Consider the following 56,698-nt stretch of genomic DNA (forward strand, 5'->3'; position numbering starts at 1 on the left):
TCCCGGAGTACGCTCCGGGATTCACGCCGGTGGGGTGGGCGGTTTGCTGGCGGGGAGGGCCGGGAACCGGGTAGGGTCACCGATCGTTGCGAACAGTGACCGGGTGGCGACTCGCTGGTGAGCGTACGCCGGTGCACTGACTGCGCGCCGCTCCGGATCCGGACACGACGGAGCGATGTGCCGGGCGAGGGGGTGCGGCTAGCATGACCGGGGTAGTGGTGGGCAGTACGCGGGTGCCTTCCCCAGGTAGGCAGGCGACAGGAGGGCGCGTCGTGATGCAGAAGGCGAAGATCCTCCTGGTCGACGACCGGCCGGAGAACCTGCTGGCGCTGGAGGCGATCCTCTCGGCGCTGGACCAGACCCTGGTCCGGGCGGCGTCCGGCGAGGAGGCGCTCAAGGCGCTGCTCACGGACGACTTCGCGGTGATCCTGCTGGACGTCCAGATGCCCGGGATGGACGGCTTCGAGACCGCCGCCCACATCAAGCGCCGCGAGCGCACCCGGGACATCCCGATCATCTTCCTCACCGCGATCAACCACGGCCCGCACCACACCTTCCGCGGCTACGCGGCCGGCGCGGTCGACTACATCTCGAAGCCCTTCGACCCGTGGGTGCTGCGGGCCAAGGTCTCGGTCTTCGTCGACCTCTACATGAAGAACTGCCAGCTGAAGGAGCAGGCCGCGCTGCTGCGCCTCCAGCTGGAGGCGAGCGGCAACGAGCCGGCCATCGGCGGCGCGCTGCTCGGCGAGCTGTCGGCCCGGCTGGCGGCCGTCGAGGAGCAGGCCGAGTCGCTCACGAAACAGCTGGACGGCACCGAGGACGGCGGGGCGGCGGCCACCGCGGCGCACCTGGAGCGCAAGCTGGCCGGCCTGCGGCGGGCGCTGGACGCCCTGCGCCCCGGCACGGACTGAGCGCGCCGCGGATTGCCCCGTCCGGGTGAACCGGGGCGGGATGACGGCGTGTCGGCGACACGTCCCGGGGCCCCGGACGCACGACGCGGGAACAGGTGGCGTGCCCCGGTAGGCTGCTGACCCATGGCCACACGTACGCCCGGAAGCGCGGCACGCAACCCGGGTCCGGGACCGTCCAAGAAGGCCGCGGCGAAGGCTCCGGCCAAGCCGCCCGCCAAGAAGGCGGCCGCGAAGAAGGCGGCCCCGGCGAAGCGGACGGCGGCCAAGAAGGCTCCCGCCCCGCCCCCCGCGCCCAGGCCGATACTCTTCCGCGCCGTACGCGCCCTGTGGCTCGGCGCGGCGCACGGCATAGGCGCGGTCTTCCGGGGCTTCGGCGACGGCGCGAAGAACCTGGACCCGGCGCACCGCAAGGACGGCATCGGCCTGCTGCTGCTCGCGCTGGCCCTGGTCACCGCCGCCGGCACCTGGTTCAGTCCGCAGGGCTGGCTCGGCGAGGCGGCCACCAACGTGGTCTCCGGCCTGTTCGGCCGGCTCGACGTGCTGGTGCCGTTCCTGCTGGCCGCCGTCGGGATCCGGCTGATGCGCCACCCGGAGCTGCCGGAGGCCAACGGGCGGATCATGATCGGCCTGACCACCCTGCTGGTCGGTGTGCTCGGCCTGGTCCACATCGGCTGCGGCGCGCCCGTGATGGGCAGCGGCGCGACCCGGATAAGGACCGCCGGCGGGATCGTCGGCTGGGCCGCGTCCACCCCGATGATGGCCGCCGCCGGGCCGGCCCTCGCGGTGCCGCTGCTGCTGCTGCTCGCCTTCTTCGGCCTGCTGGTCACCACCGCCACCCCGGTCAACCGGATCCCCGAGCGGATGCGCGCGGTCGGCGTCCGGCTGGGCGTGGTCGAGCCCGGTCCGGAGGACGCCGAGGGGCGTGCGCCGGAGCGCGAACTCTCCACCGATCCCCCCGAGGACGCCGACCCCTCCGCACTGCCGTTCACGGTGGACACGGACAGTGACGACCCCTCGGACGAGGTGGCCGCCCGCCGGCGCCGCCGCAAGCGCAAGCCGTCGGAGGAGGAGCCCGCTGCCGAGCCGGACATGTTCGCCAAGGAGGCGCTGGACCCGTACACCACCCGCAACCTCGCCGCCGGCGCCGCCGCCGACCTGGACGGCGCGCTGGTCTACGGCGTGCCCGCCTCCTCGGCGGTGGCGGACATGATGCACCAGGTGCAGGACCGCACCGCCCCGCCGGAGGAGGCCGCCGTCCCGGCCGCCCGCACCGGCGGCGCCGGCCCCGGCGCCCCCGAGGAGCACGGCCCGGCGCCGGTGCGGATGGAGCAGCTCCAGCTCGCCGAGGGCCTCACCTACGCCCTGCCCTCGCTCGACCTGCTGGAGCGCGGCGGCCCGGCCAAGGCCCGCAGCGCCCTCAACGACGAGGTGGTGGCCCAGCTCACCGGCACCTTCACAGAGTTCAAGGTGGACGCCCGGGTGACCGGCTTCACCCGCGGCCCGACGGTCACCCGCTACGAGGTCGAGCTCGGCCCGGCGGTCAAGGTCGAGCGGATCACCGCGCTGGCCAAGAACATCGCGTACGCGGTGGCCAGCCCGGACGTGCGGATCATCAGCCCGATCCCGGGCAAGTCGGCGGTCGGCATCGAGATCCCGAACCGGGACCGCGAGATGGTCAACCTCGGCGACCTGCTGCGCTCGCGCACCGCCGCCGAGGACACCCACCCGATGGTCGTCGGCATGGGCAAGGACGTCGAGGGCCACACCGTGATGGCCAACCTCGCCAAGATGCCGCACATCCTGGTGGCCGGCGCGACCGGCGCCGGCAAGTCGTCCTGCATCAACTGCCTGATCACCTCGATCCTCGCCCGGTCGACCCCGGACGAGGTGCGGATGGTGCTGGTCGACCCCAAGCGGGTCGAGCTGACTGCCTACGAGGGCATCCCGCACCTCATCACGCCGATCATCACCAACCCCAAGAAGGCCGCCGAGGCCCTCCAGTGGGTGGTCCGCGAGATGGACATGCGCTACGACGACCTCGCGGCGTTCGGCTTCCGCCACGTGGACGACTTCAACGCGGCGGTCCGGGCCGGCACCGTCACCCCGCCGCTCGGCAGCGAGCGCGAGCTGACGCCGTACCCCTACCTGCTGGTGATCGTCGACGAGCTGGCCGACCTCATGATGGTCGCCCCGCGCGACGTCGAGGACTCGGTGGTCCGGATCACCCAGCTCGCCCGCGCGGCGGGCATCCACCTGGTGCTGGCCACCCAGCGGCCCTCGGTCGACGTGGTCACCGGTCTGATCAAGGCCAACGTGCCGTCCCGGCTCGCCTTCGCCACCTCGGCGATGGCCGACTCCCGGGTCATCCTGGACCAGCCCGGCGCCGAGAAGCTGATCGGCAAGGGTGACGCGCTGTTCCTGCCGATGGGCGCCAGCAAGCCGATCCGCATGCAGGGCGCCTTCGTCACCGAGGCCGAGATCGCCGCCGTGGTGAAGCACTGCAAGGACCAGCTGTCCGCCGTCTACCGGGACGACGTGACGGTCGGCGGCGGAGCGAAGAAGGAGATCGACGAGGAGATCGGCGACGACCTGGAGCTGCTGATCCAGGCGGCCGAGCTGGTCGTCTCCACCCAGTTCGGCTCCACCTCGATGCTCCAGCGCAAGCTGCGGGTCGGCTTCGCCAAGGCCGGGCGGTTGATGGACCTCATGGAGTCGCGCGGCATCGTCGGGCCGAGCGAGGGCTCCAAGGCCCGCGACGTCCTGGTGAAGCCGGACGAGCTGGACGGGGTGATCGTCTCCATCCGCGGATGACGCCGGGCCCGCGCCGGCGGGTGTTCGCCCGTTCGGACGGGGGTAGGCGGCCGGTGCGGAACCGGTCGGATGCGCACCGCGTCCCACGAGCGACACCGGACGCGCGGGCGGCGGTGCGGGGGTCCCGGAGACGGCGGCCCCCCGCATTGACGGGCGGTCAGTGCACGCCCGTCCCGGGAGCGGGGCGGCCGAGCGCATTCGGGCCTGTTCCGCTTGAGAAACGATCCGCCCACGCCCCTAGACTGTTCCCCAGCAGGTGGCCAACCGCTCGAAAGGCGTGCACCGTGACCATCGGCAAGTCCCCCGACCGCGAGAACGCCCCGACCTCCGACCTGCCCGCCGGAGGCGCGGATCCGGCGGCCGATGCCCCGAGCATCGGCCGGGTGCTGTCCGCCGCCCGGATCGAGGCCGGATTCACGGTGGATCAGGTGAGCAGCGCCACCCGGGTCCGGGTGCCGATCGTGCACGCCATCGAGGAGGACGACTTCGGCCGGTGCGGCGGCGACTTCTACGCCCGCGGCCACATCCGCGCGATCGCCCGGCTGGTCGGCGTCGACGGCGAGGCGCTGGTGGCCCGCTACGACGCCGCGCACGGCGGCTCGCCGGCCTCCAAGCGGCCCACCGAGCTGATCGAGAGCGGCCCGATCAAGGTCCCCGGTCGGGGCCGGCCGAACTGGACGGTGGCGATGGTCACCGCGATCGTCGTGGTGGTCGGCGTGATCGGCTTCAACCTGGTGAGCGGGAAGGCCGGCACCGGCACCACCGGCTCGGCCAGCGCCCCGCTGCCGGCCGGCTCCGGCACCGGTTCGGTCGCCCCGGCGGCCCCCGCGGCCTCCCCGGCCGTGCAGCCGCCCGCCCCGGCGCCCAGCGCCCCCGCGATCGCCGCCGCCCCGGCCGACAAGGTCACCGTGAAGCTGGTCGCCGAGAAGGACACCAGCTGGGTCTCGGCGGTCGACGGCACCGGGAAGTCGCTGTTCCAGAACAACATCGAGGAAGGCCAGGACCAGACCTTCACCGACCCCAGGCAGATCAAGCTGGTGATCGGCAACGCGGGCGCCGTGCACGTGTACGTCAACGGCAAGGACCTCGGTCCGGCGGGCAAGAACGGCCAGGTGGTGCACGTCACGTACACCCCCGGCGACCCGCAGGCGGGCTGATCGCGGGGGCCGACCGCCCCCGGGCGGAACCGGCCGGAGGGGGCGCGCGGCCTCCGGGGCGAACGGCTCCGGCGGTCGCGCGTTAATCTTGGCCCTATGCCTGAACGCCGTACTGTCGCCCTTGTCACGCTCGGATGCGCCCGCAACGAGGTGGACTCCGAGGAACTCGCCGGGCGACTGGAGGCCGACGGCTGGTTGCTCGTGGACGACGCCGCCGAAGCCGACGTCGCCGTCGTCAACACCTGTGGCTTCGTCGAGGCCGCCAAGAAGGACTCCGTCGACGCCCTGCTGGAGGCCAACGACCTCAAGGACCACGGCCGCACCCAGGCCGTGGTCGCGGTCGGCTGCATGGCCGAGCGCTACGGCAAGGAGCTGGCCGACGCCCTGCCCGAGGCCGACGGCGTGCTCGGTTTCGACGACTACGCCGACATCTCCGACCGCCTGCAGACCATCCTGTCCGGCGGCCACCACGCGCCGCACATCCCGCGCGACCGCCGCAAGCTGCTGCCGCTGAGCCCCGTCGAGCGCCAGGCCGCCGCCGCCGAGGTCGCCGTGCCGGGCCACGGCGCCCCCGAGGACCTGCCGGAGGGCGTCGCGCCCGCCTCCGGGCCGCGCACCCTGCGCAAGCGCCTGGACGACAGCCCGGTCGCCTCGGTCAAGCTCGCCTCCGGCTGCGACCGGCGCTGCTCGTTCTGCGCCATCCCGGCCTTCCGCGGCTCGTTCATCTCCCGCCGGCCCTCCGACGTGCTGCACGAGGCCCAGTGGCTGGCCGGGGAGGGCGTCCGCGAGGTCGTCCTGGTCAGCGAGAACAACACCTCGTACGGCAAGGACCTCGGCGACATCCGGCTGCTGGAGACCCTGCTCGGCGAGATCGCCGGGATCGAGGGCGTCGAGCGGGTCCGGGTCTCCTACCTCCAGCCCGCCGAGATGCGCCCGGGGCTGATCGACGCGATGACCGGCACCGAGGGCGTGCTGCCCTACTTCGACCTGTCGTTCCAGCACTCCGCGCCGGCCGTGCTGCGCCGGATGCGCCGCTTCGGCTCCACCGACCAGTTCCTGGAGCTGCTCGGCACGATCCGCGACAAGGCCCCGCAGGCCGGCGCCCGGTCCAACTTCATCGTCGGCTTCCCCGGCGAGACCGAGGAGGACTTCGCCGAGCTGGAGCGGTTCGTCACGCACGCCGGGCTGGACGCGATCGGCGTCTTCGGCTACTCCGACGAGGAGGGCACCGAGGCCGCCACCTACGGCGACAAGCTGCCCGAGGACGTGGTCGCCGACCGGCTGGCCCGGCTCAGCAAGCTGGCCGAGGAGATGACCGCCCAGCGGGCCGAGCAGCGGATCGGCAGCGAGGTCGAGGTGCTGGTCGAGTCGGTCGACGGCGACCTGGTCGAGGGCCGCGCCGCCCACCAGGCACCCGAGACGGACGGCCTCACCACGCTCACCGGCGTCGAGGACCCCGAGGTCGGGCGGTTCTACCGGGCCCGGGTCGTCGCCAGCGAGGGCGTCGACCTGGTCGCCGAGGCACTGGAGCAGGTGCGGGTCCGCCGGGCACCGGGAGCCGGGGCATGACCCAGGGGCCCGGCGCCCCGACCGCGGCCCACCCGGGCAGACCGGCGGCCGCGGCGCCCCCGGCGCCGGGGATCTGGAACATCGCGAACATGCTGACCATGGCCCGGCTGCTGCTGGTCCCGGTCTTCGTCACCCTGCTCTTCGCCGACGGCGGCCACGACCCCAAGTGGCGCTCGGTGGCCTGGGCCTCCTTCGCGATCGCGATGATCACCGACCTGTTCGACGGCGAGCTGGCCCGGCGCAAGGGCCTGGTCACCGACTTCGGCAAGATCGCCGACCCGATCGCCGACAAGGCGATCATGGGCGCGGCGCTGATCGGCCTCTCGGTGCTGGGCGACCTGCCGTGGTGGATCACCGTGGTGATCCTGGCCCGCGAGCTCGGCATCACGCTGATGCGGTTCTGGGTGATCCGCTTCGGCGTGATCCCGGCCAGCCGGGGCGGCAAGCTCAAGACGCTCACCCAGGGCATCGCCGTCGGCATGTACGTCCTGGAGCTGACCGGCTGGCTGGCCACCGCCCGGGCCGTGCTGATGGGCGTCGCGGTGCTGCTGACCGTCGGCACCGCGCTGGACTACGTGGGGCAGGCCTTGCGCCTGCGCCGGGAGGGGCTGGCGGCGCAACGCCCGCGCGGGTGACATGCCGCGGAACCCGGCCGCCGGCCGTCCCCGCGGCCCACAATGGCGGGTACGCCGGGGCGGGCCCGGCGGAGCGCGAGGGAGGGACGTGGGGATGGGTGCTGGATCCGAGGCCGGTGCGGTCGACTCCGGGACCGTCGACTCCGGGGCGGGCGACTACGGGGCGGGCGACTACGGGCTGGCCGAGCGGGCGCACGCCGCGCTGCGGGCCCGGGGCGGCACGGTGGCCGTCGCGGAGTCGCTGACTGGGGGGCTGCTGGCGGCCGCGCTGGTGGACGTCCCCGGGGCGTCCGCGACCTTCCGCGGCTCGGTGACCGCCTACGCGACCGAGCTGAAGGCCTCGGTGCTCGGCGTCGACGAGGGACTGCTGGACGTCCACGGCCCGGTCCACCCGGTGGTGGCCCGGCAGATGGCCGAAGGCGTGCGCAAGCTGCTCGGCGCGACCTACGGCGTCGCGACGACCGGGGTGGCCGGCCCGGAGCCGCAGGACGGGCAGCCGGTCGGCACGGTACACCTCGCCGTCGCCGGTCCGGGGGGAACTCTGGTCAGTTCGCCACGGTTGTCGGGAGAGCGTGCCACAATCCGTCACAGGGCGGTGACCGCCGCTCTGGAGCTGCTCGTCGGGCGGCTCCCGTCCGGTACGCCCGCGCACTGAGCCGTCGTCCGCACCGCCGTCACCGTCCGTCCGCCGGCCGTCTGTCAGCCACCCGCCACCCGGTCCCCGGTGTCCTCCGGGGGCCGCCCGCCGAGATCCCGTCGAACCGGGATCTGCCGAACTGGCGTGCGGGCATCGCACATCTGGAGGATCGTGTTACATCGGAGGGCCTGGTTGGGCAGAAACCAGGTGGCGAACGAGTGGCGTGGCGGTGGCCGGGTGCCGCCCGGAGGGTACGACGCGGTGCCCGCCGGCCCGGGTACGACACCGAAACAGGGGAGGGGACAGCCTTGCAGCCCAGAGTGAACACGACCATGGTCCCCGCACGCGAAGCGGGCAAGGCGGTACGGTGGGGGCGTGACATCTCGATCCGCAGTCCGAGGAGGGAGGCACCGATGATCCTGCTCCGTCGCCTACTGGGCGATGTACTGCGTCGGCAGCGCCAGCGCCAGGGCCGCACACTCCGCGAGGTGTCGGCGGCCGCCAGGGTTTCGCTCGGGTACCTCTCCGAGGTCGAGCGGGGACAGAAGGAGGCCTCCTCGGAGCTGCTCTCCGCCATCTGCGACGCACTCGACGTCCGGATGTCCGAGGTCATGCGCGAGGTCAGCGACGAACTGTCGCTCGCCGAACTTGCGGCGATGGCCACCCTCTCCGAAGGTGAACTGCTGAGGCCCGTGCTCGAACCGGTTCCGCTGCCGGCTCCCGGCACCGACCGGGCGAACATGTCGCCCAAGGCCGCCGCGATGGACGTGGTCGCCGCCTGACCTGGCCTCGGTACGGGCCCCATCCGGCCCGCGTTGAGCGAAGGAGGCGGTCGTGCGCAGTGCGGCGGCGACGTGTGCCGGGGCCCGAATACGGGTCCGACGGGCCCTGCCGGTCCTGGCGGTCCTGCTCGGCGGGCTCGGCTGGTGGCTGTGGGCGCTGTGGGCCGGCCCCGGGCGGCTGCCCGGAGGTGCGGTTCCGGTCCTGCTGGCGGCCGGCGGCTGGGGGCTCGGGTTGATCCCGGTCCACGCCGACTGGCGGTCCACCGGGCCGGCCCGGTCCCGGGCGGACCAGCCGGTGGCACCGGCGGAGACGCGGTGGGAGGCCGGACCTCCGGCCGGGTGACGAGACGCGGACGAGGGCCGTGGGACCGACGGGTCCCACGGCCCTCGTCGTGCTCGCGGCCCCGGGAGCCGGCGGGGCTCAGGGGCGCAGCCGCAGACCGCGCGGGGTGGCGTGGAAGCCCGCCTGCTCCAGCGCGGTGCCGAGCGCCGACCCGAGGGCCGGCTCGCCGTTGGCCCGCTCGACGGTGACGCTGCCCAGCGCCCCCGCCCGGGCGGCCCCGGCCAGCGCGGCCGCCGCCGCGGCGAGGGTGGCCTCGTCCTGCGCCCAGGCCAGCAGCGACTTGCCGCCGCGCTCCACGTACAGGCACAGCTCGCCGTCGACCAGCACCACCAGGGCGCCGGCCTTCCGGCCGGGCCGGTGCGCCTTGCCCGCCGCCTCGGCGGACCCGGCGGGCGGCTCGGGCCAGGACAGTGCGGCGCCGTAGGCGTTGGCCGGGTCGGCGGCGGCCAGCACCAGGGCCTGCGGCGGCTCGGCGCTCGGGGCGGCGGGCCACTCGGAGCCCCGGGCCCGCTCCAGCCGCCCGCTGACCGAGCGCAGCCGGTCGGCCGCCCCCTCCATGGCGAACTGGGCGCCGCCCAGCCCCTCGACGAAGTAGCCCCGGCGGGTCCGGCCGCGCTCCTCCATGGCGGCGAGCACCCGGTAGACCCCGGCGAAGCCGCCCGGGATCCGTTCGGCGGCGACCGTGCCCCGGGTGAGCAGGCCGTGCCGGTCCAGCAGGTTCTGCGCCTGGGCGGTGGCCCGGACGGTCGGGTCGGCGGCGAACGGGGGCAGCAGCGACCAGCGGCCGCCGACCGTCGGCGGGCCGCTGCGCAGCGCGCCGCCGACCCGACCGAACGGGCGCCCCGCGCCGCCGAAGCGGCCGCGCGGGGTGGCCCGGGGCGCCCGGTGGGCGGTGGCGCCGGCGGTCCGGCCGGAGCCGAGCAGGGCGCGCAGCGGGGCCAGGGTGTCGTTGCTGACGTACCCGGCCCAGACGAGGTCCCACAGGGCCTCGACGACCTCCGGCTCGGGTGTCTCCGGGAGGTGGGCGGTCAGTTGCCGGAAGAACAGCCCGTAGCCGCCGGTCAGCGCCTCCAGGAGCGCGGTGTGCACCGGGGTGACGGTGGGCGGCACCGGTTCGGGGCGCAGCAGGTGGGCGTTCTCGGCCAGGTGCAGGCTGATCCAGCCGTCCTTGCCGGGCAGCGAGCCGGCGCCGGCCCAGCCGACCTCGCCGGCCGCCATCAGCTCGTCGAGGAGTCCGGGGGAGTAGTCGACGAGCCGGGCCGGGAGGATCAACTTCTCCAGGGCGGAGGCGGGCAGGGCGGTGCCCTGGAGCTGTTCGACCACCCGGAGCAGGCCGTCCGGTCCGCGCAACCGGTGGCCGGCCAGATGCTGCCACTGCGGCAGGAAGGCGGCCAGGGCGCGCGGCGGGACGGGTTCGACCTCCTGGCGCAGGGCGGCCAGCGAGCGGCGGCGCAGCCGGCGCAGGACCTCGGAGTCGCACCACTCGACGGTGGCGGTGTGGCCCTCCACCGGCCGGAACTCGCCCTGGACCAGGCGGCCGGTGGCGGTGAGGCGGTGCAGGGTGCCGGTGACCACGGCGGTGCCCAGGCCGTAGCGGGCGGCGGCCTCGGCGGCGGTGAACGGGCCGTGGGTGCGGGCGTGCCGGGCGAGCAGGTCGCCCAGCGGGTCCTTGACCGGTTCGGTGAAGGCCTCGGGCACGCCGACCGGCAGCGGGGTGCCGAGGGCGTCGCGCAGCCGGCCGGCGTCCTCGATGGCGGCCCAGCGCTGCTCGCCGCCGATCCGGACCTGGATCACCCGGCGGGCGGCCTCCAGTTCGAGGGCCCAGAGCGGTTCGGCGCCGCGGGCGGTCAGTTCGGCCTCGCCGAGCGGGCCGAGCAGGCGCAGCGCGTCGGCGACGCCCTCGGCGTCCTTGATCCGGCGCTCGGGGGTGAGCCGCTGGAGTTCGGCCTCCAGCTCGGCGAGGACCTGGGGGTCGAGCAGTTCGCGCAGTTCGGCCTGGCCGAGGAGTTCGGACAGCAGCCGGGAGTCCAGGGAGAGGGCTGCGGCGCGGCGTTCGGCGAGCGGGGAGTCGCCCTCGTAGAGGAACTGGGCGACGTAGCCGAAGAGCAGGGAGCGGGCGAACGGGGAGGGTTCGGGGGTGGTGACCTCGACCAGCCGTACGGCGCGGGATTCGAGGTCCCCCATCAGTTCGACCAGGCCGGGGACGTCGAAGACGTCCTGGAGGCACTCGCGGACGGCCTCCAGGACGATCGGGAAGGAGCCGTACTCGGCGGCGACCTCCAGCAGTTGGGCGGCGCGCCGGCGCTGCTGCCAGAGCGGGGTGCGCTTGCCGGGGTTGCGGCGGGGGAGCAGCAGGGCGCGGCCGGCGCACTCGCGGAAACGGGAGGCGAACAGGGCGGAGCCGCCGACCTGGTCGGTGACGAGCTGTTCGATCTCCTGCGGGTCGAACAGGGCGGCGTCGGCGCCGATCGGGGCGTCGTCGGTGACCGGTTTGTCCGAAGGACTGCCGAAATCGAAGTCGGGGGCCAGCAGGTCGGCGTCCGGCAGGCGGAGCACGATGCCGTCGTCGGCGTGCATGACCTGCGGGTCGAGGCCGTGCTTCTCGCGCAGCCGGGCGGCGAGGGCGAGGGCCCAGGGGGCGTGCACCTGGGCGCCGAAGGGGGAGTGCACGACGATCCGCCAGTCGCCGAGCTCGTCGCGGAAGCGCTCGACCACGATGGTGCGGTCGTCGGGGAGGTGGCCGCAGGCGGCGCGCTGCTCGGCGAGGTAGTCGAGCAGGTTGCCGGCGGCCCAGTCGTCCAGACCGGCCTGCTGGAGCCGGGCGGTGGCGGCCTGCGGGTCGAGTGCGCCGAGTTCGCGGGTGAAGGCGCCGAGGGCGCGGCCGAGTTCGAGCGGGCGGCCGAGGCTGTCGCCCTTCCAGAACGGGAGCCGGCCGGGGACGCCGGGGGCGGGGGTGACCAGCACCTTGTCGTGGGTGATCTCCTCGATCCGCCAGGAGGTGGTGCCGAGGGTGAAGACGTCGCCGACCCGGGACTCGTAGACCATCTCCTCGTCGAGCTCCCCCACCCGTCGCCCGCCGCCGCCCTTGGTCCCCGCCTTCGGATCGGACGCCGTGGTGCCGGCGATGAAGACGCCGAACAGACCGCGGTCGGGGATGGTGCCGCCGGAGGTGACGGCGAGCCGCTGGGCGCCGGGGCGGCCGCTGACGGTGCCGGCCACCCGGTCCCAGACCAGGCGGGGGCGCAGCTCGGCGAAGGCGTCCGAGGGGTAGCGGCCGGCCAGCATGTCGAGCACCGCGTCGAAGGCGGACTGCGGGAGGGTGGCGAACGGCGCGGCCCGGCGGACGGCGGTGAGCAGGTCGTCGACCTGCCAGGTGTCCATCGAGGTCATCGCGACCAGCTGCTGGGCGAGCACGTCGAGCGGGTTGCGCGGGATGCGCAGCGCCTCGATCCGCCCGGCCCGCATCCGCTCGGTGACCACGGCGGACTGCACCAGGTCGCCCCGGTACTTGGGGAAGACGACGCCGGTGGAGACCGCGCCGACCTGGTGGCCGGCCCGGCCGACCCGCTGGAGGCCGGAGGCGACCGAGGGCGGCGACTCGACCTGGACCACCAGCTCGACGGCGCCCATGTCGATGCCGAGCTCCAGGCTGGAGGTGGCGACCACGGCGGGCAGCCGGCCGGCCTTGAGGTCCTCCTCGACCAGGGCGCGCTGCTCCTTGGAGACCGAGCCGTGGTGGGCCCGGGCGATCACCGGCGGGGCGCCCCTGGCGGCGCCGGCGTTGCCCATCAGCAGGGCGGGGGCGTGGTCCTCGGGCAGCGCGGTGCCGGTGGCGCGTTCGAGGGCGATCTCGTTCAGCCGGTTGCAGAGCCGCTCGGCGAGGCGGCGGGAGTTGGCGAAGACGATGGTCGAGCGGTGGGCCTGGACGAGGTCGACGATCCGCTCCTCGACGTGCGGCCAGATGGAGGCCTGGCGCTGCGGGTCGCTCTCGGCGGCGCCGCCGAGGGCGGGGGCGGCGGGCAGGTCGTCGAGGTCGGGGACGGGGACGACCACGGAGAGGTCGAACTCCTTGGCGGCGGGCGGCTGGACCACCTCGGCGCCGCGCCCGGGGCTGAGGAAGCGGGCCACCTCCTCGACCGGCCGGACGGTGGCGGACAGGCCGATCCGGCGGGCCGGGCGGTCGAGCAGGTCGTCGAGCCGCTCCAGGGAGAGCGCGAGGTGGGCGCCGCGCTTGGTGCCCGCGACGGCGTGCACCTCGTCGAGGATCACCGTGTCGATGCCGCGCAGGGCGTCCCGGGAGGCGGAGGTGAGCAGCAGGAAGAGCGACTCGGGGGTGGTGATCAGGATGTCCGGCGGGTGGGTGGCGAAGCGGCGGCGGTCGGCGGCGGGGGTGTCGCCGGAGCGGATGCCGACCTGGACCTCCGGCTCGGGCAGGCCGAGCCGGACGGCGGCCTGGCGCAGGCCGGCCAGCGGGGCGCGGAGGTTGCGCTCGACGTCGACCGCGAGGGCCTTGAGCGGGGAGATGTAGAGGACCCGGCAGCGGCGTTTGGGCTCGGCGGGGGGCGGGGTGCTGCTGAGCCGGTCCAGGGCGGACAGGAAGGCCGCGAGGGTCTTGCCGGAGCCGGTGGGGGCGACCACCAGGACGTCGGTGCCCCGGGCGATGGCGCGCCAGGCCTCGGCCTGGGCGGCGGTGGGCGCGGAGAAGGCGCCGGTGAACCAGGCCCGGGTGGCGGGGGCGAAGCCGGCCAGCGGGTCGGCCGGGGCCGGGGACGGGGTCGGGTGCGCGGTCGCCATGCCCCCATGGTGCCGGGTGGCACCGACAAGGGAGGGGTGTTCGGCGGGGTGGTGGCCGTTCGGGGCAACCGGGAAGGCATAACGGACAAACGGATCATATGGTGATGATTCAGTTCCTGTGATGCTCCTGTGAAGACCAGCCCTCCTGCGGTGGGCCGCCCCGGCGCGGCCGCCGGGACCGACGAGCGGAGACCGTGCCATGGCGCAGGCGGACCCGTCCGGCCGCGGTCCCGTCGCGCTCCCAGGCCGCGGTCGCGCTCCGGTTCCCGTCCGGGTGGCCGGTCCGGGCGGGACCGCCCGGCGCGGCGGCCGGGGGCCGTTCCGCGTCCTGCTCGCGATGCTGCTCACCGCGCTGGTCGCGGGCGGCGCCGTGCCGTACGTCGCCGGACCGGGGCGGGCGTACCTCAGCTACCTGGTCCTCGCCGAGCGGGCGGACGCCGAGGGGGCCGACCGGGCGGCGGAGCAGACCCGCGCGGCCGGCGGGCAGGTCGTCCAGGAGTACCCGCAGATCGGCGCGGTGCTCGCCTACGCCTCCGGGGGCTTCGCGGAGAAGGCACGCGGGCGGCCCGGGGTGGCCGCGGTCGGCGCCACCCGCACCTCGCCGGTGCCCGGCCCGCCCCGTTCGGTGGACGGTGCCGGGGACTTCCGGGCCGGGGCGGACGGCGCGGACGACACCACCGTGACCGTCCCCGACCCGGCCGAGCGCGACGCCTGGAACCTCGCGCTGCTCGGCGCCGCCCCCGGCGCGGGCACGGACACCGCCCCGGGCCCGTCACGCGGCCCGGCCGCCCCCGGCGCAGCCCTGCACGAGGTGCTGGTCGCCGTCCTCGACTCCGGCGTCGACGACACCCACCCCGATCTGCGCGCCGCCGTCGACCCGAGGAGCTCGGCCTCCTGCGCGGACGGCCGCCCCGACGCCCGCACCGGCTCCTGGCGCCCCGAGGCCGGGGTCAACGAGAGCGGCCACGGCACCCACGTCGCCGGGATCGTCGGCGCCGCCCGGGACGGCCGCGGCGTCAGCGGGGTCGCCCCCGGCGTGCGGATCGCCGCCGTCCGGCTGCTCGGCCCGCTCGGCCAGTACTACGCCGAGAACATCGTCTGCGGCCTGCTCTGGGCCGCCGACCACGGCGCCCGGGCGATCAACAACAGCTACTTCGCCGACCCGTGGAAGTACAACTGCCCCGGGGACGCCGACCAGGCCGCGCTGACCGCCGCCGTCGGCCGGTCCGTCGAGTACGCCCGCCGGCGGGGCGCGGTGGTGGTCGCCTCGGCCGGCAACGACGCCCAGGACCTCGGCGCCGTCCGCGCCGACGAGCGCAGCCCCAACGACCGCACCACCGGGCCCCCGCGGTCCCGCTCCCTCGGTCCCGAGTGCGTCCGGCTGCCCGGCGAACTGCCCGGCGTGGTCACGGTGACCGCCGTCGACCGGGACGGCCGCCCGTCCGCCTACACCAACCACGGGCGCGGCCGGGTCTCGCTGGCGGCCCCCGGCGGGGACCCGGACGGCGGCGCCCAGGGGGCGGTGGTCTCCGACTGGCCCGGCGGCCGGTACGCCGCGCTGGCCGGCACCTCGATGGCCGCCGCGCACGTCAGCGGCGCGGCCGCGGTGGCCGCCGCGCTGCACCCGGACTGGGACTCCGACCGGCTCGCCGCGCTGCTGGCGGCCACCGCGGACGCCGCCTGCCCGCCCGGCCCGCACGCCTGCGGCGACCACGAGTACTACGGCGCCGGGGCGCTGGTCCTGCCGCGCTGAACGGGCGGCCCGCCGGGCCGGACGGGCGGCGGGGAAAACCGGGTGACGGGCCGGGGCGGGCGGGACAGGATCGGAGGATGGACGCCTTCCTCACCACCGAGCGGCTGGTGCTGCGCCGCTTCACCGCCGCCGACACGGACGCGCTGGTCGAGCTGGACGCCGACCCGGAGGTCACCCGCTACCTCACCGGCGGGCGGGCCACCCCGCGCGAGGTGGTCGAGTCCACCCTGCTGCCGCTCTACTTCGACCACTACCGCCGGTACGGCGACCTCGGCTGGTGGGCCGCCGAGGAGCGGGCGGGCGGGGCCTTCCTCGGCTGGTTCGAGTTCCGGCCGCTGTCCGGCCGCACCGAGGTCGAGCTGGGCTACCGGCTGCGCCGCCCGGCCTGGGGGCGGGGGTACGCCACCGAGGGCTCCCGGGCGCTGATCCGCCGGGGCTTCACCGGCCTCGGTGTCGAGCGGGTGGTGGCGTACACGATGGCGGTCAACCGCGGCTCGCGGCGGGTGATGGAGAAGGCCGGGCTCTCGTACGTCCGGACCTTCCACGAGGACCACCCGGAGGCGGTCCCGGGCGGCGAGCACGGCGAGGTCGAGTACGCCCTGGCGGCGGCCGACTGGCGCCCGTAGCGGCCGACGGGACCGAGGGGGCCGTCCGGCGGTCCGGGATACTGGTGGACATGAGGCTGACGGAGTTCTGGCGCCGGATGTACGCGCACTTCGGCGAGGCGTACGCGGAGTCCTTCGCGAGCGACCACGTGATGAGCGGGCTCGGCGGGCGCACGGTCCGCCAGGCGCTGGAGGCGGGCTGGGAGGCCAAGGACGTCTGGCGGGTGGTCTGCGACACCCAGGGCGTCTCCCCGGTGCTCCGCTGACCCGGCCGGACCGGGCCCGACCCGGTCCGGCCCCGGCCGCCGCCCGGCGCCCCCCCGGCCGATGCTCGAACGCGCGTCGGGCATGGGTCAGACTGTGCGAGTGGCAAGCAGTGCAGAACAGCAGAATCCGGACAGGTCGGCGCAGGTCGCCGACGAGGCCGCGGGCCCTACGCCCGCCTCCCCGGGCGCCCCACCCGCGGAGCCGGCGCCCGAGGCGGCCCGGACCGCGGGGAACGGGCTCTGGGGTTCCGGGATGCCGCGCTGGCTGCCCCGGGCGATGGTGCTGGCGCTGGTCATGGTCGGGCTGTTCCAGCTCGCCGACTGGGCCTTCCACGAGCTGATCGACCTCTTCGTGATGCTGCTGGTCTCCTTCTTCCTGTCGCTGGCGCTGGAGCCGGCGGTGGACCGGATGGCCGCCCGCGGGGTGCGCCGCGGGGTCGGCACCTTCCTGGTCTTCGTCGCGGTGGCGATCGCCGTCGGCGGCTTCCTGACGGCGCTCGGCACCCTGCTGGTCGACCAGGTGGCGAAGATCGCGAACGACCTCCCGCACCTGCTCGACAACCTGATCGACTGGATCAACCGCACCTTCCACCAGGAACTCTCGCTGGACGAGCTGCAGCAGAAGCTGCTCAAGGACTCCGGTGCGATCGAGAACTACGCCCAGTCGGCCGCGGACAACGTCTGGGGCGTCTCCTCGACCCTGATCGGCGGGCTGTTCCAGGCCTTCACGGTCGGCCTCTTCACCTTCTACTTCACCGCCGACGGGCCCCGGGTGCGGCGGACCGTCTGCTCGATGCTGCCGCCCGCCAAGCAGGCCGAGGTGCTGCGCGCCTGGGAGATCGCGCTGGCCAAGACCGGCGGCTACCTCTACTCCCGGGCCCTGCTCGCGGTCGCCTCGGCGGCCGCGCACTGGGTGATGTTCGCGCTGCTCGACCTCCCGTACGCGGCCGCGCAGGCGGTCTGGGTCGGCGTCATGTCGCAGTTCGTGCCGACCATCGGCACCTACCTGGCGGGGGCGCTGCCGGTGCTGGTGGCGCTCACCACCGACGAGCCGGTGGACGCGCTCTGGGTGCTGGTCTTCGTGGTGGTCTACCAGCAGGTCGAGAACTACCTGCTGCACCCGCGGATCACCGCGAAGACGGTGGACGTGCACCCGGCGGTGGCGTTCGGCTCGGTGCTCGCCGGCGCGGCGCTGCTGGGCGGGGTCGGCGCGCTGATCGCCATCCCGGCGGCGGCCACCCTGCAGGGCTTCGTCGGCACGTACGTCCGGCGGTACGAGGTGACCGACCCCCGGGTCGACCGCGGCGAGCAGCGCCGGCAGCGGCGGGAGCTGCGCCGGGAGGCGGCGCGCCGGCTGCGGCGGATGGTCGGCGGGGACTCGGAGCGGAAGTAGTCCGGGCCGCGGTCCGGACCCGGGGCCGATCATGGTCCGAACAGCCCGGGCTTGATTCGAACACGTGTTCTTTGTACTCTCCGGCGCAGAGTTCTCCCCAGGCGGAGCCGGGTCGGAGCCGATTGTCGGTGGGACGCGCTAGCGTCGAGGACGATGAAGCGCACAGCACAGAACCCGAGGGTGGAAGCCATGGCAGGTACGGACCGCGAGAAGGCCCTTGAGACGGCGCTCGCCCAGATCGAGCGGCAGTTCGGCAAGGGCTCGGTGATGCGCCTCGGCGAGAAGGCCAACGAGCCGATCGAGGTGATCTCCACCGGGTCCACCGCCCTGGACGTCGCCCTCGGGGTCGGCGGCATCCCGCGCGGCCGGGTGATCGAGATCTACGGTCCCGAGTCCTCCGGCAAGACCACGCTGACCCTGCACCTGGCGGCCAACGCCCAGCGGGCCGGCGGCACGGTCGCCTTCGTCGACGCGGAGCACGCGCTCGACCCGGAGTACGCCAAGAAGCTCGGGGTGGACACCGACGCGCTGCTGGTCAGCCAGCCGGACACCGGTGAGCAGGCCCTGGAGATCACCGACATGCTGATCCGCTCCGGCGCGATCGACCTGGTGATCATCGACTCCGTCGCGGCGCTCGTCCCGCGCGCGGAGATCGAGGGCGAGATGGGTGACTCGCACGTCGGCCTCCAGGCCCGCCTGATGAGCCAGGCGCTGCGGAAGATCGCCGGTGCGCTGAACCAGTCCAACACCACCGCGGTCTTCATCAACCAGCTGCGCGAGAAGATCGGCGTGATGTTCGGTTCGCCGGAGACCACGACCGGTGGCCGGGCGCTGAAGTTCTACGCCTCGGTCCGTCTGGACATCCGCCGGATCGAGACCCTGAAGGACGGCACCGAGGCGGTCGGCAACCGCACCCGCGTCAAGGTCGTGAAGAACAAGGTCGCCGCGCCGTTCAAGCAGGCCGAGTTCGACATCCTCTACGGCGTGGGCATCAGCCGCGAGGGCGGCCTGATCGACATGGGTGTCGAGCACGGCTTCATCCGCAAGTCGGGTGCCTGGTACACCTACGAGGGCGACCAGCTCGGCCAGGGCAAGGAGAACGCCCGCAACTTCCTGCGGGACAACCCGCAGCTGGCCGACGAGATCGAGCGGAAGATCAAGAGCAAGCTGGGCATCGGCCCCAAGGTCGAGGAGCCGGCCGAGGCCGCTGAGGGCACCGCCGAGGGCGCGGCCAAGCCGATCACCGCGACCGCCGCCAAGACGGCCGCGGCGAAGAAGACGGCGGCGGCCGCCAAGGCCTGATCCGTTGACGCAGCACAGTGGGCCGACCGGCCCGGAGGACGACGACCACGGGCCGCCGGACTGGTTCGCGGCCGTGGCCGAACCGGAGTCGGAGTCCGCACCGGAGCCCGGGCCGGGATCCGGACGGCGGCGCCGATCCGCTCCGGCGGTCGCGCCGGAGCGTGCCCGGTCCGCGCGGCGGTCCGCGGCGCGCCCGGCGGACGCCGAGGAGTTCGGACTGGTCTCCGCCTCCGAGCTGCCCGCGGGGCGGCGTCGGCGCCGCTCGGCGCTGGCGGCGGAGCAGCCCACCGGCCGGACGGCCGGCGAGGGCGACGGGTACGGCGGAGCGGGGGCGGCCGGTCACGGGGGTGCGGCCGCCCCCGCCCCGGCGTACCCGGCGTTCCCTAGGTCCGCCGAGGAGCGGCCGGGGCGCCGCTCCGGCCGCACCCGGCGCAGCGCGGCCCGCGAGGACGCCGACCACGACGGCGGGTACGGCGCGGACGCTGCGGACGGCACCGGCGGCCCGGAGCGCTCCGGCGGGGCGTCCCGGCGCGGCCGGGCCGAGGAGCCGGCCGATCCCGAGAGCCGGGCCCGGGACATCTGTCTGCGCCTGCTCACCGGCGCGGCCAAGACCCGCAAGCAGCTCGCCGACGCCCTGCGCAAGCGGGAGATCCCGGACGAGGTCGCCGAGGAGGTGCTGACCCGGCTGGAGGAGGTCGGGCTGATCGACGACGCGGCCTTCGCCCGCGCCTGGGTGGAGTCCCGGCACAGTGTCCGGGGCCTGTCCCGGCGTGCGCTCGCCCAGGAGTTGCGGACCAAGGGCGTCGCCGGGGACCTCGCCGAGCAGGCCCTCGCCCAGGTCGACCCAGACGACGAGACCGAGGCCGCCCGCGCCCTGGTCGAGCGCAGGCTGCGGACCACCCGCGGCCTGGAGCGGCAGACCCGCACCCGCCGGCTGGTCGGGATGCTCGCCCGGCGCGGCTACTCCGAAGGGCTGGCCTTCCGGGTGGTCCGGGAAGCGCTGGACGAGGAGGAGGCCGGCGCCGGGGAGCCGGCTGCGGCGTACGGGGACACGGCGGACGAGGACTGACGCCCGGGTCACCCGGGGTTATCCGAGGGTTGGTCAACTGCCTGGCCAGTCTTGACCGTTTCGTAACCCGCGCCTAGCCTCGCACTCAGTGCGGGAGCACGTCGATCATCCCTCGGCCACCCCCGGCCGCGCTCCCGGCCGTGCTTGCGACCGGGTGGTTCCGGGCCGGCCGCGCGACGGCCGGGGCGGCGTGCCGCGGCGGGACGGGGAGTGGGCAGCATGAGGACCGCGGTGAGTGCCGGATCGGCCGCCTCCCTGCTGGTGGCGGCCGTGTCGGCGGCCCTGGTGACGGCCTGGCTGCTGGCCCGGCGGCTCCGGGGCGCGCAGCGCCGGGCCGCCGCCGAAACCGAGCGGACGCGGCGGCGGAGCGAGCGGCAGGCGGACCGGCTGCGCGCCGAACTCGACCGGCGCGAGGAGCGGTTGGCCGGGGAGCTCGACCGGCTGCGGGCCCGTGAGGGCGAACTGGCCGAGCGGACCGCCGAGGTGGCGCGCGCCAGGGACGCCGCGGAGGAGCTGGTCCGGCACCGGGCGGCCGAGCTGGAGCGGACCGCCGGGCTCTCCGCCGCCGAGGCCCGCGCCGAACTCGTCCGCGCCGCCGAGACGCAGGCCCGCCGGGAGGCGGCGGTCACCGTCCGGGAGATCGAGCGCGCCGCCCGCGAGGAGGGCGAGCAGCGGGCCCGGAACATCGTGGCCGGGGCGATCCAGCGGCTGGCGGCCGAGCAGACCGCCGAGACCGCGGTGTCGGTGTTCCGGCTGCCGAGCGAGGAGATGAAGGGCCGGGTGATCGGGCGCGAGGGCCGCAACATCAAGACCTTCGAGTCCGTCACCGGCGTCAATCTGATCATCGACGACACCCCGGCGGTGGTGCAGCTCTCCTGCTTCGACCCGGTCCGCCGGGAGACCGCCCGCCTCACCCTGGAGCAGCTGGTCGAGGACGGCCGGATCCACCCGCTGCGGATCGAGCACGTCCACGCGCGCAGCCGCGCCGAGGTGGAACGCCGCTGCGTGCGGGCCGGCGAGGACGCGCTGCTCGCCGTCCGGGTCGGCGGCATGCACCCGGAGCTGGTCCGCACCCTGGGCACCCTGCGCTACCGGGCCTCGTACGGGCAGAACGTGCTCGGCCACCTGGTGGAGTCGGCGCACCTGGCCGGGATGATGGCCGCCGAGCTCGGGGTGGACCCGGAGCCGGTGCGGCGCGCGGCGCTGCTGCACGACATCGGCAAGGCGCTGACCCACGAGGTCGAGGGCAGCCACGCGGCGGTCGGCGCGGACTTCGCCCGGCGGCACGACGAGCCGGCGGACGTGGTGCACGCGATCGCCGCCCACCACGGCGAGGTGGAGCCGAAGACCGTGGAGGCCGTGCTGGTCCAGGCCGCCGACGCCTGCTCGGGCGGGCGGCCGGGTGCGCGCAAGGAGTCGCTGCAGGCGTACGTGCGGCGGCTGGAGCGGCTGGAGGAGATCGCCCGGGCGCACGACGGCGTGGCCGACGTCTACGCGATGCAGGCCGGCCGGGAGGTCCGGGTGATGGTCCGCCCGGAGGTGGTGGACGACCTCGGAGCGCAGGTGATCGCCCGCGAGGTCGCCCGGCAGGTCTCCGAGGAGCTGACCTACCCGGGCCAGATCCGGGTCACCGTGGTCCGGGAGAGCCGGGTCACCGAGGTCGCCCGCTGAGGCCTGCCCTCAGTGCCCGTCGCCGCCGCGGGCCGCGGCCTGGCGGGTGGCGGCCGGGTGCGGCGGCTCCGGCTCCGGCTCGGAGCCGCCGGTGAGCGAGGCCGGGCCGCCCCGGGCCCGGTCGGCCAGTGCCTGGAGGTCCTCGCCGTCCGCGCCCTGGGTGGTCCCGACCAGGTGGCCGTCGGGCCGGATCAACAGCACCGTGTGCGGGCCGGCGCCCGGGTAGGCCTCGGTGACCAGGACCTCGGTCGGCACCGGCAGCGCGGCGGCGACCTCGGCCAGCCGCGGCATCAGCCCGGCGCCCAGCCAGTGCTCGGCGGACCAGACGGCGGTGCCGGGGGCGACCAGCAGCAGCAGGAAGCCGGCGCCGAGCCGGGCGTGCAGCTGGTCCGGGGTGCCGTCGGTGGCCAGCACCGGAAGGTCCGGGACGAGCACGCCGGGCGCGGTGGCCGGCAGCAGCTCGCTGAGCGAGGTGGCGCTCCGCGTGCCGCGCTGCACCGGGACCCGCCCGGGCATGCCGGAGGGCGCGGCCGGGTAGGCGGGGGCGCCGCCGAACCGGCCGGTGCCGAGGTGCCCGTCGGCGAGCAGCGGCGCGTGCTTGCGGAAGGAGCCGGTGAACAGCGAGCGCCGGGTCTGCGCCCAGCCGCGCAGCGGGCGCAGCAGCGGCATGGACTGGTCGACGGCGCGCAGCCGGGCGCCGACCGCGCCGCGCCGTTCGGCCTCGTAGCCGTCGAGCAGCGAGCCGCCGGGCTGCGGGCCGCCGGAGTGGAGGTGCCAGGCGAGGGCGAGCCGCCAGGCCAGGTTGTCGGCGTCGCGCAGGCCGTCGGCGAGGTTCTGCATGCCGAGCGCGCCGTGCAGGTGGGCGGCGTCGCCGGCCAGGAAGCAGCGGTCGACCCGGAACCGGGCGGCCAGCCGCTGCTGCGCGGTGTGGTCGGCGGCGGCGAGCAGGTCGAACTTCGGGAGCTCGCCGCACCAGCCGGCGAGGGTGGCGGTGACCCGGGTGAGCAGGGTGTCGCCGGTGACGATGCCGGGCCAGGTGGCGTGCGGGTCGACCGGCTCGGTGACCGCGGGCCGGCCCGGGGGCAGCCGCCAGTCGAGCCGCCAGACGCCGTGCGGCAGCGGGCGGGCGGTGGCCTCGCGGTCGCCGCGCCACGGCGGCTCGCGGTGCAGCCGGGGCTCGGCGAACGGCAGGTCGACCCGGACGGTGGCGACGGCGCTGCGGTCGACGGCGGGGCGGCCGGGGAATCGGATCTTCAGCAGTTTGCGGACGGCCGAGCGGGCGCCGTCGCAGCCGACCAGGTGGCTGCCGCGCCACCAGGTCTCGGTGCCGTCCTTCGGATTGCGGGTGAGCACGCTGACGCCGTCGCGGTCCTGTTCGAGCCGGGTGACCCGGCTCAGCGGGACCAGCCTGACCAGCGGGGTGCCGGTGAGGGCGTCCTGCAGCCCGCGCTGGAGGCGGTGCTGGGGCAGGTGCAGGACGGGGGTGTCGGCCAGGTCGATCCGGAGCACCTCCTGGCGGCGGCGCCAGACGGTGAAGGCGTCCCAGCGGGCGGCGTCGGCGACGGCCCGGGGGTAGCCGATCCGGGTCAGGAAGGCGGCGGTGTCGGTGCCGAGGACGACGCTGCGCGGGCTCTCGGGGCAGAGCCCGGAGCCCTCGTCGAGGACGACGGTCGGCACCTCGTGCCGGGCGAGGGCGAGGGCGAGGGCCAGGCCGACCGGCCCGGCCCCGACCACGATCACCGGATCCATGCCGTACCCTTCGGGCCCGGACGGTCCGCTGAGCCGCGGCCGTGGACCTCCGGGTGAGGGCAGGCCGTCGGGCCGCCGTCATATGCCGCGTGGATGCTCCCGGATGGTGTCACGAAGAGCAATGCAACAGTTCACCTGCGTGCCCGTCAAGCAGCAGGTGAAGTGCGCCGGTTCGCGCCGCCTCGTCCGCGTGCCTCGATCCACCGGGCGAGCGCGGTGAGCACGAGGCACATCGCGATGTACAGGGGTCCGATCACCAGGACGACGGGGATGTAGGGGAAGCCCGCGGCGTTCAGCGGCTGGCTGGCGATGGCCTTACCGACGAAGAGCAGCTCGTGGTAGGTGATGATGAAGCCGAGCGAGGTGTCCTTGAGGGTGACGACCAGCTGGCCGATCATCGAGGGCAGCATCGAGCGGACCGCCTGCGGGACCAGGATGGTCGTCATCACCTGGGTCTTGCGCATGCCGAGCGCGTACGCCGCCTCGCCCTGGCCGCGCGGCACCGCGTTCACCCCGGTGCGGATGATCTCCGCCTGCACCGAGCCGTTGTAGAGGGTGAGCCCGAGCACCAGCGCCCACATCGGCTGCTTGGCGAAGAACGCGTAGTAGAGGGCGACGATCAGGATCAGCAGCGGCATCGCCCGGAAGAACTGGACGAAGGCGGTGGCCGCCCAGCGGACCGGCCCGTGGTCGGAGAGCCGCCCGGCGGCGAGCAGCGCGCCCAGCGCCAGCGAGAACACCGCGGCCAGCCCGAAGGCCTCCAGGGTGGAGAGCAGGCCGTCGACGATCCGCTGCTGGACGGTCGTGTACTGGAACGCGTCCCAGAGGCCGGGGTCGAACTGGCCGTTGGCGTTCAGCGCGCTGACGACGTACCAGAGCAGTCCGGCGATGCCGAGCAGCGACAGCACCCCGAAGATCCGGTAGCGGGTGCGGGCCCGCGGGCCGGGGGCGTCGTAGAGGACGCCAGGGGCGGCGGAGCGGGTGAACAGGGTGCTCATCGGGCCACCGCCAGTCGGTCTTCGAGGAAGCGGAACAGCAGGGAGACGGCGGCGCTGATCAGCAGGTAGGCGCAGGCCACCCAGAAGAAGATGGCGAAGATCGAGTAGCCGCGCTCGGAGAAGGTCTGCTGGGTGCTGTAGAGCTCGCTGACGCTGAACGCGCCGGCGATCGCCGAGTTCCTGGGCAGGGCGATGAAGACGCTGCTCATCGGCGCCAGCACGGTGCGGGCGGCCTGCGGCAGGACGACCAGGGTGAGCGTCTGGCCGAAGGTCATGCCCAGGCTGCGGGCGGCCTCGGCCTGGCCCAGCGGCACCGTGTTGATGCCGGAGCGCAGCACCTCGCAGACGAAGGACGCGGTGTAGCAGCCGAGCGCCAGCACCGCGAAGGTGAGGTGGCCGAGGTGCACGCCCAGCGGCGGCAGGCCGAAGGTCACGGCGAAGAACAGCAGGGTCAGCGGGGTGTTGCGGAAGAGCGTGACCCAGGCGGTGCCGAAGGCCCGCAGGACCGGGATCGGGGAGACCCGGAAGGCCGCCAGCAGGGTGCCCAGCAGCAGGGCGAGCAGCGCGCTGAGCGCGCTCAGCTCGATCGTCTGCAGGAAGCCGTCGCGGAACAGCGCGAAGTTGCCGTCCTCGAACAGGAAGCCCATCCGGCGGCCCTCCTCTCAGGGTTCGTCGACTCGGGGGAGCGGGCGGATCAGTAGCGGTCGAGGGCCGGCGGCTGCGGCGCGGTGGAGCCGGACAGGCCGAGGGTGGCGTCGTAGGCCTTCTTCCAGTCGCCGTTGTCCTGGTGGGCCTTGATCGCGTCGCTGATCGCGTCGCGCAGCGCCTTGTCGTCCTTGTTCAGGCCGACGCCGTAGTTCTCCTTGGTGAAGGGCTGGCCGACCACCTTGAGCTTGGGCGCGTACTTGGAGGCGTAGCCCTTGAGGATGGCGTCGTCGGTGGTGACCGCGTCGACCTCGCCCGACATCAGCTTCTCGACGCAGGCCGAGTAGGTGTCGAACTGGGTGATCTTCGGCGAGTACTTCTCGATGTTCTTGATCGAGGTCGAGCCGGTGGCGGTGCAGACGTTCTTGCCGTTGACCGAGTCCGGGCCGGTGATCGCCGTGTTGTCGGCCTTGACCAGCAGGTCCTGGCCGGCGATGTAGTACGGGCCGGCGAAGGAGACGCTCTTCTTGCGCTCGTCGTTGATGCTGTAGGTGCCGACGTAGAAGTCGATCTGGCCCTTGGAGATGGCCGGCTCGCGCTGCGAGGAGACCAGGGTCTGCCACTTGATCTGCTGCGGGGTGAAGCCGAGGTCGGCGGCGACCATCTTGGCGATCTCGATGTCGAAGCCGCTGCGGTCGCCGCTGGCGAGGTCCTCGAAGCCGAGGAACGGCTGGTCGGCCTTGGCGCCGATGATCAGCTGGCCGCGCTGCTTGGCGGCGGCCAGGACCGCCGAGTCCACCTTGACGTCGGTCTTCACGGTGTAGGTGGGCAGGGCCGGCGCGGCGCTGCCGCCGGACGCGGTGGTGGTGGCACCGGGGGTGCCGTCCTTGCCGCAGGCGGCGGTGGCGGTGAGCGCGACGGCACAGAGCGCGACGGCGAAGGTGCGACGGGTCCTCATGAGGGTCTCCTCGGGCTGGGCCACGGGTCAACCGGGCTCTGGCGACGGCAGGTCGGAACGGTCGGACGGGGGCCGGGCGGGAGCGGGCGCGCGGCGGCGCCCGCGCCGCCGTCGGCCGGGACCGGCCCGGGGGATCAGTGGTGCAGGATCTTGGAGAGGAAGTCCTTGGCGCGGTCGGAGCGCGGCGCGGTGAAGAAGGCCTCCGGGGTGTTCTGCTCGACGATCCGGCCGTCGGCCATGAACAGCACCCGGTTGGCGGCGGAGCGGGCGAAGCCCATCTCGTGGGTGACGACCACCATCGTCATGCCGTCGGCGGCCAACTGGCGCATGACCTCCAGCACTTCGTTGATCATCTCGGGGTCGAGGGCCGAGGTGGGCTCGTCGAAGAGCATCACCTTCGGGTTCATCGCCAGCGCGCGGGCGATCGCGACGCGCTGCTGCTGGCCGCCGGACAGCTGGGCCGGGTACTTCTCGGCCTGGGCGCCGACCCCGACCCGCTCCAGCAGCTCGCGGGCGGTCGCCGCGGCCTTGTCCCGGGCGATGCCGCGGACCTTCACCTGGCCGAGGACCACGTTCTCCAGCACGGTCTTGTGGGCGAACAGGTTGAAGCTCTGGAAGACCATGCCGACCTCGGCCCGCAGCCGGGCCAGCTCCCGGCCCTCGGCGGGCAGCGGGCGGCCGTCGATGGTGATCGTCCCGGAGTCGACGGTCTCCAGCCGGTTGATCGTCCGGCACAGCGTGGACTTGCCCGAGCCGGACGGGCCGATCAGCACGACCACCTCGCCCTGGTGGATCTCCAGGTCGATGTCCTGGAGCACGTGCAGCGCGCCGAAGTGCTTGTTCACGTGGTGCAGGACCACCAGGGGAGCGGCGTCGGCAGGGGAGTCCTTGTCGAGGCTCGTGGTCATCGCGCCGGCTCCCTCGGGTCGGCCGCAGGGAGTGAACTCCCTTGGGCGGCAATGGCGGTAGGAATCCGAGGGCCGCAACCGGCGGAGTCGCGACCCTCGGTGGGGCGACCATAGGAGTCCTGACGGCGCCACGTCAGCCGATCTGAGCGGAACTTGAGGATCACGATCCGGCCACACGGTCGGCGGGTGCTGTTCACCCGGGTCCGATCCGGGCACAGTGGCAGCGTCCGCAGCCGCGAGGGGCGTGATCGCGGAGCCCCGCCGGGGCCGGCCGCCCCCGCCACCGCCGCCGCCGGAGCCTGGCGTCCGGGCCGTCCCTGGCCCATACTGCGCAGAACCGGGACCCGCCCGGCAGGGGGAGCGGCCACGACGCACGACGGCCGCGGCACAGACCCCCGGAGAACGGTCCGGGAGAGGAGGAGACCCATGCGACTGCTGCTCGTCGAGGACGACGAACGTGTGGCCGCCGCGCTGGTCGCGGTCCTGGGCCGGCACGGCTTCCAGGTCCGGCACGCCCGCAGCGGCCACGAGGCGCTGGACGCGCTGGTGCCGGACGGCAACGAGCCCTACCGGGTGGTCCTGCTCGACCTCGGACTGCCCGACCGGGACGGCTTCGAGGTCTGCAGCCGGATCCGGGCCGGCAGCGGTGTCCCGGTGATCATGGTGACCGCGCGCGCCGACATCCGCTCCCGGATCCACGGCCTCAACCTCGGCGCCGACGACTACGTGACCAAGCCCTACGACATGGGCGAGCTGCTCGCCCGGATCCACGCGGTGGCCCGCCGCGGCGCCGCCCCCTCCGCCGTCGCCGTGCCCGCCCCGGACGCCGTCCCGCAGCAGCGCGGCCCGCTGGAGTCCCGCGGCATCGTGATCGACCGCGAGCGCCGCCGGGTCAGCGTCGACGGCCGGGACGTCCCGCTCACCCGCAAGGAGTTCGACCTGCTGGCGCTGCTCGCCCAGAGCCCCGGCGTGGTCTACCGCCGCGAGCAGATCTTCAGCGAGGTCTGGCGCAGCGGCTGGGAGGGCAACGGCCGCACCCTGGAGGTGCACATCGGCTCGCTGCGCACCAAGCTCGCCCTGCCCGGCCTGGTCGAGGCCGTCCGGGGCGTCGGCTACCGGCTGATACCCGAGTGCCCGACCGCCGCCGACCCCGCGCCCCCGGCCCGCACGGAGCACTGACCGCACGTGCGCACCCGCCTGCTCGGCATCCTGATCGCGCTGATGCTCTGCGTGCTCGCCGCCCTCGGCATGCCGCTCGCGGCCGCCTTCGCGGCCGCCGAGCAGAGCCGGGTGGTCGTCGACCGGCTGGACGACGCGGCCCGGTTCGCCCAGGACCTGCCGACCTCCGGCGTCTCCGGTCTGGAGTCGGCGCTCAAGGGCGAGCCGCAGCCCGCCCCCGGCGACCTCAGCCGTCGGCACGCGCTGGACGCCGAGGTGGCGCGCTACCACGAGCTCTACGGGGTGCGGATCGGCATCTTCCAGCGCGACGGCATGCCGCTCGCGGTGGCTCCGACCGGCTGGCGGGTGCCCTCCGGGGGCTGGGCCGACCAGGCCTTCCAGGAGGCGCTGGACGGCCGGCGCAGCCACAACCCGCCGCAGGTGTGGCCGTGGACCCCGGACCGCACGCTCACCGTCGCCACCCCGGTGGTCCGCGACGGCGACGTGGTCGCCGTGGTGCTGAGCGAGTCCCCGACCGGTGCGCTGCGCGCCCGGGTGGTGCGCAAGTGGCTGGTGATCGGCGTCGGCGAGGCCGCCGCGATGATCGTCGCGGTGCTGCTCGCCGCCCGGCTCACCGAATGGGTGCTGCGCCCGGTCCGCACCCTGGACCGGGCCACCCACGACATCGCCACCGGGCGGATGAACGCCCGGGTGGCGCCCGGCGGCGGGCCGCCCGAGCTGCAGCGGCTCGCCCGCTCGTTCAACGAGATGGCCGACCACGTGGTGCTCGCCCTGGACCAGCAGAAGGCCTTCGTCGCCGACGCCTCGCACCAGCTGCGCAACCCGCTGGCGGCGCTGCTGCTGCGGGTCGAGCTGCTGGGCCTGGAGCTGCCGGAGGGGCACGAGGAGGAGCTCGGCGGGGTCCGCGAGGAGGGCGCCCGGCTGGCCCGGGTGCTGGACGACCTGCTGGGGCTGGCCACCGCCGAGCACGCCCGCCCCGAGCCCGAGCCCACCGACCTGGCCGTGCTCGCCCTGGAGCGGGTGGACGCCTGGCGGCCGCTGGCCGGGCAGCGCGGGATCGAGCTGGCCTGGGAGGGCCCGGCGCTGGCGCTCGGTCTGGCCGACCCGATCGGCTTCGGCAGCGCGCTGGACGCGGTGCTCGACAACGCGCTGAAGTTCGGTCCCGAGGGGAGCCGGGTGCGGGTGCTGGTCGCCGCCCGGCGCGACGAGGTCGCGGTGACCGTCTCCGACCAGGGCCCCGGCCTCACCGAGGAGGAGCTGGCCCGGGTCGGCGACCGCTTCTGGCGCAGTCCGCGCCACCAGAACGCGGACGGATCGGGCCTCGGCCTGTCGATCGCCCGCACCCTGCTCCAGGCGGCCGGCGGCTCGCTCACCTTCGGCACCGCGACCCCGTCCGGCCTCGCCGTCACCCTCGCGGTGCCCCGGGCGGGGCGCAAGGAGTCCTGAGCCGGGAGGTGCCGGGCGGCGGCTCCGTCAGGGCTTGACCGAGCGGTAGTAGCGGGCGGCGCCCTCGTGCAGGGGGAGCGGGTCGGTGTAGACGGCGGTGCGCAGGTCGACCAGCTGGGCGGCGTGCACCTGGGCGCCGATCTGGTCGCGGCTGTCGATCACCGCCCGGGTCATGCCCTGGACCAGGTCGGCGTCCACGTCGGCCCGGGTGATCAGCAGGTTGGGCACGGCGACGGTGGCGACCGCGTCCTCGGGCTCGGCGTTCGGGTAGGTGCCCTTCGGCATGGTGGCCGCCCGGTAGGCGTCCGTCCCGCCGCCCCCGACCGAGTGGATCGCCTCGGCGAGGTCGCTCAGCGGCACGATCCGGATCCGGACGTGCTCGGACAGTGCGGTGAGCGCGCTGGTCGGCAGGCCGCCGGACCAGAAGAACGCGTCCAGCCGGCCGGCCCGCAGCTCGTCGGCCGCGTCGCCGATGCCCAGGAAGGCCGGCCTGATGTCGCGGTCCGGATCCAGTCCGGCCGCCGCCAGCAGCCTGCGGGTCACCAGGTTGACGCCCGAGAGCGGCTGGCCGACGCCGACCCGCAGGCCCTTGAGGTCGGCGGCGCGGTGCACGGGGGAGCCGGCCGGGACGATCAGCTGGAGGTAGTCGTCGTAGAGCCGGGCGATGGCCCGCAGCTTCTCCCGGCCGGGGCCGGTGTACTGGGCCACGGCGTCGGCGGTGGCGATCGCGAAGTCGTCCTGGCCCGAGGTGACCCGGGCCAGGTTGTCGACCGAGCCCTCGGAGTTGTCCAGCTCCAGCCGCACCCCCGGCATCGCCTTGGCGAGGTGGGCGTCCAGCAGCTGTCCGTACCGGTCGTACACCCCCTGCTTGACGCCGGTGGCCAGCCTGGTCTCGCCGCGCGGGCCGGCGGTCGGACCGCTCGCGGACAGCCACCAGCCGCCCAGGCCCGCGGCCAGCAGGACCAGGACCGGCACGATTCGCCACAGCGGCCGGCGGGCCGCGGCGCGGAGGCGGGAGGGAGAGCGGGAGGCCATGCAGGGATAGTGCCAGGCGGGTGCCGGGAACGGGAGGGGAAAACCTCTTCGCGGGTGCCCGTACCCTGGTCGGGTGAGCGGTGACAGCGGATCGAAGAGCTACAAGGTCGTCACGTACGGCTGCCAGATGAACGTCCACGACTCCGAGCGGCTCTCCGGGCTGCTGGAGGACGCGGGGTACGTCAAGGCGGGGCAGGACGGCGACCCGGACCTGGTGGTGTTCAACACCTGCGCGGTGCGGGAGAACGCCGACAACAAGCTGTACGGCAACCTCGGGCAGCTGGCCCCGGTCAAGAGCCGCCACCGGGGCATGCAGATCGCCGTCGGCGGCTGCCTGGCGCAGAAGGACCGCGACACCATCGTCCGCAAGGCCCCCTGGGTCGACGTGGTCTTCGGCACCCACAACATCGGCCACCTGCCGGCCCTGCTGGAGCGCGCCGCGGTCGAGCGGAAGGCCCAGGTCGAGATCCTGGAGTCGCTGGAGACCTTCCCCTCCACGCTGCCCACCCGCCGCGAGTCCGCCTACGCCGCGTGGGTCGCGATCTCGGTCGGCTGCAACAACACCTGCACCTTCTGCATCGTCCCCGCGCTGCGCGGCAAGGAGGAGGACCGCCGCCCCGGCGACGTCCTCGCCGAGATCGAGGCGCTGGTCGACGAGGGCGTCATCGAGGTCACCCTGCTCGGCCAGAACGTCAACGCCTACGGCTCCGACCTGGGCGACCGCGAGGCCTTCTCCAAGCTGCTGCGCGCCGCCGGGCAGATCGAGGGCCTGGAGCGGATCCGCTTCACCTCGCCGCACCCGCGCGACTTCACCGACGACGTGATCGCCGCGATGGCCGAGACCCCGAACGTGATGCACCAGCTGCACATGCCGCTGCAGTCCGGCTCGGACACCGTGCTCAAGGCGATGCGCCGCTCCTACCGGCAGGAGCGTTTCCTCGGCATCATCCGCAAGGTGCGGGAGGCGATGCCGGACGCGGCGATCTCCACCGACATCATCGTCGGCTTCCCCGGCGAGACCGAGGAGGACTTCGAGGAGACCATGAAGGTCGTCCGCGAGGCCCGCTTCACCAACGCCTTCACCTTCCAGTACTCCAAGCGCCCCGGCACCCCGGCCGCCGAGATGGACGGCCAGATCCCGAAGGCGGTCGTCCAGGCCCGCTACGACCGGCTGATCGCCCTCCAGGAGGAGATCTCCTGGGAGGAGAACAAGAAGCAGGTCGGCCGGACGCTGGAGATCCTGGTCGCCGAGGGCGAGGGCAAGAAGGACGACCGGACCGACCGGCTCTCCGGCCGCGCCCCCGACAACCGGCTGGTGCACTTCACCCGGCCCGCCGAGCCGGTCCGGCCGGGCGACACGGTCACGGTGGAGATCACCTACGCCGCCCCGCACCACCTGCTGGCCGAGGGCCCGACGCTCGCGGTGCGCCGCACCCGGGCGGGCGACGCCTGGGAGAAGCGCCAGGCCAAGCCCGCCGCCAAGCCGGCCGGCGTGATGCTGGGCCTGCCGTCCGTCGGCGCCCCGGCGGCGCTGCCGCTGGCCGCCCCGGCCGGCGGCGCCTGCTGCGGGGACTGACCCCGCGACCGCGTGAACGGCCCGGCGGGACCCTCCGGTCCCGCCGGGCCGTTCCGCGTTCTTCGTTAGAGTGATCCACATGCTGGTTGCCGCCGCCGTCTGCCCCTGTCCGCCGCTGCTCGTCCCGGAGGTCGCCGCCGGGGCGGCGGCCGAGCTGGAGCCGCTGCGCGCGGCCTGCGACGAGGCGCTCGGGGTGGTGCTCGCGGCCGCTCCGGAGCTGCTCGTGGTGGTCGGCACCGGGCCGGAGGCCGAGGTGTGGACCGAGGGCGGGGCCGGCTCGTTCCACCGCTACGGCGTGCCGCTGGTGGCCGCGCTGCCGGGCGGCCGGGCCGAGGGGCCGGAGCTGGCGCCCGCGCTGACCGTCGGCGCCTGGCTGCTCGGGCGGGCCGGGGTGACGCTCCCGACGCACGCCTGCGCGGTGCCGGCCGACGCGCCCGCCGACCGGATGCTCGGGCTGGGCCAGGGGCTGGCCGGGCTGGCGGACCGGGTCGGGCTGCTGGTGATGGGGGACGGCAGCGCCTGCCGGTCGCTGAAGGCGCCCGGCTACCTGGACGAGCGCGCCGAGGGCTTCGACGCGGGGCTCGCGCGGGCGCTGGGCTCGGCGGACACCGCGGCGCTGGCCGCGCTGGACGCGGGACTGGCCGCCGAGCTGAAGGCCGAGGGCCGGGCGCCCTGGCAGGTGCTGGCCGGCGCCGCCGAGGGCGCCGGCCTCACCGCGCGACTGGGCTACCAGGACGCGCCGTACGGCGTGGGGTACCTGGTCGCCTCCTGGAGCTGAGCCGCCCGTCCGGTCAGGCGGGCGGGGTGCTGCCCGGACCGGTGCCGGTACCGCCGCCGGGGCCGGGGCCCTCGGGCTTCTGGGCGAAGTCGTCCACGGCGCCCTTGGCCTTGCTGGTGCCGTGCTCGATCTTCTCGGTGTACTTGCCCTTGGTGGCCTTGTCGATCGCGCCGCCGGCCTTCTCCACCGCGCTCCCGATCTGATCGCTGTGCTTGCCGGCGAACTCGCTGGCCTTGTCCTTGAGCTCCTCGGCCTTGCCCTTGAGGTTGTCCATCAGACCCATGACGCCTCACCGTTCCTCTCTGTCTCTCTCACAACGTCCGTCAGGGCGGAACCGTTCGCAACGGGACGGGTCGGCCGAAAGCGGGGATACCGGGGAAACCGGGTGCAACCGGCCGGGTCGTCGGCGGCCCGGCGTTCCCTGGCAGACTTGACCGGTGAGCAGCTCCACCACCGCCCAGTCCGCCCGCCCCCGCGTCGTGTCGGTCGTCGGCGCGACCGCCGCCGGAAAGTCCGACCTGGCCGTCGCCCTGGCCCGCGCCCTCGGCGGCGAGGTGATCAACACCGACTCGATGCAGCTCTACCGCGGCATGGACATCGGTACGGCCAAGCTCACCGAGGAGGAGCGCGGCGGCGTCCCGCACCACCTGCTGGACATCTGGGACGTCACCGAGGCCGCCAGCGTCGCCGAGTACCAGCGGCTGGCCCGGGCCGAGGTCGACCGCCTGCTCGCGGCCGGCCGCACCCCCGTGCTGGTCGGCGGCTCCGGCCTGTACGTCCGGGCGGCGATCGACGAGATGGAGTTCCCGGGCACCGACCCCGCGGTCCGGGCCCGGCTGGAGGAGGAGCTGGCGCAGGCCGGCCCGTACGCGCTGCACCGGCGGCTGGCGGAGCTGGACCCGGCCGCGGCCGAGGCGATCCTGACCGGCAACGGCCGGCGGATCGTCCGGGCGCTGGAGGTCATCGAGATCACCGGGCGGCCGTTCACCGCGAACCTGCCGAGCAACACGGCCGTGTACGACGCGGTGCAGATCGGCGTCGCCGTGCCGCGCCCCGAGCTGGACGAGCGGATCACCCTGCGGGTGGACCGGATGTGGCGGGCCGGGCTGCTCGACGAGGTGCGGGAGCTGGAGGAGGCCGGGCTGCGCGAGGGGCGCACCGCCTCCCGGGCGCTCGGCTACCAGCAGGTGCTCGACCAGTTCGCCGGCCTGTGCACGGAGGACGAGGCGCGCGCCGAGACGGTCCGGGCCACCAAGCGGTTCGCCCGCCGGCAGGAGTCCTGGTTCCGCCGGGACGACCGGATCCACTGGCTCGCCCGGCCGGCCGGCACCGACCCGGTGGAGCTGCTGGACCGCTCGCTGGAGCTGATCGACCGTCAGGAACCCGCCGCCCGGTAGGCGCTTTCCGGCCATCCGGCGGTGCAGTTGCGCGCGCAGAAGGCCGTGCAGGACGGCATGGCGGTCACGGCCGGATCACGTGATGGCCACGGATCACCCGTCGGCCCCGGTCAGGCCCGGAACGCCACTCTGGACATGCCATCATCGATGTCATAAGGGTCGGCCCGGGCGGGCCGACCGTGTCCGGCCGCGAGTCGCACTCGTGTCGAACTGTCAGGGGAGGCCGCGTGTCCACGGGTACCGGCCCCGATACCGGCCAGACTGCCAGGTCCGTCAAGGGCGCGCCCGGCAGCGGGGGCAGCGCCACCGCGCAGGCCGCCGGGCTCGACGCCTCGACGCCGCCCGACCTGCCGGTGCTGCCCGGCCTCGACGCGCCCACCTCCTACGCGGTCGCGCTGCCGGTCCTGGACACCAACGCCCCCGCCGGCGCGGTGCACGAGCGGGAGATCCGGCCGCGCCGCCGGCTCCGCTGGTGGCAGATCCTGCCGATCGCCCTGCTGGCCACCACCGGCTCGCTGATGTTCGCCTTCCCGCTGGCCTTCGGCTCGGCCGGGGCCGGCTCGGCGATGATCGGGATGCTCGGCCTGCTGCTCACCGCGGCCTCGCTCGGCTGGGGCGCGATGGCGGCCCGGCACGCGGGGTACAAGTGGCCCGGCCTGCCGCGCCGCGGCACCGGCGAGCGGGCCGGGTGGAAGGCGATCGTGATCTACACGCTGATCATGCTCGCCGCGTGCGCGCTGGCCCTGTGGCGGGTCGTCCGGCTCTCCGGCTGACGCGCCCGCCCGTCATCGGGCGGCCCCTCCTCGGTACCATCGGAAGGGTGACCGCATCCTCCGCGCAGCCCGTCGGCCTCCCCTTCCTCAAGGGGCACGGCACCCAGAACGACTTCGTCATCGTCCCCGACCCGGACGGCCGGCTGGCCATCGGCCCCGAGGCCGTGGCCGCGCTGTGCGACCGCCGGGCGGGCATCGGCGGCGACGGGCTGCTGCGCGTGGTGCGCTCCGCCGCCGACCCGGCGGCGGCCGACCAGGCCGACCTCGCCGAGTGGTTCATGGACTACCGCAACTCCGACGGCTCGATCGGCGAGATGTGCGGCAACGGCGTCCGGGTCTTCGCCCGCTACCTGGTCGAGGCCGGGCTGGCGAAGCCCGGCGAGCTGCCGGTGGCCACCCGGGCCGGCCTGCGGACCGTGCGGGTCGCCGAGGACGCCGAGGACGGCACGCCCGGCGAGATCACCGTCGACATGGGGCGCGCGCTGCTGCCCGGCCCGGACGGGATCGAGGTGGCGGTCGGCGGGCGCAGCTGGCCGGCCCTGAACGTGAACATGGGCAATCCGCACGCGGTCGCGTTCGTCGAGAGCCTGGAGCACGCCGGCGATCTGCGGACCGCGCCGCCGGTGAGCCCCGAGGGCGCCTACCCGGAGGGCGTCAACGTCGAGTTCGTGGTGGACCGCGGGCCTCGGCACGTCGCGATGCGGGTGCACGAGCGCGGCTCCGGCGAGACCCGCTCCTGCGGCACCGGCGCGTGCGCCGTCGCGGTGGCCGCCGCCCGGCGGGACGGCGCGGACCCCGCGGTCACCGGCGAGGCCGTGACCTACACGGTGGACGTGCTGGGCGGCCGGCTGACGATCACCGAGCACCCGGACGGCCGGGTGGAGAAGACCGGCCCGGCGGTCATCGTCGCCCGCGGCGAGCTGGACCCGTCCTGGTCGGCGCTGGTCCGGGGGGCCTGACCCACCGTCACCCGGCGGCGACCGCTCAGATGTGCGGGCCGGTCGCGGCCGGGCCGGCGTTTCCCCAATTCCTCCGGAATCGAATCCCCCCGTTCGGGTGATACCCATGACGGACGGGAAGCGGGGCCTCGCGGAACGTGCTCTGCTCGGTAGCATGGACCACCGGGTCGGCCCACGCCCCCGGTACTGCTGCCGGAGGTGCCGATGACCATCGAAGCCGGGCAGCCCCTGGCGGGGCAGCCGACGTCCGAACGGCAAGCCGGGCCCAGACGCCCGCTCGGCGGGTTGGGCCGGGCCGCGCTCGGCCGCGCCGGGCGCGCCGCGCTGCTGGCCACCGGCCGTCCGCCGGTTCCGGACGCCCTCGAACCACTGGTCCAGGCCCACCGCAGACACCATCCGCAGGCCGACCTCGGCCTGCTCGGGCGCGCGTACCGGCTGGCCGAGGCGAGCCACCGCGGCCAGAAGCGCAAGAGCGGCGAGCCGTACATCACCCACCCGCTGGCCGTCACCGTGATCCTGGCCCAACTCGGTGCCGGGACGACCACCCTGGTCGCCTCGCTGCTCCACGACACGGTCGAGGACACCGAGTTGACGCTGGAGCAGGTGGCCGAGGGGTTCGGGCCCGAAGTCGCCTATCTGGTCGACGGGGTGACGAAGCTGGAGAAGGTCGACTTCGGCGCGGCGGCCGAGGCGGAGACCTTCCGCAAGATGCTGGTCGCCACCGGGGACGACGTCCGGGTGATGGTCATCAAGCTCGCCGACCGGCTGCACAACATGCGCACCATCCGGCACATGAAGCCGGCCAGCCAGGTGCGGATCGCCAAGGTCACCCGGGACGTGCTGATCCCGCTGGCCGAACGGCTCGGGATCCAGGTGCTCAAGGCGGAGCTGGAGGACATCGTCTTCGCCACCCTGCACCCCGAGGAGCACACCCGCACCCGCGCCCTGCTCGGTCGGCACGAGACCGGGCCGGACACCCTGCTGGCGCCGTTCGCCGGGACGCTGGCCCGCCAGCTCGCCGAGGCCGGGATCGCCGCCGAGGTCACCGTCCGCCCCCGGCACTGCGTCTCGCTGCACCGGGTGCTGCTCAAGCGGGCCGCCGCCCCCGGGCCGGACGGCAAGCCGCAGGGGCCGCAGCCGGCCGACTTCGGACGGCTGCTGGTGGTGGTCGAGGAGAACGCCGACTGCTACGCGGTGCTCGGCGAGCTGCACACCTGCTGGACCCCGCTGCCGGGGGAGTTCAAGGACTTCGTGGCCGCGCCGAAGTTCAACCTCTACCAGTCCCTGCACACCGCGGTGGCGCTGGCCGGCGGCGCGGTGGTCGAGGTGCTGGTGCGCACCCGCCGGATGCACGAGGTCGCCGAGACCGGGGTGGTCGCGCTCGGCGACCCGCGCCAGCCCGGGACCGGCGGCGACCAGGGCCGGGACGAGCTGGACCGCACCGACCCGGCCCGGCCGGGCTGGCTCTCCCGCCTGCTGGAGTGGCAGCAGGAGACCCCGGACCCGGACGCCTTCTGGTCCGCGCTCACCGCCGACCTGGCCGGGGACCGCGAGATCACCGTGGTCACCGAGCGCGGCGAAACGCTTCAGCTCCGGGCCGGCGCCACCTGTGTGGACGCCGCCTACCTGCTCGGCGAGCAGACCGGCCACCGCTGCATCGGGGCCCGGGTGAACGGCCGGCTCGCCGCGCTCTCCACCGTGCTGCACGACGGCGACCGGGTGGCCATCCTCACCGAGGAGACCGCGGGACCGGCGCCCGAGTGGCTCGCGCACGCCCGCACCCCGGGTGCCCGGCTGGCCATCGAACGCTGGCTGGCCGACCACGCGCCGCGCCGCCCGGTGGTGCGCACCGGCCCGTCCGCCGGGCAGCCCGCGCCGCCGGACCGCCCGGTCGCGGCCGGCCGGCCCGCCGCCCCGGTCACCGTGGACGGCCGCCCCGGGGCGCCCGTCCGGCTGGCCCGCTGCTGCACCCCGGTGCCGCCGGACGAGATCGCCGGCTACCCGATCCGAGGCGGTGCGGTCGCCGTGCACCGGGCCTGCTGTCCGGCGGGGGAGCGGATGCGGGCCGACGGCCGGGCCGCCCTGGACGTCCGCTGGCGGCCCGGCGGCGCCCCGGCGGCCGGCTACCGGGCCACCCTGCGGGCCGAGGCGCTGAACCGGCCCCGGCTGCTGGCCGACCTCACGGCGGCGATCTCGGCGGAGGGCGTCGGGATCGTCTCGGCCGAGGTGGAGCCGCCCCAGGAGCTCCGGGTGCGGCACACCTACACCGTCGAGCTGCCGGACCCGGCCGCGCTGGCCGCCGTGCTGCGGGCCATGCTGCGGGTGTCCGGGGTGTACGACGTGGAGCGCCCGCACGCCCCGGCGGGCGGCGGCCCGGGCCGCGCCCCGCACACCCCGGCGGTCCGGGCGGCGGAGGACCCGGCGGCCGCCCCGGCGCCGGCGGAGGAAAACGGGATGACCGGCGCGCGCCCGGCGTGCGACCATCATGGGGAATTCACGGCCGGACCGCGGCGTTGACCGGGCGGAGGAGTCTCAGCCCGACCCGCGGCCCCGAGGGGTAGCTCACACCTCGCCCGAGTGGTAGACGGGGCGGCAGCTGGGCAGACTCCGGGTACGACCGTCCGTACGGTCGTGCGCAGGCCAACCGTTTCCAGCAGCCAAAGGACAGAATGACCTCCACGTTCGACACCCGCGACCACGCCGACGCCCCGCGCCGCTTCGACGGTCTGCGGGCGGAAGCCCTCATGGACGAGGACCGCGCGGCCATCGACGAGGACCGCGGCCACCACTACGACGGCGACCAGTACGACCGCAGCGAGCGCGCCGCGCTCCGTCGCGTCGCCGGCCTCTCCACCGAACTCCAGGACGTCACCGAGGTCGAGTACCGCCAGCTCCGACTGGAGCGCGTGGTGCTCGTCGGCGTCTGGACCGACGGCACGCTGGAGGAGGCGGAGAACTCGATGGCCGAGCTCGCCGCACTGGCCGAGACGGCCGGCTCCGAGGTGCTGGACGGCGTCATCCAGCGCCGCGACAAGCCCGACGCGGCCACCTACATCGGCTCCGGCAAGGCCCAGGAACTGCGCGACATCGTCGCCGCCACCGGGGCCGACACCGTGGTCTGCGACGGTGAGCTCACCCCGGGCCAGCTGATCCACCTGGAGGACGTGGTCAAGGTCAAGGTCGTCGACCGGACGGCCCTGATCCTGGACATCTTCGCCCAGCACGCCAAGTCCCGCGAGGGCAAGGCGCAGGTCTCGCTCGCCCAGATGCAGTACATGCTGCCGCGGCTGCGAGGCTGGGGCCAGTCGCTCTCCCGGCAGATGGGTGGTGGCGGCTCCGGCTCGTCCGGCGGCGGCATGGCCACCCGCGGTCCCGGTGAGACCAAGATCGAGACCGACCGGCGCCGGATCCGCGAGAAGATGGCGAAGCTCCGCAAGGAGATCGCCGACATGAAGAAGGGCCGCGACACCAAGCGCCAGGAGCGCAAGCGCCACCAGGTGCCGTCGGTGGCCATCGCCGGGTACACCAACGCCGGCAAGTCCTCCCTGCTCAACCGGCTCACCGGCGCGGGCGTGCTGGTGGAGAACGCGCTGTTCGCCACCCTCGACCCGACCGTGCGCCGGGCGCAGACCCCGAGCGGCCGGGTCTACACCCTGGCCGACACCGTCGGCTTCGTCCGGCACCTGCCGCACCACCTGGTCGAGGCGTTCCGCTCCACCATGGAGGAGGTCGCCGACGCGGACCTCATCCTGCACGTGGTGGACGGCTCGCACCCCGAGCCGGAGACGCAGCTGGCCGCCGTCCGCGAGGTCGTCGTCTCGGTCGACGCGCAGAACGTGCCGGAGATCGTGGTGATCAACAAGGCCGACGCCGCCGATCCGCACGTCCTGCAGCGCCTGCTGCGCCGCGAGCCGCACGCGATCGTGGTGTCGGCCCGCACCGGCGAGGGCATCGACGAGCTGCTCAGGCTCATCGACGACGAGCTGCCGCGCCCGGCCGTCGAGGTGCACGTGCTCGTCCCGTACACCCAGGGCGCGCTGGTGTCCCGGGTGCACGCCGAGGGCGAGCTGCTCGGTACCGAGCACACCGGCGAGGGCACCCTGCTGCACGCCAAGGTGCCGGCCGAGCTGGCCGCCGAGCTGGAGCACTTCGCGGTGGCGCTGACGCCGCGGGGCTGAGCCGCCGAGCCGTGCGAACGGGCCCCGGTTCCCTCCCGTGAGGGGGAACCGGGGCCCGTCCCGTGTCCGGCGACCGCCTCCTCGGCGGCTACTTCTTCTTCGAGATCCAGTCCAGGGCCTGCTTGGCGACCGTCTCCAGGTACGGCCCGCTCAGCGAGGTGTGCTCCTGGGTGCCGATCGAGGTGTTGGAGACCAGCGCGAGCTTGCCGTCCGGCATCGGCGCGAACCAGCCGCCGCCGCTGGAACCCTGGGTCATGTTGCAGCCGATGGTGAGCATCGACGGACGCTTCGGGTCGAAGGAGAGCCGGGTCGGCTTCCCGCCCTCGCACTTGTAGAGCTCCTGGCCGTCGAACGGCTTGTAGAGCGGGTAGCCGATCGCACTCACGGCGAGCTTGTCGCGCGGTGCGTCGAACCAGACCGGGACGGCCCCGCCGACCGTCTCCTCCAGCGACTTCCCGCTGTCGTTCTGATTGCTCACCCGCATGATCGCGAAGTCGTACTGGTTCGCCGCGTCACCGGTGCCGCCGCCCTCGACCAGCCACTGCGGCGAGGTCACCACGTCCTTGGCCCACCAGGTGCCGAGCGGTGCCAGCTCGGACAGCGGGGCCTTCTTGCCGCCGCTGGAGGCGCCCGAGTTGTTGTAGGCCGGGACGAAGACCAGGTCCTTGAAGTAGCTGCCGCCCTTGCCCGGGTGGACGCAGTGGCCGGCCGTCCAGACCAGGTTGCTCTTCCCCGGGTGCGCCGGGTCCTGGATCACGGTGGCCGAGCAGTTGCCGCGGCCGCCCTCGGCCGAGAAGAAGATCTTCCCGGAGGGCTGCTTGGTGTACGGGCGCGGCACCGGCACGGCCTTGACCAGCGGCGGCTCGGGATCGGTGACCCCGGCGTCGTCGGCGGGCTTGGCGGTCGGCGGCGCCGGGTCGGCGGGCTTGGAGTCGCCCATCTTGTCCGGGTTCCAGAAGTCCTTGACGATCGGGTTGTTGAAGACGTGCTTGGACGCCCAGTTGTCCCAGTCCTCGAACTTCCACTTCGTCAGGTCGTCCCAGCTCTTCGGCAGGCCTTCCAGCAGGCCGGTCGGCAGGCCCGAGGGCAGGGTGATGCCGCCGATCACGCCACTGCCGCCCCCCGCGGCGGTGGCGGAGGCGGACGCGCCGCCGGAGGGCGGCGGCGCGGCGGTGCCGCCGCCCGAAGGCCCGTCCGGGCCGCAGGCGGTGACGGCGAGCAGGGTCCCCGCGGCGAGGAGCGCCGCCGCGGCTGACCGGTGGATCGCTGGCATGGTGCTGTCCCCCTGGGTAGTTCGGTGTGGGCGGCGGACCGCCGTTCTGGAGTCTGCCACTGGTGATCTGGACGGCCCCGGGCGGCCCCGGGTTCCGGATCCGGGAGAGGGTCACCGATCCGTGACGCGGGGAGCGGCGGGCGCCCCGCATGACGGGCCCGCGTTCGCCCCGGGGCGTGGACAATCACCGTTCTTCACCCGGACGAGTGAGCGGTCCTTGTGATCACCCCTCAGGGATAGGTAACCCTTACCTGACGCGACGGTGCGAGCGCGCGCCAGTTCCCTCCACCCCCTGCGCGTCGGCACTCCACGCGCACCAAGGAGCAGCATTGAGCACCGCCCTGACCGGAGCCCCGGTCCACTTCCCGGCCCCCCGCCCCGCCCCCACCGCGACCACCACGGGCCCGGCCCCTGCGCCGTCCGACCGGCTGCTCCACCCGGACCCGTCCGTCGCGGCCGAGCAGGCCGCCCTGGAGGCCCTGCTGCGCTGCTGGGCCCGCGAGACCGGCGCCGCCCCCGGCCCCGACGGGTACCTGCGGATCGCCGTCCTGGGCGGCGCCGCCCGGCTCTCCGCGCCGGTCCGGCACTGGTCGCCGGCCGGCTGGCACCGCTTCGGCCCGGCCACCCTCGCGGCCGGCGGGGCCGACGCGGTGGGGGACTTCGCCGACGCCCCGGTGGACTCCGTCACCGCCGCCGCCCTGCTCGCCGCCGCGGCCGCCGACCGGCCGGACCCCGGACAGGTCGCCGACCTCGCCGCCCGGGTCGCCGACTCGGTCGTCCGCACCGCCGACATCCTCGCCCACCACCGCGCCGCCACCGCCCCGGTGCCCGGCGGCCCCGAGCGCTCGGAGTTCCTCGCCGCCGAGCAGTCCCTGCTGCTCGGGCACCCGATGCACCCCACCCCGAAGAGCCGCGACGGCCTCGGTCCCGCCCAGAGCGCCGCCTACTCGCCCGAACTGCACGGCTCCTTCCAGCTGCACTGGTACGCCGTCGACCGCGACCTGCTCGCCGCCGGCTCCGCCGCCCCCGAGGCCGCCGACCGGATCACCGCCCGGCTGCTCGACGACCCCGCGCTGCTGCCGCCCGGCACGGCCGCCCTGCCGCTGCACCCCTGGCAGGCCCGAGAACTCGCCCACCGCCCGGCCGTCGCCGAGCTGCTCGCCGGGGGCCTGCTGCACGATCTCGGCCCGGCCGGCGACCCCTGGTACCCCACCTCCTCGGTGCGCACCGTCTACCGGCCCGGCACCCCGTGGATGCTCAAGCTCTCGCTGGGCCTGCGGATCACCAACTCCCGCCGGGAGAACCTCCGCAAGGAGCTGCACCGCGGCCTGGAGATGCACCGGCTGCTGGAGAGCGGCCTCGCCGCCGAGTGGCGGGCCGCCCACCCCGGCTTCGACATCGTCCGCGACCCCGCCTGGATCGGCGTCGACCACCCAGGGCTCGGCGACCCGGGCGGCCTGGACACCGTGCTGCGCGCCCAGCCCTTCGCCCCGGGGGAGCGCGCCTACTGCGTGGCCGGCCTGGTCGCCGAGCGGCCGCACGGCGTCCGCGGCGGCGACCCCGTCCCCTCCAGGCTCGGCGACCTGCTGCGCGCGCTCGCCGCCCGCACCGGCCGCCCGCTGCCCACGGTGGCCGCCGAATGGTTCCTGCGCTACCTGGACGCCGTCGTGCTGCCGGTCCTCTGGCTGGACGGCACGGCCGGCATCGCCCTGGAGGCCCACCAGCAGAACAGCCTGGTGCTGCTGGACGCCGACGGCTGGCCGGAGGGCGGCCGCTACCGCGACAACCAGGGCTACTACTACCGGCGGAGCGCCGCCGACCGGCTCACCGCCCGGCTGCCCGGCCTCGGCGCGCAGAGCGACACCTTCCTCGACGACCCGGTGATCGACCACCACTTCGCCTACTACCTGGGCATCAACCACGTTCTCGGGCTGGTCGGCGCGCTCGGCTCCCAGCAGCTCGCCGACGAGGCCGTCCTGCTGGCCGCGCTCCGCCGCTTCCTGACCGGGCCCGCCGCCACCGCCACCGGCTCCGCGCTGCCCGGCCTGCTGCTGGACGCGCCGACCCTGCCCTGCAAGGCCAATCTGCTCACCCGGATCCAGGGCCTGGACGAGCTGGTCGGCCCGGTCGCCACCCAGTCCGTGTACGTCGACATCCCCAACCCGGTGGCCGGCGCGTGAGCGGCCCCGGTGGTGCGGACCCCGGTGCGGACCCGGCCGGGTGGGGCGCCATGCCCACCGCCGCCGGGGAGTTCCGGCTGCGCGCCGTCCGGCTCCCGGCCGACCTCGGCCTGCTCACCGGCTGGATGAACGACCCCGAGGTCGCCGCCTTCTGGGAGCTGGCCGGACCACCCGCGGTCACCGAGCGGCACCTGCGCGGCCAACTCGGCGGCGACGGGCACAGCCTGCCCTGCCTCGGCCTGCTCGACGGCACCCCGATGAGCTACTGGGAGGTCTACCGCGCGGACCTCGACCCGCTCGCCGGGCACTACCCGGCCCGGCCCCACGACACCGGCCTCCACCTGCTGCTCGGCCCCGCCGGCAGCCGCGGCCGGGGCCTCGGCACCGCCCTGCTCGCCGCCCTGGCCGACCGCGTCCTGCGCGAACGGCCGTGCTGCGAACGGGTGGTCGCCGAACCCGACGTCCGCAACCGGCGCTCCGTCCGCGCCTTCCGGCGGGCCGGCTTCCGGCTCGCCGCCGAACTCGACCTGCCCGGCAAGCGGGCCGCCCTGATGGTCCGCGACCGCACCCCGCACCCCGCCTAGGACTGCACCCGCCCCATGGACACCTCAGCACCCCCGCCCGGGCCCTACGACCTGCTCGGCGTCGGCATCGGCCCGTTCAACCTCTCGCTCGCCGCGCTCGCCGAGCCCGTCCCCGGCCTGCGCACCCTCTTCTGCGACCGGCGCCCGGAGTTCCGCTGGCACCCCGGGATGCTCGTCGACGGCGCCCGGATGCAGGTGCCGTTCCTCGCCGACCTGGTCTCGCTGGTCGATCCGACCAACCCGTGGTCCTTCCTCAACCACCTGCGCGAGCAGGACCGGCTGTTCCCGTTCTACTTCACCGAGCGCTTCCAGCTCACCCGCCGCGAGTACGACCACTACTGCCGCTGGGCCGCCGAGCGGCTCGCCAACTGCCGCTTCGGCACCGAGGTCACCGCCCTGCACTGGTCCGGCGACCGGTACCGGGCCGAACTGCGGGAGAGCGCCACCGGGCGGGTGCGCACCGTCGAGGCGCGCAACGTCGTGCTCGGCGTCGGCACCCTGCCCGTGCGGCCCGCGGCCTTCGCCGCCCTCGACGGCCACCCGCGGGTCTTCCACTCCGCCGACTACCTGGACCGGCACGAGGGCCTGGCCGGGGCCCGGGACATCACCGTCGTCGGCAGCGGGCAGTCCGGCGCCGAGGTCTTCCTGGACCTGCTGCGCCGCCACGACGGCGACGGCGTCCGGCTGCGCTGGCTCACCCGCACCCGGGCGCTCGCGCCGATGGAGTACTCCAAGCTCGGCCTGGAGCACTTCACCCCCGACTACACCCGGTACTTCCACGGTCTGCCCGGGGGCGTGCGGGACGGCCTGGTGGAGGCCCAGTGGCAGCTGCACAAGGCCGCCTCCGCCGAGACCCTCGCCGAGATCCACGACCACCTCTACGCCCGCACCGTCGGCCGGCCGGTCGGTGACGCGCCGGTCGAGATCACCCCCGGAACCGCCGTGACCGCGGCCCGCTCCGGCCCCTGCGGCGGGTTCGAACTCGACTGCCGGCACACCGACTCCGGGACCGGGCACGTGCTGCGCACCGATGCCGTGGTGCTCGCCACCGGCTACCGGGCCGCCCGCCCGGCCGCCCTGGAACCGCTCGCCCACCTCGTCGACTGGGACGCCGCCGGCCGCTACCGGGTCGACCTCGACCACCGGGTGGCCACCCTGCCGGAGGTCACCGGCGGGCTGTACGTGCAGAACGGCGAGCTGCACACCCACGGGGTGGGCGCCCCCGACCTCGGCCTCGGCGCCCACCGGGCCGCGGTGATCCTCAACGCCGTCACCGGGCGGACCGTCCACCGGCTGCCCCGGCGCACCGCCTGGACCGGCTTCGCGCCGCCCGCCCCCGGCTCAGCCCCCACCCCGGCCCCCGCCCCCGCACCCGTGCCCGAGCCCGTCACCGCACCCGCCCTTTCCCGACCCCAGGAGCCGACCCGTGCCGCAACCGCCGGCCGCTGAACCGCCGCTGTACCTGCCGCCGCAGCTCACCGCCGGGCACTGGCAGCGGGCCGGCCGCGCACTGCTGGCCAAGATGCTGGGCGAGTTCGCCTACGAGGAGCTCGTCACCCCCGTCGAGACCGGTTCCCCCGGCGCGTACGTGCTCAAGCTGCCCGGGGCCGAGTACCGCTTCACCGCCCGGCGCGGCGCCTACGACAGCTGGCACGTCGACCCCGGCTCGGTCGGCTGCGACTCGCCCGAGGGGGCCGACCCGCTGCGCTTCCTCGCCCACGCCCGGCACGTCCTCGGCCTGCGCGGCGAGACCACCGGCCACCTGCTGCGCGAACTCACCGCCACGCTGACCGCCGACGCCCACCTGCTCGCCACCGGGCTCACCGCCGCCGAGCTCGCCGACCTCGGCCACACCGAGCTGGAGGGCCGGCAGGGCGGCCACCCGTGGATCGTCCCCAACAAGGGCCGGATCGGCTTCTCCGCCGCCGACGCCGCCCGCTGGGCGCCGGAGGCCCGCACCCCGCGCCCGCTGCCCTGGATCGCCGTCCACCGCCGGCTCGCCGAGTACCGGGGCGTGGCCGGCCTCGCCGACCCCGCGCAGCTGTACCGCCGCGAACTCGACGACCCGGACGCGCTGCGCGCCCCGCTCGGCGCCGCCGCCGACGACTACCTGCTGCTGCCGGTCCACCCCTGGCAGTGGGACGAGACGGTGCTGCCGCTGTTCGCCCCGTGGATCGCCTCCGGCGAGATCGTGCCGCTCGGCACCGACGGCGACCTCCGGCTGCCCCAGCAGTCGATCCGCTCGTTCTTCAACGAGAGCCGCCCGGAGCGCTGCACCGTCAAGCTGCCGCTCGCCATCCTCAACACCCTGGTCTGGCGCGGACTGCCCACCGAGCGCACGCTGGCCGCGCCCGCCGTCACCGCCTGGATCCACGGGCTGCGCGACGCCGATCCGTTCCTGCGCGACGAGTGCCGGGTGGTGCTGCTCGGCGAGATCGCCTCCGTCACCGTCGACCACCCGCTCTACCGGGAGCTGCCGGAGGCCCCGTACCAGTACAAGGAGCTGCTCGGCGCGATCTGGCGCGAGCCGCTCGGCCCCGCCCTCGCGCCCGGCGAGCGGGCCCGCACCCTGGCCGCGCTGCTCCAGACCGGCCGCGACGGGCGGCCGCTCGCCGCCGAGCTGATCGCCCGCTCCGGGCTCGCCCCCGTCGAGTGGACCGCCCGGCTGTTCGCCGCGATGCTGCCGCCGCTGCTGCACTTCCTCTACCGGTACGGGCTGGTGTTCTCCCCGCACGGCGAGAACGCCGTCGTCGTCTTCGACGAGCGGGACGTGCCGGTCCGGCTGGCGGTCAAGGACTTCGTCGACGACGTCAACCTCAGCGACCAGGACCTGCCGGAGCTGCGCGGCCTGCCCGCCGAGGTGGACGCGGTGCTGCTGCGCGAGGACCCGCAGGGCCTGTGCCAGTTCCTGCACTCCGGGCTGTTCATCGGCGTGTACCGCTTCCTGGCGCCGCTGCTGGAGGCGCGGACCGGTCTGCCGGAGGCGGAGTTCTGGGCGCTGCTGCGCGCCGAGGTGCTGCGCCACCAGGCGCGCTTCCCGGAACTCGCCGACCGGTTCGCGCTGTTCGACCTGTTCCGGCCGCGGATCGACCGGCTCTGCCTGAACCGCAACCGGCTGCTGCTGGACGGCTACGGGGACCGCCCGCACCGCCCGCACGCCGCCCGGCACGGCACCGTGCCCAACCCGCTCGCCGGGGACGGGCCGGCGCCGCTGCCCGGACAGCGCGACCGGATTGTCACCCCCGCCCCGTAGGCTGGGTGGGTCATGACGAACGACTCCGAATCCCAGCTCCCCGCCGAGGACGCCGACCCGGCCGGGAGTTCCGCGGACGCCCCGGTCGAGGCCGTCCCCCGCTCCCGCGTCCCCGAGCTGCTGCACGCCGCGGTCGCGGCCGTCGGCGGCGTCGAGCGCCCCGGCCAGCTCCGGATGGCCGAGGCCGTCGCCGACGCCGTCGACCACGACGAGCACCTGCTGGTGCAGGCCGGCACGGGCACCGGAAAGTCCCTCGCCTACCTGGTGCCGGCGCTCGCCCACGGGGACCGCGTGGTGGTCGCCACCGCCACCCTGGCGCTGCAACGCCAGCTCGTCGAGCGGGACTTGCCGCGCACCGTGGACGCGCTCCATCCGGTGCTGCGGCGCCGCCCGCTGTACGCGATGCTCAAGGGCCGCTCCAACTACCTGTGCCTGCACCGGGCCAACGAGGGCACCCCGAGCGACGAGGGCGAGGGTCTGTTCGACCCGGTCGAGGCGCTGGGCGGGCCGGCCGGCAAGCTCGGCCAGGAGGTGCTCCGGCTGCGCGACTGGGCGGACGAGACGGAGACCGGCGACCGGGACGACATGAGCCCGGGCGTCTCCGACAAGGCCTGGGCGCAGCTGTCGGTCACCTCCAAGGAGTGCCTGGGCGCCAGCCGCTGCGCGTACGGGCAGGAGTGCTTCGCCGAGAAGGCGCGCGAGCGGGCCAAGCTCGCCGACGTGGTGGTCACCAACCACGCGATGCTCGCGATCGACGCGATCGAGGGCGCGCCGGTGCTGCCCGAGCACGGGCTGCTGATCATCGACGAGGCCCACGAGCTGGTCAACCGGGTCACCGGCGCGGCCACCGCCGAGCTGACCGTCGGCGCCGTGAACCGGGCGGTCAAGCGGGCCGCCCGGCTCGCCAACGAGAAGGCCGTGGACGCGCTGCAGGCCGCCGCCGAGAACTACCACGGCCTGATGGAGACCGCCCAGCCCGGCCGGGTCGAGGAGCTGCCCGAGTACCTCGGGTACGCCGTGACCTCGATCCGGGACGCCGCCCGGCAGGTGATCACCTCGCTCGGCGAGACCAGGGACAAGGCGCTCAGCGACGAGGACGCCGTCCGCAAGCAGGCGATGGCCTCCGCCGAGGCACTGCACGAGACCGCCGACCGGCTGCTCCAGGACTCCGAGTACGACGTGGTCTGGATCGAGCGCAGCGACCGCTACGGGCTGGGCACCGCCTCGCTGCGGGTCGCCCCGCTCAGCGTCTCCGGGCTGCTGCGGGAGGGCCTGTACAAGGAGCGCTCGGTGGTGCTCACCTCGGCCACCCTCAAGCTCGGCGGCGACTTCAACGGCGTGGCCGCCTCGGTCGGCCTGCCGTCCGAGACCCGGCTGCCGGACGTCCGCACCCCGGGCGACAATCCGGAGGCGGCGGGCGTCGGCTTCGGCGACGAGCCGGTGCCGCACTGGCGGGGGATCGACGTCGGCTCGCCGTTCAAGTACCCCAAGCAGGGCATCCTGTACGTCGCCAGGCATCTGGCCGACCCCGGGCGGGATCCCGAACGGCCGGACATGCTGGACGAGTTGGCCGAGCTGATCGGCGCGGCCGGCGGGCGGACGCTCGGTCTGTTCTCCTCGATGCGCGGCGCCCAGACGGCCGCCGAGGCGATGCGGGAGCGGCTGGACCACCGGATCCTGCTCCAGGGGGAGGACACCCTGGGCGAGTTGATCCGCGAGTTCGCCTCGGACGCGACCACCTGCCTGTTCGGCACGCTGTCGCTCTGGCAGGGCGTGGACGTGCCCGGTTCGGCCTGCCAGCTGGTGGTGATGGACCGGATCCCGTTCCCGCGGCCGGACGACCCGCTGATGAGTGCCCGGCAGAAGGACGTCGAACAGCGCGGCGGGAACGGGTTCATGGCCGTCGCGGCCACCCATGCGGCGCTGCTGATGGCGCAGGGCGCGGGCCGGCTGGTGCGCGCCTCGGACGACCGCGGCGTGGTGGCGGTGCTCGACCCGCGGGTGGAGACCAAGCGGTACGGCGGCTTCTTCCGCTCCTCGATGCCGGAGTTCTGGTACACCACGGACCGCAACCAGGTGCGCCGCTCGCTGGCGGCGATCGACGCCTCGGCGGCGCCGGTGCGACCGGTGGTGAAGCGGGGCTGAGCCGGGCCGGGACCGGGCCGGAGGGGCTCCACGCGGTGAGCGGGGAGCCCCTTCCTCGGGGGCCGGGCTCCGGACGGGTGCAGGCCGCCGTCAGAGGCGGCGCAGGACGGCGACGACCTTGCCCAGGATGGTCGCGTTGTCGCCGTTGATCGGCTCGTAGGCCGGGTTGTGCGGCATCAGCCAGATCCGGCCGTCCTCGCGCTTGAGGCGCTTGACGGTGGCCTCGCCGTCGATCATCGCGGCCACGATGTCGCCGTTCTCGGCGACCGGCTGGCGGCGGACGGTCACCCAGTCGCCGTCGCAGATGGCCGCCTCGATCATCGAGTCGCCGCGCACGGTGAGCGCGAACAGCTCGCCCTCGCCGACCAGCTGGCGCGGCAGCGGGAAGACGTCCTCGACCGTCTGCTCGGCCAGGATCGGCCCGCCGGCGGCGATCCGGCCCACCAGCGGCACGTACGAGGTGGAGGGGCGGCCGGCCGTCTCGGCGGTGTTCGGCCGGGCCACCTCGACGCCGCGGACCTCGTAGGCGCGCGGGCGGTGCGGGTCCCGGCGGAGGAAGCCCTTGCGCTCCAGCGCCATCAGCTGGTGGGCCACCGAGGAGGTGCTGGAGAGACCGACGGCCTGGCCGATCTCGCGCATCGACGGCGGGTAGCCGCGCCGCTGGACCGAATCCCGGATGACCTCGATCACCCGGCGCTGGCGCTCGGTGAGGCCGGCCTCGTCGGTGCGGATGCCGGGTGGACGGCCGGGCGCCGAGCGGGTCGGGGCGGGGTGGGCGTCGTCCAGTACGGGTGAGTGCTCGATGGGCTGGTCCGGAACGCGGCCGACGCCGGAAAGGCCCGGGCCCGGGGAGCGGTGGTCTTCGCTACGGTCCATGCTGCTGTCCACACTCTGCTGATTCGTGGTGCGCTGCCCCACCTTGAGCTGGGAGTGTTCCTGCACCGGGATGGTGTTGCTTTCGACGGTGTTCACGGCGGCCCCTCTCGACGGCTGTCCTCTCCTTTTTCCAGCCCAACGCACCTCGTATCGAAAGGTTGCGCCAAACACACGTTCGAGTGAATTATTCGGGAGTTGGCTGACTCGATCAAGGCTTTGTTGTACATCGATTAAATGTTCGATCCGAAGGCGTCCCGGGAATCTTAGTCCGGGTCGACACGCCCGTGGGTCTACTTCCGTCACAGACCTAGATGTAGTGGCTACAGTCCTCTCCGTGGCCCAGTACTTGTGGTCGAGGCCTCAAGATCGGGTTGCTACCAGCGCCCCGGGATCGCATAGACTCGACCAGTCCGCACGTCCTGCCAGGGAGGGATCCTCAGGTGCACTGCCCCTTCTGCCGGCACTCCGACAGCCGCGTCGTCGACAGCCGGACCACCGAGGACGGCAGCTGCATCCGCCGTCGTCGGCAGTGCCCGGACTGCGGCCGCCGCTTCACCACGGTGGAGACGGCCGCCCTGATGGTCATCAAGCGCAGCGGCGTCACCGAGCCGTTCTCCCGGGAGAAGGTCATCTCCGGCGTCCGCAAGGCCTGCCAGGGCCGCCCGGTCACCGAGGACGCCCTCGCCCAGCTCGGCCAGCGGGTCGAGGAGTGCGTGCGGGCCACCGGCAACGCCGAGCTCACCACGCATGACGTGGGGCTGGCCATACTCGGCCCGCTCAAGGAGCTCGACGTGGTCGCGTACCTGCGCTTCGCCAGCGTCTACCAGGCGTACGACGGACTGGAAGACTTCGAGGCCGCCATCGCGGAACTCCGCGCCGAGCGGCCCGTCCCCGAGGCGGACGGCACTCCGGTGCCCGTCGCCGCCGCCGCGCCCTAGCCGGCCCGGCCCCTTCACCGGCCCCTTCCGGGGCCGGCAGCACCCCCCGGCCCCCGCAAGGGCCGACGTGTGCCCGAAAACGGCGCACAGACCATGACAAACCGTGCGCGGTCGGCGAGGACTCCCGCCTGCCCGCACACCGGAAGAGCGAACCAGTCGTGCCCGGATTTTTCGGGGCACTCCGGGCGTTTGCCCAACCAGGAGGAGGAACAGAAGTGACAGACACCACGAGCGGTTCCGCACGCGGGTCGAAGTCCGACAAGGCGGCGGCCAAGGGCGGCGCCGGCAAGGCCCCCAAGGGCGGTCTGCGGATCGGGCGCATCTACACCACTCCTGGCGTGCACCCGTACGACGAGGTCCGCTGGGAGCGTCGCGACGTCGTCATGACCAACTGGCGCGACGGCTCGATCAACTTCGAGCAGCGCGGCGTCGAGTTCCCCGACTTCTGGTCGGTGAACGCCGTCAACATCGTCACGTCCAAGTACTTCCGCGGCGCGGTCGGCACCCCGCAGCGCGAGTGGAGCCTCAAGCAGATCATCGACCGGGTGGTGCTGACCTACCGCGCCGCCGGTGAGAAGAACGGCTACTTCGCCACCCCGGAAGACGCCGAGGTGTTCGAGCACGAGCTGACCCACGCCCTCCTCCACCAGGTGTTCAGCTTCAACTCGCCGGTCTGGTTCAACGTCGGCACCAAGCAGCCCCAGCAGGTCTCCGCCTGCTTCATCCTGTCCGTCGATGACTCCATGGAGTCGATCCTCGACTGGTACAAGGAAGAGGGCATGATCTTCAAGGGCGGCTCCGGCGCCGGCCTGAACCTCTCCCGGATCCGCTCCAGCAAGGAACTGCTGTCCTCCGGCGGCAACGCCTCCGGCCCGGTCTCCTTCATGCGCGGCGCCGACGCCTCCGCCGGCACCATCAAGTCCGGTGGCGCCACCCGCCGCGCGGCCAAGATGGTCGTCCTCGACGTCGACCACCCGGACGTCGAGGCCTTCATCGAGACCAAGGTGAAGGAGGAGGAGAAGATCCGCGCCCTGCGCGACGCGGGCTTCGACATGGACCTCGGCGGGGACGACATCACCTCCGTCCAGTACCAGAACGCCAACAACTCGGTCCGCGTCAGCGACGAATTCATGACCGCCGTCGAGAACGGCACCGAATTCGGCCTGCGCGCCCGGATGACCGGCGAGGTCATCGAGACCGTCGACGCGAAGAAGCTCTTCCGCAAGATGGCCGAGGCCGCCTGGGCCTGCGCCGACCCCGGCATCCAGTACGACTCCGTCATCAACCACTGGCACACCTGCCCGGAGTCCGGCCGGATCAACGCGTCCAACCCCTGCTCCGAGTACATGCACCTGGACAACTCCAGCTGCAACCTCGCCTCGCTCAACCTGATGAAGTTCCTCCGCGACGACGACTCGTTCGACGCCGGGACCTTCGCCAAGGTCGTCGAGCTGGTCATCACCGCGATGGACATCTCCATCTGCTTCGCGGACTTCCCGACCGAGAAGATCGGCGAGACCACCCGCGCCTACCGCCAGCTGGGCATCGGCTACGCCAACCTCGGCGCCCTGCTGATGGCCACCGGCCACGCGTACGACAGCGAGGGCGGCCGCGCCCTGGCCGGCGCCATCACCTCGCTGATGACCGGCACCGCCTACCGCCGCGGCGCCGAACTGGCCGGAGTCGTCGGCCCGTACGACGGCTACGCCCGCAACGCCGCCCCGCACCAGCGGGTCATGAAGCAGCACGCGGACGCCTCGAAGGCCGCCGTCTCCTTCGACGACCTGGACGCCCCGGTCTGGGCCGCGGCCACCGAGACCTGGAACGACGTGCTCCGGGTCGGCGCGCAGAACGGTTTCCGCAACGCCCAGGCCTCGGTGCTCGCCCCGACCGGCACCATCGGCCTGATGATGGACTGCGACACCACCGGCGTGGAGCCGGACCTCGCGCTGGTCAAGTTCAAGAAGCTGGTCGGCGGCGGCTCGATGCAGATCGTCAACGGCACCGTCCCGCGCGCCCTGAAGCGCCTCGGCTACCAGGACGAGCAGATCGAGGCGGTCGTCGCCCACATCTCCGAGCACGGCAACGTGGTCGACGCGCCCGGCCTGAAGACCGGGCACTACGAGGTCTTCGACTGCGCCATGGGCGAGCGCTCCATCTCCCCGATGGGTCACGTCCGGATGATGGCCGCGATCCAGCCGTGGATCTCCGGCGCCATCTCCAAGACGGTGAACATGCCGTCCTCCGCGACCGTCGAGGACGTCGAGGAGATCTACTTCGAGGCCTGGAAGATGGGCGTCAAGGCGCTCGCCATCTACCGCGAGAACTCGAAGGTCGGCCAGCCGCTCTCGGCCAAGAAGAAGGACGAGAAGGCCGAGGAGGCCCCGGCCGCCGCGGTCGAGAAGGTCGTCGAGTACCGCCCGGTCCGCAAGCGCCTGCCCAAGGGCCGCCCGGGCATCACCACCTCCTTCACGGTCGGTGGCGCCGAGGGCTACATGACCGCCAACTCCTACCCGGACGACGGCCTCGGCGAGGTCTTCCTGAAGATGTCCAAGCAGGGCTCGACCCTCGCGGGCATGATGGACGCCTTCTCCATCGCCGTCTCGGTCGGCCTCCAGTACGGCGTGCCGCTGGAGACCTACGTCGCGAAGTTCACCAACATGCGCTTCGAGCCGGCCGGTCTGACCGACGACCCGGACGTGCGGATGGCGCAGTCGATCGTCGACTACATCTTCCGCCGCCTGGCGCTGGACTTCCTGCCGTTCGAGACCCGCTCGGCGCTCGGCATCCACTCCGTCGAGGAGCGCCAGCGCCACCTGGAGACCGGGTCCTACGAGCCGCTGGAGGCCGAGGAGCTGGACACCGAGACGCTCGCCCAGTCGGCTCCGGTGGCCCCCGCGGCCAAGCCGGCCGCCGCTCCGGCCCCGGCGCCGAAGGCGACCCCGGCCCAGGCCCACAACTCGACCGAGCTGATCGAGATCCAGCTGGGGCTGAACGCCGACGCGCCGCTCTGCTTCTCCTGCGGTACCAAGATGCGCCGCGCCGGCAGCTGCTACCTCTGCGAGGGCTGCGGCTCCACCAGCGGCTGCAGCTGAGCGAGGCCCGCACCTCCTGCTGAGGTGAGCCACCGCTGAAGGCGGGGCGAGGACATGACGTCCTCGCCCCGCCTTCTCGGTTTTCGGCGTCAGGGAGGGGGACGACGCCCGGGCGCTGGCGGCGATCGGGGTGGACCTGGGCGCGGGGCGCGAGGCGGTGGAGTCCGTGTTCGGGGCCGGGGCCCTGGACGCGCCGTCCGAGGAGGAGCCGCGGCGGCGCGGGTGGTTCCGGTCCGAGGGCCGGGCGGGCCGCAGTCCGTTCACCGCGCGGGGGAGGAAGGTGCTGGAGCTGTCGCTGCGCGAGTCGCTGCGGTTGAAGTCCGGTCACATCGCGGTGGGTCACCTGGTGCTCGGCCTGCTGCGCGAGGGCGAGGGGCTGGGGGCGCGGGTGATCGCCGAGCACGGCCTGGACTTCGCCGCCGTCCGGCGTGCCGTGGAGGTGGCGATGGGGTGAAGGGCGCGGGGGTGGACCGGTATACGGAGCGTTGCTGAAGGAGACTGACCGTCAACTTGTCGGTTGAGCAAATCGTCTGAATGGATATGATCGGCCGACTGCGTGAACCGAAATGCCGCCCGGAGACGTTTCATGACGTCGGCCGGGCGGTCGCGCATTCGCCCGACTTCTGCCGAGGACACCGCACCGATGACAGAACCCACCAGCCCCGACGGCGGGCCGCGCCGCCGACCCGACGTGCGGACCAAGGCGCTGACGGCGGCGGCCGCCCTGTTGGCGGCGGTGGCCGGGCCGGTCGGGGTGATGCGGGCGATCGACGCTGAGCAGCCGCTGACCGCGGCCGCCGTGGCGGCGGTCACCGCGCTCTGGCTGATCGCCGTCTGGCAGGCCGGGACGGCCACCGAGCGGGCCCGGCGGCTGGAGACCGAGCTGGTCGGGCAGGACGACGACGCCATGACGGCGCTGATCGTCGCCGGGGCGGCCAAGCAGGCCGAGACGGCCGCCAAGGCGCGGGCCGCCGCCGCGGAGGCCGAGCGGGACGAGGTCCGGGCCGCGCTCGGACGGGCCGAGGCGGAGGTCACGGCCGCCCGCGCGGAGGCGGCCCGGGCCCGGGCGGAGGCCGAGACGGCCCGCGCCGAGCAGGCCGTCCTGGAGCGGCTGGCCGACGAGGTGCTGCCGGAGGTGGCGAAGCGGCTGCGCACCGGCGCGACCGTGGACAGCGCGCTGGCCGCCCACCGCGAGCACCCCCAGCACGCGCTGCTGCGCGCCGTCGCCGAGGAGATCGGCCGCGGCGAGCGGCTGCGGGCCGCCGCGCTGGCGGTCTGCGCGACCGCCGCCGGCCGGGTCCAGGCGCTCGCCACGAGCATGCACGCCGAGCTGCGCGAGATGCAGCACCGGCACGACGAGGAGGTCCTCGGCGACCTGCTGAGCCTGGACCACGCCACCGCGCAGGCGGGCCGGATGGCCGACAGCATCGCGGTGCTCACCGGCGCCCGCTCCGGCCGGCGCTGGGGCAGGCCGATCCCGGTGGAGTCGGTGCTGCGCGGCGCGCTCGGCCGGATCGGCGCCTACCAGCGGGTGCGGCTGCACAACGCGAGCACGGCCGCGGTGGCCGGGTTCGCGGCCGAGGGTGTGATGCACGCGCTGGCCGAACTGCTGGACAACGCGACCAACTTCTCCGCTCCGCCGGCCGAGGTGCACGTCTACGTCGAGGAGGTGCCGGCCGGTCTGGCGATCACCGTCGAGGACAGCGGCCTGGGCCTGAGCGACAGCTGGCTGCGCCGTGCCGAACGGGCCGTCTCGGCGGAGCCGCTGGACCTCACCACACTGTCGGCGGGCACCCGGATCGGCCTCGCGGTGGTCGGCGTGCTGGCCCGCAAACACGGCCTGCAGATCTCGTTCCGGCCGTCGGCGCGCGGCGGCACCGGCGTGGTGGTGCTGATCCCGCAGCAGCTGATCACCCACCCCGCCCCGACGTCCGCGCCGGTGCCCGCTGCCGCGGCCGTTCCCGCCGAGCGGGCCGCGCGCCCCGCGCTCACCCCCGCCCGCCCGGCGCCGTCCGCGCCCGCCGCACCCGCTCCGGCCCCCGCCGCGCGGGTGACGGACAGCGGACTGCCGCAGCGC

The 56,698-nt window shown here is 74.4% G+C and carries 43 protein-coding genes; 33 read left to right on the forward strand and 10 right to left on the reverse strand.

Annotated elements, in window-relative coordinates; translation table 11 throughout:
• Positions 1–272: 272 nt before the first annotated feature.
• The 8 genes from ACFVFS_RS28470 to ACFVFS_RS28505 all read left to right on the forward strand — a co-directional run bounded on the left by ACFVFS_RS28470 (position 273) and on the right by ACFVFS_RS28505 (position 8,845).
• Positions 273–911 (forward strand): response regulator, encoded by a 639-nt coding sequence (locus ACFVFS_RS28470; RefSeq protein ID WP_380288360.1) that lies wholly within the window; start codon positions 273–275, stop codon positions 909–911.
• A 123-nt stretch (positions 912–1,034) separates the two neighbouring features.
• On the forward strand, positions 1,035–3,722 hold the full coding sequence (locus ACFVFS_RS28475) for a DNA translocase FtsK (protein WP_380627574.1): 2,688 nt from the start codon (positions 1,035–1,037) through the stop codon (positions 3,720–3,722).
• 284 nt (positions 3,723–4,006) lie between these two features.
• Positions 4,007–4,879 carry a helix-turn-helix domain-containing protein gene (locus tag ACFVFS_RS28480; protein WP_380627575.1) on the forward strand — a complete coding sequence of 291 codons (873 nt, stop codon included), beginning with the start codon at positions 4,007–4,009 and terminating at the stop codon, positions 4,877–4,879.
• A 96-nt stretch (positions 4,880–4,975) separates the two neighbouring features.
• Positions 4,976–6,448, forward strand: a complete 1,473-nt coding sequence (gene rimO / locus ACFVFS_RS28485; protein WP_380627576.1) for a 30S ribosomal protein S12 methylthiotransferase RimO — start codon at positions 4,976–4,978, stop codon at positions 6,446–6,448.
• A complete protein-coding gene (gene pgsA / locus ACFVFS_RS28490) occupies positions 6,445–7,083 on the forward strand; it encodes a CDP-diacylglycerol--glycerol-3-phosphate 3-phosphatidyltransferase (protein ID WP_380627577.1) in 639 nt (212 codons plus the stop codon). The genes rimO and pgsA overlap by 4 nt, the downstream gene beginning before the upstream one ends.
• 94 nt (positions 7,084–7,177) lie before the next feature.
• Entirely contained in the window at positions 7,178–7,738 is a 561-nt protein-coding gene (locus ACFVFS_RS28495; protein ID WP_380627578.1) for a CinA family protein, read from the forward strand.
• Positions 7,739–8,133: 395 nt separating this feature from the next.
• Complete coding sequence (locus ACFVFS_RS28500; RefSeq protein WP_350551437.1) at positions 8,134–8,502, forward strand: helix-turn-helix transcriptional regulator; 369 nt, start codon at positions 8,134–8,136, stop codon at positions 8,500–8,502.
• Positions 8,503–8,554: 52 nt separating this feature from the next.
• Positions 8,555–8,845, forward strand: coding sequence for a hypothetical protein (locus ACFVFS_RS28505; protein WP_380627579.1), 291 nt, complete (start codon positions 8,555–8,557; stop codon positions 8,843–8,845).
• Positions 8,846–8,923: 78 nt separating this feature from the next.
• Here the strand turns inward: ACFVFS_RS28505 and ACFVFS_RS28510 are convergent, their stop codons facing one another.
• Positions 8,924–13,639: an ATP-dependent helicase gene (locus tag ACFVFS_RS28510; RefSeq protein WP_380627580.1), complete on the reverse strand. Its 4,716-nt coding sequence runs from the start codon at positions 13,637–13,639 to the stop codon at positions 8,924–8,926.
• A gap of 274 nt (positions 13,640–13,913) precedes the next feature.
• Here ACFVFS_RS28510 and ACFVFS_RS28515 point away from each other — a divergent pair, with 274 nt between their 5' ends.
• The 7 genes from ACFVFS_RS28515 (at position 13,914) to rny (ending at position 21,698) form a co-directional block, all read left to right on the forward strand.
• Positions 13,914–15,392 carry a S8 family serine peptidase gene (locus ACFVFS_RS28515; RefSeq protein WP_380627581.1) on the forward strand — a complete coding sequence of 493 codons (1,479 nt, stop codon included), beginning with the start codon at positions 13,914–13,916 and terminating at the stop codon, positions 15,390–15,392.
• A 77-nt stretch (positions 15,393–15,469) separates the two neighbouring features.
• The gene (locus ACFVFS_RS28520; protein ID WP_380627582.1) at positions 15,470–16,018 is read left to right on the forward strand and encodes a GNAT family N-acetyltransferase; all 549 of its coding nucleotides are present in this window, start codon (positions 15,470–15,472) and stop codon (positions 16,016–16,018) included.
• A 50-nt stretch (positions 16,019–16,068) separates the two neighbouring features.
• On the forward strand, positions 16,069–16,263 hold the full coding sequence (locus ACFVFS_RS28525; RefSeq protein ID WP_380627583.1) for a DUF3046 domain-containing protein: 195 nt from the start codon (positions 16,069–16,071) through the stop codon (positions 16,261–16,263).
• Between the two features lie 82 nt (positions 16,264–16,345).
• On the forward strand, positions 16,346–17,656 hold the full coding sequence (locus tag ACFVFS_RS28530; RefSeq protein ID WP_380627584.1) for an AI-2E family transporter: 1,311 nt from the start codon (positions 16,346–16,348) through the stop codon (positions 17,654–17,656).
• Positions 17,657–17,845: 189 nt separating this feature from the next.
• Entirely contained in the window at positions 17,846–18,958 is a 1,113-nt protein-coding gene (gene recA, locus ACFVFS_RS28535; RefSeq protein ID WP_380627585.1) for a recombinase RecA, read from the forward strand.
• Between the two features lie 4 nt (positions 18,959–18,962).
• Positions 18,963–20,027, forward strand: coding sequence for a recombination regulator RecX (gene recX / locus ACFVFS_RS28540; RefSeq protein WP_380627586.1), 1,065 nt, complete (start codon positions 18,963–18,965; stop codon positions 20,025–20,027).
• A gap of 219 nt (positions 20,028–20,246) precedes the next feature.
• On the forward strand, positions 20,247–21,698 hold the full coding sequence (rny, locus tag ACFVFS_RS28545) for a ribonuclease Y (RefSeq protein WP_380627587.1): 1,452 nt from the start codon (positions 20,247–20,249) through the stop codon (positions 21,696–21,698).
• Between the two features lie 9 nt (positions 21,699–21,707).
• On the opposite strand, the gene ACFVFS_RS28550 is transcribed toward rny, so the two are convergent.
• The 5 genes from ACFVFS_RS28550 to ACFVFS_RS28570 all read right to left on the reverse strand — a co-directional run bounded on the left by ACFVFS_RS28550 (position 21,708) and on the right by ACFVFS_RS28570 (position 26,956).
• The gene (locus ACFVFS_RS28550; protein WP_380627588.1) at positions 21,708–23,447 is read right to left on the reverse strand and encodes an FAD-dependent monooxygenase; all 1,740 of its coding nucleotides are present in this window, start codon (positions 23,445–23,447) and stop codon (positions 21,708–21,710) included.
• A gap of 146 nt (positions 23,448–23,593) precedes the next feature.
• Complete coding sequence (locus ACFVFS_RS28555; RefSeq protein ID WP_380627589.1) at positions 23,594–24,445, reverse strand: amino acid ABC transporter permease; 852 nt, start codon at positions 24,443–24,445, stop codon at positions 23,594–23,596.
• A complete protein-coding gene (locus ACFVFS_RS28560; protein ID WP_380627590.1) occupies positions 24,442–25,092 on the reverse strand; it encodes an amino acid ABC transporter permease in 651 nt (216 codons plus the stop codon). Before ACFVFS_RS28560 ends, ACFVFS_RS28555 begins: the two co-directional genes overlap by 4 nt.
• Positions 25,093–25,139: 47 nt before the next feature.
• Entirely contained in the window at positions 25,140–26,048 is a 909-nt protein-coding gene (locus ACFVFS_RS28565; RefSeq protein WP_380627591.1) for a transporter substrate-binding domain-containing protein, read from the reverse strand.
• 134 nt (positions 26,049–26,182) lie between these two features.
• The gene (locus ACFVFS_RS28570; RefSeq protein ID WP_380627592.1) at positions 26,183–26,956 is read right to left on the reverse strand and encodes an amino acid ABC transporter ATP-binding protein; all 774 of its coding nucleotides are present in this window, start codon (positions 26,954–26,956) and stop codon (positions 26,183–26,185) included.
• Positions 26,957–27,382: 426 nt separating this feature from the next.
• Here ACFVFS_RS28570 and ACFVFS_RS28575 point away from each other — a divergent pair, with 426 nt between their 5' ends.
• Both ACFVFS_RS28575 and ACFVFS_RS28580 read left to right on the forward strand, forming a co-directional pair.
• Positions 27,383–28,135, forward strand: coding sequence for a response regulator transcription factor (locus ACFVFS_RS28575; RefSeq protein WP_380627593.1), 753 nt, complete (start codon positions 27,383–27,385; stop codon positions 28,133–28,135).
• A gap of 6 nt (positions 28,136–28,141) precedes the next feature.
• On the forward strand, positions 28,142–29,581 hold the full coding sequence (locus tag ACFVFS_RS28580) for a sensor histidine kinase (protein ID WP_380627595.1): 1,440 nt from the start codon (positions 28,142–28,144) through the stop codon (positions 29,579–29,581).
• A gap of 27 nt (positions 29,582–29,608) precedes the next feature.
• Here the strand turns inward: ACFVFS_RS28580 and ACFVFS_RS28585 are convergent, their stop codons facing one another.
• Positions 29,609–30,616 (reverse strand): TAXI family TRAP transporter solute-binding subunit, encoded by a 1,008-nt coding sequence (locus ACFVFS_RS28585; protein WP_380627596.1) that lies wholly within the window; start codon positions 30,614–30,616, stop codon positions 29,609–29,611.
• Between the two features lie 73 nt (positions 30,617–30,689).
• Here ACFVFS_RS28585 and miaB point away from each other — a divergent pair, with 73 nt between their 5' ends.
• Both miaB and ACFVFS_RS28595 read left to right on the forward strand, forming a co-directional pair.
• Positions 30,690–32,192, forward strand: a complete 1,503-nt coding sequence (gene miaB / locus ACFVFS_RS28590; protein ID WP_380627597.1) for a tRNA (N6-isopentenyl adenosine(37)-C2)-methylthiotransferase MiaB — start codon at positions 30,690–30,692, stop codon at positions 32,190–32,192.
• 79 nt (positions 32,193–32,271) lie between these two features.
• Complete coding sequence (locus ACFVFS_RS28595) at positions 32,272–32,970, forward strand: class III extradiol dioxygenase subunit B-like domain-containing protein (protein WP_380627599.1); 699 nt, start codon at positions 32,272–32,274, stop codon at positions 32,968–32,970.
• Positions 32,971–32,983: 13 nt separating this feature from the next.
• Here the strand turns inward: ACFVFS_RS28595 and ACFVFS_RS28600 are convergent, their stop codons facing one another.
• Positions 32,984–33,253 carry an antitoxin gene (locus ACFVFS_RS28600; RefSeq protein ID WP_380627600.1) on the reverse strand — a complete coding sequence of 90 codons (270 nt, stop codon included), beginning with the start codon at positions 33,251–33,253 and terminating at the stop codon, positions 32,984–32,986.
• 154 nt (positions 33,254–33,407) lie between these two features.
• Between ACFVFS_RS28600 and miaA the strand changes: the two genes are divergently transcribed.
• The 5 genes from miaA (at position 33,408) to hflX (ending at position 40,277) form a co-directional block, all read left to right on the forward strand.
• Positions 33,408–34,367 carry a tRNA (adenosine(37)-N6)-dimethylallyltransferase MiaA gene (gene miaA / locus ACFVFS_RS28605; RefSeq protein ID WP_380627601.1) on the forward strand — a complete coding sequence of 320 codons (960 nt, stop codon included), beginning with the start codon at positions 33,408–33,410 and terminating at the stop codon, positions 34,365–34,367.
• 227 nt (positions 34,368–34,594) lie between these two features.
• Positions 34,595–35,140, forward strand: a complete 546-nt coding sequence (locus ACFVFS_RS28610; RefSeq protein WP_380627602.1) for a hypothetical protein — start codon at positions 34,595–34,597, stop codon at positions 35,138–35,140.
• A 47-nt stretch (positions 35,141–35,187) separates the two neighbouring features.
• On the forward strand, positions 35,188–36,099 hold the full coding sequence (dapF, locus tag ACFVFS_RS28615; protein WP_380627603.1) for a diaminopimelate epimerase: 912 nt from the start codon (positions 35,188–35,190) through the stop codon (positions 36,097–36,099).
• Positions 36,100–36,303: 204 nt separating this feature from the next.
• On the forward strand, positions 36,304–38,616 hold the full coding sequence (locus tag ACFVFS_RS28620; RefSeq protein ID WP_380627605.1) for a RelA/SpoT family protein: 2,313 nt from the start codon (positions 36,304–36,306) through the stop codon (positions 38,614–38,616).
• Positions 38,617–38,768: 152 nt separating this feature from the next.
• Positions 38,769–40,277 (forward strand): GTPase HflX, encoded by a 1,509-nt coding sequence (hflX, locus tag ACFVFS_RS28625; RefSeq protein WP_380627606.1) that lies wholly within the window; start codon positions 38,769–38,771, stop codon positions 40,275–40,277.
• An 88-nt stretch (positions 40,278–40,365) separates the two neighbouring features.
• Here hflX and ACFVFS_RS28630 read toward each other — a convergent pair whose 3' ends face one another.
• On the reverse strand, positions 40,366–41,550 hold the full coding sequence (locus ACFVFS_RS28630; RefSeq protein WP_380627607.1) for a trypsin-like serine peptidase: 1,185 nt from the start codon (positions 41,548–41,550) through the stop codon (positions 40,366–40,368).
• A gap of 329 nt (positions 41,551–41,879) precedes the next feature.
• Here ACFVFS_RS28630 and ACFVFS_RS28635 point away from each other — a divergent pair, with 329 nt between their 5' ends.
• The 5 genes from ACFVFS_RS28635 to ACFVFS_RS28655 are packed head-to-tail and all read left to right on the forward strand — an operon-like array spanning position 41,880 to position 49,712.
• Positions 41,880–43,730, forward strand: coding sequence for an IucA/IucC family protein (locus tag ACFVFS_RS28635; protein ID WP_380627608.1), 1,851 nt, complete (start codon positions 41,880–41,882; stop codon positions 43,728–43,730).
• On the forward strand, positions 43,622–44,314 hold the full coding sequence (locus ACFVFS_RS28640) for a GNAT family N-acetyltransferase (protein ID WP_380627616.1): 693 nt from the start codon (positions 43,622–43,624) through the stop codon (positions 44,312–44,314). Before ACFVFS_RS28635 ends, ACFVFS_RS28640 begins: the two co-directional genes overlap by 109 nt.
• A gap of 15 nt (positions 44,315–44,329) precedes the next feature.
• Entirely contained in the window at positions 44,330–45,763 is a 1,434-nt protein-coding gene (locus ACFVFS_RS28645; RefSeq protein WP_380627609.1) for a lysine N(6)-hydroxylase/L-ornithine N(5)-oxygenase family protein, read from the forward strand.
• Positions 45,741–47,567 carry an IucA/IucC family protein gene (locus ACFVFS_RS28650; protein WP_380627610.1) on the forward strand — a complete coding sequence of 609 codons (1,827 nt, stop codon included), beginning with the start codon at positions 45,741–45,743 and terminating at the stop codon, positions 47,565–47,567. The genes ACFVFS_RS28645 and ACFVFS_RS28650 overlap by 23 nt, the downstream gene beginning before the upstream one ends.
• 12 nt (positions 47,568–47,579) lie before the next feature.
• Positions 47,580–49,712 carry an ATP-dependent DNA helicase gene (locus ACFVFS_RS28655; protein ID WP_380627611.1) on the forward strand — a complete coding sequence of 711 codons (2,133 nt, stop codon included), beginning with the start codon at positions 47,580–47,582 and terminating at the stop codon, positions 49,710–49,712.
• Positions 49,713–49,802: 90 nt separating this feature from the next.
• Here the strand turns inward: ACFVFS_RS28655 and lexA are convergent, their stop codons facing one another.
• Positions 49,803–50,588, reverse strand: a complete 786-nt coding sequence (gene lexA / locus ACFVFS_RS28660) for a transcriptional repressor LexA (protein WP_380627617.1) — start codon at positions 50,586–50,588, stop codon at positions 49,803–49,805.
• 440 nt (positions 50,589–51,028) lie between these two features.
• On the opposite strand from lexA, the gene nrdR reads away from it, so the two are divergent.
• The 4 genes from nrdR to ACFVFS_RS28680 form a co-directional block, all read left to right on the forward strand.
• Positions 51,029–51,526: a transcriptional regulator NrdR gene (gene nrdR, locus ACFVFS_RS28665; RefSeq protein WP_380627612.1), complete on the forward strand. Its 498-nt coding sequence runs from the start codon at positions 51,029–51,031 to the stop codon at positions 51,524–51,526.
• Positions 51,527–51,741: 215 nt separating this feature from the next.
• Positions 51,742–54,621, forward strand: a complete 2,880-nt coding sequence (locus tag ACFVFS_RS28670) for a vitamin B12-dependent ribonucleotide reductase (RefSeq protein ID WP_380627613.1) — start codon at positions 51,742–51,744, stop codon at positions 54,619–54,621.
• A gap of 130 nt (positions 54,622–54,751) precedes the next feature.
• Entirely contained in the window at positions 54,752–55,075 is a 324-nt protein-coding gene (locus ACFVFS_RS28675) for a Clp protease N-terminal domain-containing protein (protein ID WP_380627614.1), read from the forward strand.
• Between the two features lie 189 nt (positions 55,076–55,264).
• On the forward strand, positions 55,265–56,698 hold a 1,434-nt coding region (locus ACFVFS_RS28680), incomplete at its 3' end, for a sensor histidine kinase (RefSeq protein WP_380627615.1).

This window comes from Kitasatospora sp. NPDC057692 (genome assembly GCF_042799475.1).
Classification (GTDB): Bacteria; Actinomycetota; Actinomycetes; order Streptomycetales; family Streptomycetaceae; genus Kitasatospora.

What these genes read in the sequence shown, in the direction of transcription:
- ACFVFS_RS28565 (WP_380627591.1), bottom strand. Translation starts at nt 26,048, where the DNA reads ATGAGGACCCGTCGCACCTTCGCCGTCGCGCTCTGTGCCGTCGCGCTC.
- ACFVFS_RS28495 (WP_380627578.1), top strand. Translation starts at nt 7,178, where the DNA reads ATGGGTGCTGGATCCGAGGCCGGTGCGGTCGACTCCGGGACCGTCGAC.
- recA (WP_380627585.1), top strand. Translation starts at nt 17,846, where the DNA reads ATGGCAGGTACGGACCGCGAGAAGGCCCTTGAGACGGCGCTCGCCCAG.
- ACFVFS_RS28530 (WP_380627584.1), top strand. Translation starts at nt 16,346, where the DNA reads ATGGGTCAGACTGTGCGAGTGGCAAGCAGTGCAGAACAGCAGAATCCG.
- ACFVFS_RS28560 (WP_380627590.1), bottom strand. Translation starts at nt 25,092, where the DNA reads ATGGGCTTCCTGTTCGAGGACGGCAACTTCGCGCTGTTCCGCGACGGC.
- ACFVFS_RS28620 (WP_380627605.1), top strand. Translation starts at nt 36,304, where the DNA reads ATGACCATCGAAGCCGGGCAGCCCCTGGCGGGGCAGCCGACGTCCGAA.
- ACFVFS_RS28595 (WP_380627599.1), top strand. Translation starts at nt 32,272, where the DNA reads ATGCTGGTTGCCGCCGCCGTCTGCCCCTGTCCGCCGCTGCTCGTCCCG.
- ACFVFS_RS28525 (WP_380627583.1), top strand. Translation starts at nt 16,069, where the DNA reads ATGAGGCTGACGGAGTTCTGGCGCCGGATGTACGCGCACTTCGGCGAG.
- ACFVFS_RS28510 (WP_380627580.1), bottom strand. Translation starts at nt 13,639, where the DNA reads ATGGCGACCGCGCACCCGACCCCGTCCCCGGCCCCGGCCGACCCGCTG.
- ACFVFS_RS28570 (WP_380627592.1), bottom strand. Translation starts at nt 26,956, where the DNA reads ATGACCACGAGCCTCGACAAGGACTCCCCTGCCGACGCCGCTCCCCTG.
- ACFVFS_RS28655 (WP_380627611.1), top strand. Translation starts at nt 47,580, where the DNA reads ATGACGAACGACTCCGAATCCCAGCTCCCCGCCGAGGACGCCGACCCG.
- ACFVFS_RS28500 (WP_350551437.1), top strand. Translation starts at nt 8,134, where the DNA reads ATGATCCTGCTCCGTCGCCTACTGGGCGATGTACTGCGTCGGCAGCGC.
- pgsA (WP_380627577.1), top strand. Translation starts at nt 6,445, where the DNA reads ATGACCCAGGGGCCCGGCGCCCCGACCGCGGCCCACCCGGGCAGACCG.
- ACFVFS_RS28600 (WP_380627600.1), bottom strand. Translation starts at nt 33,253, where the DNA reads ATGGGTCTGATGGACAACCTCAAGGGCAAGGCCGAGGAGCTCAAGGAC.
- ACFVFS_RS28555 (WP_380627589.1), bottom strand. Translation starts at nt 24,445, where the DNA reads ATGAGCACCCTGTTCACCCGCTCCGCCGCCCCTGGCGTCCTCTACGAC.
- rimO (WP_380627576.1), top strand. Translation starts at nt 4,976, where the DNA reads ATGCCTGAACGCCGTACTGTCGCCCTTGTCACGCTCGGATGCGCCCGC.
- ACFVFS_RS28645 (WP_380627609.1), top strand. Translation starts at nt 44,330, where the DNA reads ATGGACACCTCAGCACCCCCGCCCGGGCCCTACGACCTGCTCGGCGTC.
- hflX (WP_380627606.1), top strand. Translation starts at nt 38,769, where the DNA reads ATGACCTCCACGTTCGACACCCGCGACCACGCCGACGCCCCGCGCCGC.
- ACFVFS_RS28520 (WP_380627582.1), top strand. Translation starts at nt 15,470, where the DNA reads ATGGACGCCTTCCTCACCACCGAGCGGCTGGTGCTGCGCCGCTTCACC.
- lexA (WP_380627617.1), bottom strand. Translation starts at nt 50,588, where the DNA reads ATGGACCGTAGCGAAGACCACCGCTCCCCGGGCCCGGGCCTTTCCGGC.
- rny (WP_380627587.1), top strand. Translation starts at nt 20,247, where the DNA reads ATGAGGACCGCGGTGAGTGCCGGATCGGCCGCCTCCCTGCTGGTGGCG.
- ACFVFS_RS28585 (WP_380627596.1), bottom strand. Translation starts at nt 30,616, where the DNA reads ATGGCCTCCCGCTCTCCCTCCCGCCTCCGCGCCGCGGCCCGCCGGCCG.
- ACFVFS_RS28475 (WP_380627574.1), top strand. Translation starts at nt 1,035, where the DNA reads ATGGCCACACGTACGCCCGGAAGCGCGGCACGCAACCCGGGTCCGGGA.
- ACFVFS_RS28550 (WP_380627588.1), bottom strand. Translation starts at nt 23,447, where the DNA reads ATGGATCCGGTGATCGTGGTCGGGGCCGGGCCGGTCGGCCTGGCCCTC.
- ACFVFS_RS28630 (WP_380627607.1), bottom strand. Translation starts at nt 41,550, where the DNA reads ATGCCAGCGATCCACCGGTCAGCCGCGGCGGCGCTCCTCGCCGCGGGG.
- ACFVFS_RS28575 (WP_380627593.1), top strand. Translation starts at nt 27,383, where the DNA reads ATGCGACTGCTGCTCGTCGAGGACGACGAACGTGTGGCCGCCGCGCTG.